The 42,215-nt window shown below is 47.6% G+C and carries 43 protein-coding genes and 1 tRNA gene; 11 read left to right on the top strand and 33 right to left on the bottom strand.

Features of this window, described 5'->3' with window-relative positions:
- Positions 1-291: 291 nt before the first annotated feature.
- The 3 genes from MGMO_RS08490 to smc are packed head-to-tail and all read right to left on the bottom strand — an operon-like array spanning position 292 to position 6,467.
- Positions 292-2,253, bottom strand: a complete 1,962-nt coding sequence (locus MGMO_RS08490) for a BRCT domain-containing protein (RefSeq protein WP_023494640.1) — start codon at positions 2,251-2,253, stop codon at positions 292-294.
- Between the two features lie 6 nt (positions 2,254-2,259).
- Complete coding sequence (locus MGMO_RS08485) at positions 2,260-2,955, bottom strand: cell division protein ZipA C-terminal FtsZ-binding domain-containing protein (protein WP_023494639.1); 696 nt, start codon at positions 2,953-2,955, stop codon at positions 2,260-2,262.
- Entirely contained in the window at positions 2,955-6,467 is a 3,513-nt protein-coding gene (gene smc, locus MGMO_RS08480; protein ID WP_023494638.1) for a chromosome segregation protein SMC, read from the bottom strand. The genes MGMO_RS08485 and smc overlap by 1 nt, the downstream gene beginning before the upstream one ends.
- Positions 6,468-6,521: 54 nt before the next feature.
- On the opposite strand from smc, the gene queF reads away from it, so the two are divergent.
- Both queF and asd read left to right on the top strand, forming a co-directional pair.
- Positions 6,522-6,911: a preQ(1) synthase gene (gene queF / locus MGMO_RS08475; RefSeq protein ID WP_023494637.1), complete on the top strand. Its 390-nt coding sequence runs from the start codon at positions 6,522-6,524 to the stop codon at positions 6,909-6,911.
- Between the two features lie 168 nt (positions 6,912-7,079).
- Positions 7,080-7,937, top strand: coding sequence for an archaetidylserine decarboxylase (gene asd / locus MGMO_RS08470; RefSeq protein WP_023494635.1), 858 nt, complete (start codon positions 7,080-7,082; stop codon positions 7,935-7,937).
- 338 nt (positions 7,938-8,275) lie between these two features.
- Here asd and MGMO_RS08465 read toward each other — a convergent pair whose 3' ends face one another.
- The 5 genes from MGMO_RS08465 to MGMO_RS08450 all read right to left on the bottom strand — a co-directional run bounded on the left by MGMO_RS08465 (position 8,276) and on the right by MGMO_RS08450 (position 11,586).
- A complete protein-coding gene (locus MGMO_RS08465; protein ID WP_023494634.1) occupies positions 8,276-8,854 on the bottom strand; it encodes a bacteriohemerythrin in 579 nt (192 codons plus the stop codon).
- Positions 8,855-8,913: 59 nt separating this feature from the next.
- Positions 8,914-9,129 carry a hypothetical protein gene (locus tag MGMO_RS18980; protein ID WP_152976323.1) on the bottom strand — a complete coding sequence of 72 codons (216 nt, stop codon included), beginning with the start codon at positions 9,127-9,129 and terminating at the stop codon, positions 8,914-8,916.
- Positions 9,130-9,171: 42 nt separating this feature from the next.
- Positions 9,172-9,248 (bottom strand) — tRNA-Arg (locus MGMO_RS08460).
- A gap of 188 nt (positions 9,249-9,436) precedes the next feature.
- Positions 9,437-10,678 (bottom strand): CinA family nicotinamide mononucleotide deamidase-related protein, encoded by a 1,242-nt coding sequence (locus MGMO_RS08455; RefSeq protein WP_023494633.1) that lies wholly within the window; start codon positions 10,676-10,678, stop codon positions 9,437-9,439.
- A gap of 2 nt (positions 10,679-10,680) precedes the next feature.
- Entirely contained in the window at positions 10,681-11,586 is a 906-nt protein-coding gene (locus MGMO_RS08450; RefSeq protein ID WP_235557254.1) for an AEC family transporter, read from the bottom strand.
- Positions 11,587-11,785: 199 nt separating this feature from the next.
- On the opposite strand from MGMO_RS08450, the gene MGMO_RS08445 reads away from it, so the two are divergent.
- Both MGMO_RS08445 and MGMO_RS08440 read left to right on the top strand, forming a co-directional pair.
- Positions 11,786-12,514 carry a sulfite exporter TauE/SafE family protein gene (locus MGMO_RS08445; protein WP_023494631.1) on the top strand — a complete coding sequence of 243 codons (729 nt, stop codon included), beginning with the start codon at positions 11,786-11,788 and terminating at the stop codon, positions 12,512-12,514.
- Positions 12,515-12,524: 10 nt separating this feature from the next.
- Positions 12,525-13,481, top strand: coding sequence for a sigma-54 interaction domain-containing protein (locus MGMO_RS08440; protein WP_023494630.1), 957 nt, complete (start codon positions 12,525-12,527; stop codon positions 13,479-13,481).
- 31 nt (positions 13,482-13,512) lie between these two features.
- On the opposite strand, the gene MGMO_RS08435 is transcribed toward MGMO_RS08440, so the two are convergent.
- From MGMO_RS08435 to rpoE, 12 genes are all read right to left on the bottom strand, one after another.
- Entirely contained in the window at positions 13,513-14,253 is a 741-nt protein-coding gene (locus tag MGMO_RS08435) for a PP2C family protein-serine/threonine phosphatase (protein ID WP_023494629.1), read from the bottom strand.
- A gap of 8 nt (positions 14,254-14,261) precedes the next feature.
- On the bottom strand, positions 14,262-15,008 hold the full coding sequence (gene pdxJ / locus MGMO_RS08430) for a pyridoxine 5'-phosphate synthase (RefSeq protein ID WP_023494628.1): 747 nt from the start codon (positions 15,006-15,008) through the stop codon (positions 14,262-14,264).
- Between the two features lie 2 nt (positions 15,009-15,010).
- Positions 15,011-15,718 (bottom strand): DNA repair protein RecO, encoded by a 708-nt coding sequence (gene recO / locus MGMO_RS08425; protein ID WP_023494627.1) that lies wholly within the window; start codon positions 15,716-15,718, stop codon positions 15,011-15,013.
- Entirely contained in the window at positions 15,711-16,592 is an 882-nt protein-coding gene (era, locus tag MGMO_RS08420) for a GTPase Era (RefSeq protein ID WP_023494626.1), read from the bottom strand. The genes recO and era overlap by 8 nt, the downstream gene beginning before the upstream one ends.
- Entirely contained in the window at positions 16,589-17,272 is a 684-nt protein-coding gene (gene rnc / locus MGMO_RS08415) for a ribonuclease III (protein WP_023494625.1), read from the bottom strand. Before rnc ends, era begins: the two co-directional genes overlap by 4 nt.
- Positions 17,269-17,649 (bottom strand): DUF4845 domain-containing protein, encoded by a 381-nt coding sequence (locus MGMO_RS08410; RefSeq protein ID WP_321163117.1) that lies wholly within the window; start codon positions 17,647-17,649, stop codon positions 17,269-17,271. Before MGMO_RS08410 ends, rnc begins: the two co-directional genes overlap by 4 nt.
- Positions 17,650-17,710: 61 nt before the next feature.
- Entirely contained in the window at positions 17,711-18,487 is a 777-nt protein-coding gene (gene lepB, locus MGMO_RS08405) for a signal peptidase I (RefSeq protein ID WP_023494623.1), read from the bottom strand.
- 35 nt (positions 18,488-18,522) lie between these two features.
- Entirely contained in the window at positions 18,523-20,322 is a 1,800-nt protein-coding gene (gene lepA, locus MGMO_RS08400; protein WP_023494622.1) for a translation elongation factor 4, read from the bottom strand.
- A gap of 3 nt (positions 20,323-20,325) precedes the next feature.
- Positions 20,326-21,732 carry a DegQ family serine endoprotease gene (locus tag MGMO_RS08395; RefSeq protein WP_023494621.1) on the bottom strand — a complete coding sequence of 469 codons (1,407 nt, stop codon included), beginning with the start codon at positions 21,730-21,732 and terminating at the stop codon, positions 20,326-20,328.
- Between the two features lie 165 nt (positions 21,733-21,897).
- A complete protein-coding gene (locus MGMO_RS08390; RefSeq protein ID WP_082458325.1) occupies positions 21,898-22,842 on the bottom strand; it encodes a MucB/RseB C-terminal domain-containing protein in 945 nt (314 codons plus the stop codon).
- 38 nt (positions 22,843-22,880) lie between these two features.
- On the bottom strand, positions 22,881-23,456 hold the full coding sequence (locus tag MGMO_RS08385) for a sigma-E factor negative regulatory protein (RefSeq protein ID WP_023494619.1): 576 nt from the start codon (positions 23,454-23,456) through the stop codon (positions 22,881-22,883).
- 12 nt (positions 23,457-23,468) lie between these two features.
- On the bottom strand, positions 23,469-24,059 hold the full coding sequence (rpoE, locus tag MGMO_RS08380; protein WP_023494618.1) for an RNA polymerase sigma factor RpoE: 591 nt from the start codon (positions 24,057-24,059) through the stop codon (positions 23,469-23,471).
- A gap of 186 nt (positions 24,060-24,245) precedes the next feature.
- Here rpoE and nadB point away from each other — a divergent pair, with 186 nt between their 5' ends.
- Positions 24,246-25,844: an L-aspartate oxidase gene (gene nadB, locus MGMO_RS08375; RefSeq protein WP_023494617.1), complete on the top strand. Its 1,599-nt coding sequence runs from the start codon at positions 24,246-24,248 to the stop codon at positions 25,842-25,844.
- Positions 25,845-25,911: 67 nt separating this feature from the next.
- On the opposite strand, the gene MGMO_RS08370 is transcribed toward nadB, so the two are convergent.
- Entirely contained in the window at positions 25,912-26,307 is a 396-nt protein-coding gene (locus MGMO_RS08370; RefSeq protein ID WP_023494616.1) for a hypothetical protein, read from the bottom strand.
- Positions 26,308-26,622: 315 nt separating this feature from the next.
- Here MGMO_RS08370 and MGMO_RS08365 point away from each other — a divergent pair, with 315 nt between their 5' ends.
- From MGMO_RS08365 to MGMO_RS08355, 3 genes are all read left to right on the top strand, one after another.
- Positions 26,623-28,002 carry a P-loop NTPase family protein gene (locus tag MGMO_RS08365; RefSeq protein ID WP_023494615.1) on the top strand — a complete coding sequence of 460 codons (1,380 nt, stop codon included), beginning with the start codon at positions 26,623-26,625 and terminating at the stop codon, positions 28,000-28,002.
- A gap of 42 nt (positions 28,003-28,044) precedes the next feature.
- On the top strand, positions 28,045-28,542 hold the full coding sequence (locus MGMO_RS08360; protein WP_023494614.1) for a hypothetical protein: 498 nt from the start codon (positions 28,045-28,047) through the stop codon (positions 28,540-28,542).
- A gap of 66 nt (positions 28,543-28,608) precedes the next feature.
- On the top strand, positions 28,609-29,178 hold the full coding sequence (locus MGMO_RS08355) for an IMPACT family protein (protein ID WP_023494613.1): 570 nt from the start codon (positions 28,609-28,611) through the stop codon (positions 29,176-29,178).
- Between the two features lie 122 nt (positions 29,179-29,300).
- Here MGMO_RS08355 and MGMO_RS08350 read toward each other — a convergent pair whose 3' ends face one another.
- The 7 genes from MGMO_RS08350 to surE all read right to left on the bottom strand — a co-directional run bounded on the left by MGMO_RS08350 (position 29,301) and on the right by surE (position 35,262).
- Positions 29,301-30,023, bottom strand: coding sequence for a hypothetical protein (locus MGMO_RS08350; RefSeq protein ID WP_023494612.1), 723 nt, complete (start codon positions 30,021-30,023; stop codon positions 29,301-29,303).
- On the bottom strand, positions 30,020-31,033 hold the full coding sequence (locus MGMO_RS08345; RefSeq protein ID WP_023494611.1) for a tryptophan--tRNA ligase: 1,014 nt from the start codon (positions 31,031-31,033) through the stop codon (positions 30,020-30,022). The genes MGMO_RS08350 and MGMO_RS08345 overlap by 4 nt, the downstream gene beginning before the upstream one ends.
- Before the next feature lie 172 nt (positions 31,034-31,205).
- Positions 31,206-31,931: an ABC transporter ATP-binding protein gene (locus tag MGMO_RS08340; RefSeq protein WP_023494610.1), complete on the bottom strand. Its 726-nt coding sequence runs from the start codon at positions 31,929-31,931 to the stop codon at positions 31,206-31,208.
- Between the two features lie 6 nt (positions 31,932-31,937).
- Positions 31,938-32,663 (bottom strand): ABC transporter permease, encoded by a 726-nt coding sequence (locus MGMO_RS08335; protein ID WP_023494609.1) that lies wholly within the window; start codon positions 32,661-32,663, stop codon positions 31,938-31,940.
- Between the two features lie 28 nt (positions 32,664-32,691).
- Positions 32,692-33,654, bottom strand: a complete 963-nt coding sequence (locus MGMO_RS08330) for an ABC transporter substrate-binding protein (RefSeq protein WP_036307308.1) — start codon at positions 33,652-33,654, stop codon at positions 32,692-32,694.
- Positions 33,655-33,844: 190 nt separating this feature from the next.
- Complete coding sequence (locus tag MGMO_RS08325; RefSeq protein WP_023494607.1) at positions 33,845-34,504, bottom strand: protein-L-isoaspartate(D-aspartate) O-methyltransferase; 660 nt, start codon at positions 34,502-34,504, stop codon at positions 33,845-33,847.
- Complete coding sequence (surE, locus tag MGMO_RS08320) at positions 34,501-35,262, bottom strand: 5'/3'-nucleotidase SurE (protein WP_023494606.1); 762 nt, start codon at positions 35,260-35,262, stop codon at positions 34,501-34,503. Before surE ends, MGMO_RS08325 begins: the two co-directional genes overlap by 4 nt.
- Before the next feature lie 75 nt (positions 35,263-35,337).
- Here surE and MGMO_RS08315 point away from each other — a divergent pair, with 75 nt between their 5' ends.
- Entirely contained in the window at positions 35,338-35,904 is a 567-nt protein-coding gene (locus MGMO_RS08315; RefSeq protein ID WP_023494605.1) for a Smr/MutS family protein, read from the top strand.
- 10 nt (positions 35,905-35,914) lie between these two features.
- Here the strand turns inward: MGMO_RS08315 and purB are convergent, their stop codons facing one another.
- Genes purB through MGMO_RS08300 form a run of 3 tightly spaced genes read right to left on the bottom strand, consistent with a single transcriptional unit; the run spans position 35,915 to position 38,864 of the window.
- Positions 35,915-37,291, bottom strand: coding sequence for an adenylosuccinate lyase (gene purB, locus MGMO_RS08310; protein ID WP_023494604.1), 1,377 nt, complete (start codon positions 37,289-37,291; stop codon positions 35,915-35,917).
- A gap of 21 nt (positions 37,292-37,312) precedes the next feature.
- Complete coding sequence (gene mnmA, locus MGMO_RS08305; protein ID WP_023494603.1) at positions 37,313-38,410, bottom strand: tRNA 2-thiouridine(34) synthase MnmA; 1,098 nt, start codon at positions 38,408-38,410, stop codon at positions 37,313-37,315.
- Positions 38,403-38,864, bottom strand: coding sequence for an NUDIX hydrolase (locus tag MGMO_RS08300; RefSeq protein WP_023494602.1), 462 nt, complete (start codon positions 38,862-38,864; stop codon positions 38,403-38,405). Before MGMO_RS08300 ends, mnmA begins: the two co-directional genes overlap by 8 nt.
- Positions 38,865-39,080: 216 nt before the next feature.
- On the opposite strand from MGMO_RS08300, the gene clpS reads away from it, so the two are divergent.
- The gene (gene clpS / locus MGMO_RS08295; protein WP_023494601.1) at positions 39,081-39,404 is read left to right on the top strand and encodes an ATP-dependent Clp protease adapter ClpS; all 324 of its coding nucleotides are present in this window, start codon (positions 39,081-39,083) and stop codon (positions 39,402-39,404) included.
- A 12-nt stretch (positions 39,405-39,416) separates the two neighbouring features.
- The gene (gene clpA / locus MGMO_RS08290) at positions 39,417-41,687 is read left to right on the top strand and encodes an ATP-dependent Clp protease ATP-binding subunit ClpA (RefSeq protein ID WP_023494600.1); all 2,271 of its coding nucleotides are present in this window, start codon (positions 39,417-39,419) and stop codon (positions 41,685-41,687) included.
- A 35-nt stretch (positions 41,688-41,722) separates the two neighbouring features.
- On the opposite strand, the gene infA is transcribed toward clpA, so the two are convergent.
- Complete coding sequence (infA, locus tag MGMO_RS08285; RefSeq protein WP_023494599.1) at positions 41,723-41,941, bottom strand: translation initiation factor IF-1; 219 nt, start codon at positions 41,939-41,941, stop codon at positions 41,723-41,725.
- Positions 41,942-42,030: 89 nt separating this feature from the next.
- Positions 42,031-42,215 (bottom strand): hypothetical protein (locus tag MGMO_RS20565; protein ID WP_036307306.1); only part of this gene is annotated, 185 nt, incomplete at its 5' end.

The raw sequence follows: 42,215 nt of genomic DNA, 5'->3' as shown, positions 1-42,215 counted from the left end.
GCTTATGGACTTGATGTCATTGTCTTCAGCAAAAGCATAGTCAAGAATGTAATTTTATGCCTACTTTTTATCAAAACTTAAGCAAATCAAGTTTACACAACTGTATATAACAAGCATATTACAAATATTAACAGAAAGCATTATTTGCGGCATAGCTTATGAAAATAAATTAACAATTAAATCAATGAGTACTGAAAGATAGTTAGTGCGATCTAAGAGGAAATAGTTGAATCAAGCCAAATAGAAAGATCAGTATGGTCCAATCGGATTTAATGGGAAATATAACGTGTTTTAACCAAGCAGTGCTTTATATTCTTCTTCACTAATGACACGAATCCCATTTTCCTTGGCGGCATTGAGTTTTGTTACGCCAACGTCAGTGCCCGTTACCAGGAGGTCGGTTTTCCCCGTGACAGAACTGCCGACTTTTGCGCCCAGGCGTTTGGCCTCTTTAATCATGTCATCACGTTTGCCATGAACCATGGTGCCGGTGAAAACGATAGTTAAGCCAGCGATTGGGCTGGTAAGTTCCTGCTGTCCGGAAATTAAAGGCGTTTGGATGAGGTTGAAACCTAGTCGATAGATTTTCATAAATTCATCTTTAATCATTGCCAGGCTTTCAACAACCGCAGCACTGGTTTTTTCAGCAAAGCCTTCGATGAGGATGATGTCCTCTACCGTTAAGTTAAAGATGTCCAACAGCCGATGATGCTGTAGCAAGCGTTCGCAATTGCCCAAACCCATACGCCAGATGCCGAAGGCGCCGAGAAAACGCCAGTCCTCAATGGCTTCAATCCGGCTACGTTCGAGTTGGTCCAGCAGGTTTTTGGCGATCTGGTTCTTGCCGTCTTGGCTGCGAAATCCCATATAGATCAATTGGTCCAGGGTCAGCATATAAATGGCATAAACAGAATTAACGCCATTTGCATGGAGTTTTTCAATGGTTTTTCCGCCGAAGCCGTCATTATTGGCAAGCGTCCTGAAGAAATGCTCGATGGTATTTTCTATTTGCGCGGGACATTGGCTGGTGTTCAGGCAATAGAGATAATCGCCGTCCCAAACGAGGTTGCTTCCGCAACTGGAGCAATGTTCGGGGATTTGAGGTGTTTGAGGTGTTATCACCCGTTCAATTTTGGGGATGACCATGCCGCTGCGGGTTAATTCGATCAGCGTTCCTGCACCGATGCCTTGTTCTTTTACCATGCCGTAATGATGGGCGGTGGCACGGGAGATCAGTGCGCCGCTTAGGCGAGTGGGCTCGAGTTCGGCGACGGGATTGACGCGACCGGAACGTGAGGTTTGCGGCGTAACTTGCAAGACTTTCACTTGGGCGGTTTCCGCATTGCTCTTATAAGCGATTTGCCAGCGGTGGTGATGGCGGGTTGCACCCAAATATTGTTTAATGCGTTCATCTGTCACCTCAAAGATAACGCCATCGACATCATAATCGACTAGGGTGTGGATTTTAGCTACGATAGCTTCAAAGTTTGTGGTCAGTTCTGCGGACGACCCTTGCCAGTCCGGCAGCTCGCAAAAAGGGAAAAACACGGCGGCATGGTTTTGGATGGCTTCCAAGGCATGGGGTTCGAGTTCTTTTTCCTTGATGACGCTGGCTTGGAAGTTCCTGGCGTTTTCAAAGGTGTCCGCCAGATGGGTATTGAAATAGCTTTGGTTGACGACAATTTCGCCCGCACCTAACCCGCGTTTGCCGCTGCCGCCGACGATCATGCCGCGTTCGAACACGCGGGTAATGTCTGTGCCTTTGCGTCCATCGCCACGGGTGTAAAGAATTTTGCCGTCGTCGTACGCGGCGAAGCCGTCCAGTTTGGGCGTTGCGCGGAAAATTAAGGTTTCTGGGGCGATCCCCAATTCTGTTGCGGCTTTCTCAATATGGGTCAGCCATTTTTGGATGCTTTCCTTGCTGTAGGCTTTCTCTGTGGACAGCATCCGTTGCGGTAAGGCTACTGTTTTTCCGGAGAATGCCTTTTCTGCTTCGACAGAATGTAAATAAGGGTGCTCAGGGTGCCGCTTTTCCAATTCTGCCAGGAAAACCGAATCATAGGCTTTATCGGGAATCAGCGGCTCACCGCTGCGGTACAAGGTATTACAGATTTGCAGGAATGCCAACAGTTCGTCATCGGACAGGCTATCGGCTTTAGTTCGCTGGGCTATTTCTTCTAGTCGATCTGGGTTCGCACTGAGTGCGGTTTGTTTGGATGTGTTAAGTATTTCCAGTTGGGCGGGACTTAGCATCAGCGCTTATAAGCTACGTCTTATAGCTTGGATGGTTTCGTCTGTCAGAGGTTGGCGTTGGTGATCCCAGATTACGCCATCGAGTTCTTTGGCGACGGTCTTGATGGTGTCAACAAAATCATCGAACACGTTTTGGGCATCTTCCAAATCCTGGTGCTGGAGATAAAATACGATGCCTGGGCAATTAAAGGACGCGAGGTATTCGCCATCAGGGAATGTTCCGGGTTCAACCATGCAGGCAACGCCGAAATCGACATCGCCCTGTTTGTTGATGCGTTCGTACACTTTCATATCGCCGTATTCAAGGCCAACCGATTCAAACACCAGCACCAATTCTACGCCATTAAAACCTTCGTCATCACTGGCAACAACACCAAATTGCAGGATTTCGGGCAAGACATTGCGGGTATCGGACTCCATCTCATCGTCGCCATCAAATTCAGTGTCCCAATCCGATTCATTGTCGTCGCTGTCGAGAGTGCGCTTTGCCGATCCGACGGGTACGATGTCGAAATCGTCATGTTCTGTGTGCAGTTTTAATGCGTCGGAAATAGCACCGGATGAACCAATCACTTTTTCGCTTTCAATGGAGTCTTCATCTTCCATGGCATTGCGGTTTTTGATATAGCTCCACAAGATCATGCCGATAATGACCACGAAGCCAGTGGCTATGATAACTATTCTTAAGAGTTCTTTATCCATTAGCTTTCCGCCAGGCTGACCGCCTCATCAATATCAACCGCCACCATCCGGGATACGCCCGGCTCTTTCATGGTGACCCCCGCAAGCTGCTTTGCAATTTCCATTGTGACCTTATTGTGGGAAATATACAGGAATTGGATAGATTCTGACATATCTTCCACCATTTGTGAAAATCGAACGACATTCGCATCATCAAGTGGCGCATCGACTTCGTCCAGCAAGCAAAACGGCGCTGGGTTCAGGTCAAAAATCGAGAACACCAAAGCAACCGCAGTCAAAGCTTTTTCCCCGCCCGATAACAGGTGAATGGAGCTATTGCGTTTGCCGGGCGGTCGGGCAATGATGTTGACGCCAGATTCCAGCAGATCGTCTTCGGACAATTGCAAGTAGGCTTGGCCGCCGCCAAAAAGCCTAGGGAATTTATCCTGTAACCCCGCGTTAATTTTATCGAAAGTTTCTTGAAAACGCAGCTTACTTTCCCTGTCGATTTTGCTGATGGCTTGATCTAAGGTATTAAGCGCTTCCGTCAGGTCGGCATGTTGCTCGTTAAGGAATTCCATTCGCTCCGATTGGGCCTGGAATTCTTCGATAGCGGTCAGGTTTATCGTACCGAGCCGTTCGATTTGCGCAGTCAGTTCGTCCACCTTGCGTTTCCAGACGGGTTCTTCGGCTTCCTCAGGCAGCGTCTTGATAATCTCTTCCGCATCGGCATTGATTTCATTGAGTTGTTCATTAACGCTTTGTTGCCGCACTTTGCTTTCTTGCAGGTCCAAACGCAAGGCATCCAGTTTTTCCCTTTGTTTTTCCAGTTCGCGCTCGGTTTGTTGATGGTTCTCCGATAATTGCGTTATTTGCGCTTCGATTTCGTCCAGCAGTTGGCGCTGGTTTTTTAATTGGGTTTCTAATTCCCGTTTGTTTTGCGTCAGTTGCTCAAGCTGTTTTTTCTCGCCGTCGATAGGGGCCAAGGTGAGTTCGAGCTTGTCTTTTAGCTCAGCGATACGGTTCAGGGCTTGTTCCTGTTGGCTTTGCAACCGTTCAACCTGTTTTGCGGTGAGGGTTTCGGACGCATGCAAAGATTCCAGTTGTGCCTTGATGCTGTAGACTTTTTGTCTTGCTTCATTGGCAGCGTTCTCGATGTCCTGGTGTTGGTCTTGTAATACTTCGTTGTGGCGATCCAGGCTTAGCCGATCGCCTTCTTGTTTGGCAATGACAGCTTCCGCTTCACGTAATAACGCTGTTGCCGACATCAGCTTTTCGGCATTTTCGGTAATTTCATCGGTTATCGTTTCTAGCTCGCTGTCGATATGGATTAAACGGCGCTGGTGCTGGTCGAGCCGGGCGTTAATCGCGCTGGCTTCTGATTGTTTTTGGCTAAGTTCAATGCCTAACTCATTATTTTGTTGTTGTATCGTCTCGCGATTGCTTTCAATTTCTTTAAGGCGATGTTCAGCATCTTGTGCCTGATCTTCTAAAGTTTCGATGGCGGCTTGTAATACTTCCTGGCGTAGTTTGGTCTGGCGCAGTTCCTTTTCCCGTTGCAATACGCCGGATTTGGTGTCTTTTTGGTGCCTGACGCAAACCCATCCGGGACCAAACCACGTACCGTCTTGGGTGATCACTGATTCATGGGGTTTAAGCTGGCGTGATAATTCGCGTCCCGATTCGATATTATCGGCGCAGTAAATGCCGGAAAGGAATCCGCTTAAATCCCAAGGCGCACTCACTTTGGCGAGCAATGGGTTGTCACGGTTGTTTGTAAGCGGAGAGGAAATTCCGGTCGTTGTCTCAAACAAACTCAGCGAACTGTCATCGAGTTGGCCCAATTCAGGGATACAGCGTTCAATATTATCGGTACAGATGGCTTCCAGGTTGCCTTCCAGGACGGTTTCCACGGCGGTTTCCCAGCTGGGTGCAACATCGAGGAATTCCGCTAAACGGCGATGATCATTTAAGCCCATTTTAGTTAGCCAATCGTTCAGCTTCTTGTTGTCCTTGCCCATTGCATGTTGCTGCAACAATTCCAAGGACGTTATTTTGCCTTTGATGTGCTGCAGTTCCGTGCGGTTGCTGTGCAGTTCCGACTGAAAATGCTTGACCTGTTCACGGTGTTCCGCGATGGTCAGGCGATGGTTTTCCAGTTGCGCGTGGAAGTCGGCACGTTGGTTTTCCAGTAAGCTAATGGCGGCGGTTAACGATTCAATTTCGTGTTGAAATTCATGGGCGGACAGTTCGCTGCGTTCGGCATGTAATTTATCCATACGGATTTGTAACTGTTGATTCTGGCTTTCCAACTGGTTGATTTTAACCCGTTGAATCTCGCCTTGCTCCTTGTATTGGGAGCTTTCTGTGCGATGGTTTTCCCATTGTTGCTGCCACGCATTTTTTTGTTGTTGGTGGTCTTTAAGGGACTGGGCGATTTCTTGTTCAAGCATTCCTGCGGTTTTTAGTGCCGCTTCGGCTTCTAATAGGGACTTCTTGATGGCATCTAAAGCCAGTAAATCGGCCCCTATTTCAATCTGGTAATTGCTGGCTTGTTGTTGGGAACGGTTAATTTCCTGTAACGCCTCTTCATGGCTGGTTTCGTTGAATCGAATGGTTTGTTCAAGACGGCCGACTTCGGCAACGGCGGTATAGTAGTCCGATTGAACCTGGTTGATCTGCTGCTGTTGGGTTTTGTAATCGGTGCGCTTGTTTTCGATTGCCGTCGATAGTTCACGCAAGTTTGTGAAGAGACGGTTATGCTCCAATGCCACTTCTTGCAACTTGGCGTCCATGTCTTGCGCGGCCTGATGGTAGATTTGCCAGCGCATTGCCAAGAGCTCCAACTTATATTGGCGCTCCTGCTTTTTTAGCTCGGTGTATTTTTCGGCCTTTTCCGCCTGTTTTTGCAGGTGCTTGATCTGCTTGTCGACCTCGTCGCGCAGGTCATCCAGGCGCTCCAGGTTTTCCCGCGTGTGCTTCATACGGGTTTCGGTTTCGCTGCGGCGTTCCTTGTATTTGGAGATGCCTGCCGCTTCTTCAATGTGGATACGTAGTTCTTCCGGTTTGGCTTCCACCATCCGGGAAATCGTGCCTTGTTCGATGATCGCGTAACTTCTGGAGCCTAATCCCGTACCCAAAAAGATGTCGGTAATGTCCTTGCGGCGACAACGTGCGCCATTGAGCAGGTATAAGGACTGCCCGTCCCGGCTGACCTGCCGCTTGATCGCAATGCTGTTGTACTGGGCATATTCGCCGCCTATCTTGCCTTCGCTGTTATCAAAGACCAGTTCTACGGATGCCGTGCTGACCGGCTTGCGGGAGGACGAGCCATTGAAGATAACGTCCGCCATGCTGCCGCCGCGCAAGTGTTTGGCGGAGCTTTCGCCCATGACCCAGCGGATCGCGTCGATGATGTTGGACTTGCCGCAACCGTTGGGGCCGACGATGGCGGTCAGGTTGCCATGGATCGGGATGACGGTGGGATCCACAAAGGATTTAAAGCCTGAAAGTTTGATTTTTTCCAGTTTCATCCTGGTAGAATAGTCCGTTAATGTAATTATTATGATTCGGTATTATTAACGATTATGACCACAAAACCAAGCAAAGACCTGGAGACTTTTCCTAACCCGCAGCCAGGGCGGGATTACACGATCCGGATTACCATCCCTGAATTTACCTGCCTGTGCCCAAAAACCGGACAACCGGATTTTGCCACCATAAGCCTAGAGTACGTTCCGGCTAGCTTATGCGTTGAGTTGAAAGCGTTAAAGCTCTATATGTGGTCATTCCGCGACGAAGGCGCATTCCACGAAGCCGTCACCAATGAGATGCTCAACCATATCGTCAGCGCTATCCATCCCAACTTCATGCGGATTCGTGCCGAGTTTAACGTGCGCGGCGGCATTTACACCACCGTGATTGCCGAGCATAAGAACCCGGTCTGGGAAGCGCCGGACTTAATTAATTTGCCTTAACCCCAATGCCTTATGTTAAAAGAGTGTCTCCCTCTCCTGCTGGAGAGGGTTGGGGTGAGGAGGATAAAATAAGAAAAATTACTTTATATTTTCCCCTCATCCTAACCTTCTCCCTCAAGGGAGAAGGGACTGAACTATCCTTCAACCTTTATCTTACTAATTTTAGAGATGAATTTTAACGACGCATTAAAGGTTCTCCCTCAATACGCCTTGCCGCAGCATACCTTATCGAAATTAATGAGTTACATCACGCATTCGGAAAATACGGCACTTAAAAACTGGTGTATTAACACGGTCATCAGGCATTACGGTGTGAATATGGCTGAAGCCTTGGAAGAAAATCCGGAAGCCTTTAAAAGTTTCAACCATTTTTTTACCCGCAAGCTAAAGCCGGAAGCCAGGCCGTTAACTACGGAAAAGAATGCCGTCGCTTGCCCCGCCGACGGCTCGGTCAGCCAAGCGGGCAACATCACGGACGGCAAGATTTTTCAAGCCAAGGGCATGTCGTTTTCTGCCATTGATTTACTGGGCGGCGATGCGGAACGCGCGAAACCGTTTGAAAACGGCGTATTCGCAACCATTTACTTGTCGCCAAAAGATTACCACCGATTGCACATGCCGCTGGCCGGTACATTGAAGGAAATGGTGCAAATTCCAGGTAAACTGTTTAGCGTAAATACCGCGACTACCCGTTCCGTACCCGGCCTGTTTGCCCGAAATGAGCGCGTTGCCGCCATCTTCGATACCGAGGCAGGGCCGATGGCGCTGGTATTGGTAGGCGCAATTTTCGTCTCCAGCATCGAAACCGTCTGGCACGGCGTAGTCACCCCGCCGACCGCTCCGTCCGTACAAAGCTGGTATTACGACCATAAACCTATCACGCTTAAAAAAGGCGATGAAATGGGGCGCTTTAATATGGGTTCTACGATTATCGTCTTGTTCGGTAAGGATAAGGTGCAATGGGTAAGCGGGTTTAAGGCCGACCAGTTGGTTAGGTTGGGGGAGATGGTTGGTCGGTTAAAGTAGGGTGAGTTTTACGCACCGAATAGGGTGCATGGGATGCACCCGGCTGAATGCCATAAAATTTCCTTCTTGGCGGCTTCGCCGGTGGGAAACAGTTTGCGCTTGGCGATAGCGGTTCTGATGACGGTGTTAAGCGATTCGATGCAGAGGGTATCTTCGTTGTGTAAAGGGCCACCCTAATCTCTTCGGGGTGGCTGAAGATTGGGATCAAGGGTCGTGTCGCAAGTTTTATAACAGCCCGAGCGTTAAAATCTAGCGGAGAACTAGAATAGTTCGTTGCGGCCAAAATTTGGATTATTTAACAAAGCCATCCTCAATCAAATTACAATTTTTTGGTAAGATTATTTCCTTGCTGATTGATTCAGTTTTGCCTGCAACGCCGTCATTTCGTCTTCCAATTTGTAACAACGGTCCATCGAGTTGCGCCATAATACGAGCACCGAATTTAACATCATTCGGGTAACCACGGCGTCATACGGAAAAATATGATGGTCATCGTAAGCTTGCTCTGGGCTCGTGCCTGACTGGATAGCTGCTATTTGCGCCGCCATGACTTGATCAACGCTTAAAATATGATAGGTTAGCCACGAAGTGATAAAACTCACTAGTTCCTCAGCGGCTTCGTCTATAGACATATAATTCCTTAGCCTTTCGACATCGTACATAAATGATTTATGTTCCAAATGGTGAATATCGAAATGCCTTGGATCTATTCGATGCTCCTTCATCAACTCTTCCTCTTCGGTGAAATGCTTATCGGCATAACTGACCAATTGATTAATCGCATCATCTACCATTGCTTCACTAGGGCCTTCTTTATCAAAGCAATCTGACAACACATTAAGTAAATCAAATAGTTTCTTGTGTTGAGTGTCAACGAGCTCGATATTGGTGGCAAAACGGTATGACCACGCCAACATATTATTCCCCTTATTCAATTGTGAATGTACAAAACTGACGAAATGCAGTGTAGCCAGCCTTACAGGCCTTTATCGCCTGCCAGCGTAAAAGCTTTGTCCGTGGCTGTCTTGTCGCTCCTGTGGGCGTTTTTACACGCGGTATCTGTCAATATTTGGAGGTGTTTCTTTTTAAAAAAAATAAAAGCAACCCTGTTTATACCCCCCATAATCTTGGATGTCAATGCACCTTGTTGTACTTCGTTGGGCAATAAAAAACCCGCTATGCTAGGTAACATGCGGGTTTTATGTGCTTCGTTGGACTTCGTTAAATCGGTACTTGGTGCCCCGAGGCGGATTTGAACCACCGGCCTGTCCCTTAGGAGGGGACCGCTCTATCCTACTGAGCTATCGGGGCTGTGCTGTATATTTTACCATACTTGAGAAGGCAATTGCTTGTGTGCCATTTTGGGTTAGCTCTCCGATTAAACGGCATTACGTCGTTGCAATCGTATGCTTTAAGGTTTTAAAGGTCATCTTTTTCGATAAAGATAGCATGATTGGATCGCCATTAACCGCGTGTTGCTTGGTGCGGTTTAAAGCGGGTCACGATTTTTCCCTGTCTATTGCGTTGGCTTGTAAATGCCGCCGCAACAGGTCTAGCGACAATAACGCCGACTGTTGTTGTTTGCGGTTAATGTCTCCGACCAGGGTGCGGACGGCATGGGTAAATTGATTGTTAACCCCTAACAAGCTGATGACGGTCGTGCCCTGTTTTTGATTCGAATCAGCGATGCCACTGCTAGAAGTTAACTGGATTAAGGCCATATCAGCGCCCGAATTTTTTTGCATGGCCATGGCTATCGCTTTGGCGGTTGCCACCAAATCGTCGGGATGATAATCAACTTGAAGCCTGTGCGTTAAGCTTTCAATTGATTGCTCGATAAGTGCGTTTTGTAACCAGGTTGTCCCGACTAGTTTTGCCGCCAGTAGCCCGTGGCTGACGGTTTCCATGATGGCAAGCGTGTGGCCGCCAATTGTCATTAGTTGGTCTACGACCGATACCAGATCACCTGGCGGATGTCCTGTATCTTCAATGGTATACACGGCATCACCGATGCTTGCGGCGATACGGTTTGTCAGCGTTTCTCGTCCTTCGTCGGGATAATCGCCGGGAAACAATAGCTTGATTTGCACTTCGCCGAGTTCAGCGCGAAAACCCAGCTTTACTTGGGATGGGATTCCAATCGTATTGATGCGTTCTTGCAGGTCTGATTCGCCTATGCCGATAGTTTTGATGGTGATTAACTTGTCAGGAAGCAAGGTAAAACGGCTGGCCAACATAGGTTGGATGTGATCTAAAAATAACTGCCGCATCTCGGATGGTACGCCCGGCACAAAAGCAAACCAGCACCGCCCATGCTTTAGTGCGAACCCAGGTGCCGTGCCTGTGTGGTTGTCAAGCCGTATTGAGCCTTGGGGCAACAAGGCTTGTTTGCGGTTGCACTCCGGCATGTCCCGGTTTCTGTGATGAAAAAATTGTGCAATTTGGGCATAAGCGATTTCATCGAAAACCAAGGGGACGGCAAATGCGGTGGCAACTGCTTCCGCCGTAAGGTCGTCGCTGGTAGGGCCTAATCCACCCGTGCAAATGCAGCAGTCTGCACGCGCGGAAATATCCAACAAGACTTGTGTTAAATCCTCCAATTTGTCGCCTACGGCGGTGTGCCGAGTGACGGTGAAGCCCATGTTCACCGCTTGTTGCGATAACCAAGCAGCATTGGTGTCGACCACTTGTCCGGTGACGATTTCTTCACCTTGGGAGAAAATTTCTAAAGTTGGGTTCATCGTTAAAATCTCGCCATCAGAATTTGGTACCAGAATGGCAGGGTGACGAGGCTAAGTGCCGTCGTCACCGTAACTGCCATGGCATACAATGCGCCGTCTAATTGGTAGCGGTCGCACAAGACGATGCCCAATACCATGCTAGGCATCGCCAGGTCCAAAACAGCCGCCGCCTTGTGGTCATTCGGCAGCACTAAGTGATCGACCAAAAATAGGGCAAACAACGGCAACAGGAGCATTTTTACGAGGATCACCGGTAGTATATATGGGATGTTCCTAATCTTCATGGATTGCCAGTTCAGCGCCAATCCCAAGGAGAATAGCATTAAGGGTACGACTGCGGTTGACAGTAATTTTAATGTTCCGCTCAGCCAACCAGGTGAAACCAACCCATTCAGGTTTAAGGCTACCGCCAAACCCGCCGCCCAAAATGGCGGGGCATTTAAGGATGTCCACGCTGATTGTCGGCTGTTTAAAGTATCCTTACCATAATGCCGCACGATAACAATCCCCAAGGTAAACAAGAGCGGTGAGATGGCGAACAGGTCTAATTGAATAACGACAGATCTCGCCCAACTGCCAAAGGTTTGTTCCAAAACCGGCAAGCCTAAGTAAGTGACATTGGGGAATGCCGCCGCCAGGATTAATGCGCCTAAGCGTCGATGTTCAAAGTTAAAAAATGTACCGATTATCCAGAAACAGGCCATGCCAAACAGGATGCTGATGACCGCCAACGCTGTGTATTGCAGGGAATGTAACCCAATCTGCGCCGTCCACAATACGTCCAATACCATCGCCGGAAGAAAGAAATAATAAACCACCGTGGTCAGGACCGTACGCGTCTGCTCCGCGCTAAGCCCCAAAGGTTTCATGATCCGCCAGGCGATGCCGCTGGCCATGAGGAGTGACATCTGTATTAATGTTGCGTGCATAATCCGAGTTTTGAATTGTCCCGGTTGATTTTACCATTCATGATTTGCCAATTTCCGGTAATATAGTGCTAACCTTAGTTTGTAATGCCATTTGTTTTCCTGCCTGTTGAGTTTTAAAAGGCTATGATCCTGAATGCTAGTAAAAATTTGATATAAATCCGCTCCAAACAACTCAACAATGACCTTTGATCCCGCCTTTACCACCTCTTATCTGGTTGCTTTTGCAATGGGCCTTGCCACCAGTTTGCATTGCGTCGGCATGTGCGGGTCGATTATCGGTACACTTACTTTAAGCCTAAGCCCAGAAGTACGAAACAATAAATGGCTACTGATCCCGTTTGTGTTCAACTACAATTTCGGTCGGATAACCAGCTATACCTTGGCAGGCGCTATTGCCGGCATTGTCGAATCTTTTATCCCTGCGCCTGTTACGGACATCAACGGCTATCGAATATTGCAAATATTGTCTGCGATCATTATGGCAGGAGCGGGATTCTACATTGCGGGATGGTTGCCGCGCTTTGCTTACATTGAAAAAGCCGGTGTCTATTTGTGGAAAAGGATAGAGCCTTACGGACGTAAATTGATCCCAGTCAAAGACCGTACCCAGGCCTTCCTATTCGGCATGGTCTGGGGTTGGTTGCCATGCGGACTGGTCTATACCGCCCTGGCGCTTGCACTGACGACGGGCGATGTCAGCAAAAGTGCCTTGACCATGCTGTCATTCGGCTTGGGTACTTTACCTGCCGTGATGGGAGTGGGTATAATGACTAGCGTACTAACGCGGCTTTCACGGATGCAACGCTTCAAGCAGGTCGTCGGCCTGTTCATGATCGCGCTGGCATTGCTGGCCGCCATGCCGTGGTTAAACCCCATGGCTATAATAACAACACATGCAAACCATTAGAGAGGCGGTCATGGATCATTTCAAGACTATTATCGGGCAATCTCCCGCGCTGGATGCGTTAATTCGCAGTGCCAAGATTGCTGCAGCCACTGATGTCACCATATTGCTGAATGGCGAAACCGGCACCGGGAAGGAAGTGCTTGCCAATGCCATCCAACAGGCTAGCCCACGCGCCAATAAGCCATTCATTACCCTAAATTGTGCCGCTTTGCCGGAAAGCCTGATTGAGTCAGAGCTGTTTGGGCACCGCAAAGGCTCATTTACAGGGGCGACGGGCAATACCGGCGGCTTGTTTCGGGCAGCCGATGGCGGGACTTTGTTCCTGGACGAAATCAATTCCTTGCCGATTTCCATCCAGGCAAAATTGTTGCGCTTTATTGAGTCCGGCGAATGCCTTGCGGTCGGCGATACCCAGCCTTATAGGGTCGATGTCCGTATCATTGCCGCGTCCAATGTCGACCTGAACTTGCAAATTGCCGACGGCACATTCAGGCGTGACTTATATTTCAGGTTGAATGTCGTGCCGCTGCATTTGCCGTCATTAGCTCAGCGGGTCAGCGACATCGAGATTTTGGTTAAGCATTTCATGAAACTGTTCGAGCGTGAACATGGCATCACGACACCGCAATTCAGCAACAATACCCTGAAAGCGCTCAAAGCTTACAATTGGCCCGGCAATATTCGGGAGCTTCGGAATTTATGCGAACGGTTATGTATCTTGTTGGCCGGAAAAATAATTGAACCCGAAAACTTACCGTTGGAATTCAACGTGCAGAAACCCAATGCAGGCCAGCCAAAATTTACCCTCCCCGCCACGGGGCTGGATCTGGACGAACTGGAAGCCAGCCTTATCCAACAAGCATTGGACTTGACGAAAGGTAACCGCAGCAAATCAGCAAGATTGCTCGGCCTGACGAGGGATACGTTGCTTTACCGTATGCAAAAACATGGGTTTATGGCCCATTGACAGAAGCTTAAGTAAACCAAACGTATCTTGCTTAGTCCTTACGATTCCTGACGGTCATCACGGTAAGATTGTCGCTATTACCGTTGGCGCGGTAGACGGACAGCATCGCCAGTCTGTTAATGTTAACGATATTGCTGTCCAAATCAGCTAGTTGTAGTAGTTCGTCGGGTTTGATGTTGCCCCAAAAACCGTCGCTGCATAGCACAAAGGTCTCGTTTTTCAGGATAGGCGAGAACAGTTTGATGTCGACAGGTTGCGCCCTATTGGCGTTAATGCTACGAGTAAGGTGATTTTGTTCAGGATGGTGAGCCAATTCTTCCTCAGAAATTAAACCAACACTCAATAAATCTTGAGGGACCGAATGGTCGAGTGTTCGCCAAACAATTTCTTTGGGGTTCAGCCTGTAGACCCTCGAATCCCCGCAATGCGCCGCGATGGCCCTGTCGTTGTCCAGGTAAAGGATAGCGCAAGTCGTATACGCCTGGTCTGCTATTAAGTCATCGTCAAATAACGTTTTCATCTCAACGACAGCTTCATCAATCCAGTCTGAGAAAACACTGGCAGGATTGCTTGCGATTTTTTTACTGTATGTATGGGAACAGTTGAGCATGCCTTGGCAAAAAAACTGGGACGCTTGCTCACCTGCTTGATGCCCGCCCAAGCCATCTGCAACTATAAACAAGGCGTAATCATTTTCAATGATATGCGCCATATAGTCCTGGTTGTACTGCCTGTCACCTGGGTTAGTAAACTGAAAAAATTCAAGCTGCATAGTTTTTATTATTCTTTTTGCGATCTCGCGTTATACATAATTTGTTTTAAATCCCTGACAGTTTGTGCTAATCCTGAAAATAATGCCTGGGCAATGATTGAATGGCCGATATTTAGCTCAACTATCTCTGGAATACGGCATATTGGGGCAACATTATGGAAGTGTAATCCATGCCCCGCATTAACTTGCAAACCGATACGGTTGGCGTAATGTGCAGCCTTTTGAAGCCGCGCCAGTTCGGCTTCACGATCAGTGGGTGATAAAGCGTCCGCATAACAGCCCGTATGCAGTTCAACGACAGGTGCGCCTGCCGTTTTTGCAGCGTCTATTTGGGCGTGATCGGGTGCGATAAATAAGGAAACTTCAATGCCTGCTGCGGTAAGTTTTGCACAGGCCCTTTGCATATAAGACAAATTCCCCGCCACTTCTAAGCCACCTTCCGTGGTGAGTTCCGCGCGCTTCTCAGGCACTAGGCAGCAGGCATGGGGTTTAACTTTTACGGCAATACCCACCATTTCATCGGTTGCTGCCATTTCCATGTTCAGGCGTGTATGGATCATGTCTTTCAACAAGAAAATATCCCTGTCTTGGATATGTCTCCGATCCTCCCTAAGATGTGCGGTAATACTATCCGCGCCATTTTGTTCGGCGACCAATGCGGCCTGGATCGGTTCGGGAAAGCGCGTGCCCCTGGCTTGCCTGATGGTGGCGACATGGTCAATATTAACCCCCAGCAGGATCGGTTTTGTGTCCATTTTTATAAGCGTTTGACGATGTTATTGATAACTGAACGGCTTTTTAATAGCTTACCGTGCAAATGGCTGTCTATAACGGTTCGCATCAACAATTTTGCCTCACTCAATACAACCGGGTCGTCGAATTGTCGTTGCGCCATGGCCAGTAAGGCGAAACCTGAAAATTGCCCTTCTGAATTTTCAAGCAAGCCTTCATCCTTATCGAATAAATATTTTTTATTGGCACCAATTGGCTTTTCATGGTGAAGATCATAGCTCAAGTCGATACCGTAACCGATATTTTCCATAAGGTTCAACTCAAATATCCGCAATGCGGATTCTAAGTTTGGGCCTTGTGCCAACTGCAATAAGCATACGCGGTAATCCTGAAAGACTTCCGGGTGGGGATCATCTTTATGCAGGAAATTGCATATCAGCTCGTTGATATAAAAGCCGCAATATAAGGCTAAACCTGTCAGTTCATTCGGCAAACCGATCATTTCGGCATCCGTCAATGTCCTCAAGTCAGCTTTTCCGACATACGACAACGACAATGCTACAAAAGGGCGCAATATCCCGGCACTTTTGGATTTTGCTTTCCGAACGCCTTTCGCAATCAGGGAAAACCTGCCGAAATCTTGGGTTAAGACATCAATAATCAGGCTGGATTCCCGGTATTTTTGTTGATGCAAAATGAAAGCGGGTTGGGAATATAATGCAAAATCACTCATTAAAGCCCAAACTTAACAAGGCGCGTTCGTTGTCTGCCCAGCCTTTCTTGACTTTCACCCAGAGTTTTAAAAATACTTTTTGTCCAATTAACTTTTCTATATCGAGTCTCGCATCCATGCCGATTTTTTTCAACATTTCACCCTCGGTGCCGATGACTATATTCTTTTGAGAACTGCGTTCTACCCAGATAACAATGTAAATTTTAGTGACATGCGGCAGCTCTTCGTACAGTTCGACTTGCACTGTAACCGAGTAGGGCAACTCCGCACCTAAGCGCCGAGTTAGCTTTTCCCTAACAATTTCTGCACATAAAAACCGCTCTGACCTATCGGTTATTTGGTCTTCAGGGTAAATCAACCCGCATTCGGGCAATAATGGCAGTAATGCGGCTTCGAGCTTTTCAAGATTGGTACCTTTTAACGCAGATATTGGGAGCAGGCATTTGAATGGAAAACGGTGTTGTGCCTCATCAAAAAAAGCCAGTATGTTTTCTTTGTCCTTTATCTTATCAACTTTATTGACCACTAGAATAACCGGAAGCCCCGTCTGTTCCAGTTTTTTTAGGATGATATCGTCGTAGTCCTGCCAGACCAAACCATCAATCAGCCATACGACAGCGTCAACGCCCAATAAGGTCGTGTCGGCGGTTCGGTTTAAATAACGGTTAAGTGCCCGTTGTTCGTTGCCGTGCATCCCGGGGGTATCGAGGTAGACGATTTGGCCCAATTCAGACGTGCTGATTCCGAGTATGCGGTGGCGAGTTGTTTGCGGTTTACGGGAAGTGATGCTAATTTTTTGTTTCAGCAAATGGTTCATTAAAGTCGATTTGCCCACATTTGGGCGGCCAATCAAGGCGACGTGACCGCAATTCATTTGCTTACTTGCTGGAGTTTGGCAAGCATCATTTCAGCTGCCGATTGTTCGGCCTTCTTCCTGGAAACGCCCGTGCCAATACAAGATTCCTCTATCAGGGAAACGCTACACCGGACTTTAAAGGTCTGTTCATGAGGTAAACCGGACATGTCTATCAAGGCGTAGTCGGGCAGTTCCATTTTCTTGGCTTGCATCAGTTCCTGTAACTGTGTTTTAGGGTCTTTTTGCCAGTTGTTCGCGGACAAATCGTGCAGTTTTTCAGCGAACAGCCGTCCTATCCATTCTTCACATGCCGCTATGCCTTGATCTTTAAATAAAGCGCCTATAATGCCTTCCAGGGCATCCGACAAGATTGAATCCCTACGGAAACCGCCACTTTTTAGTTCGCCTGAACCCAGCAGCAAGTAATCGCCCAGGCAGTGTTGCCGGGCCAAATCGGCAAGCGACGATTCATTCACTAAGCTGGCCCTGAGCCTGCTTAAAGTGCCTTCATCCGCGCTTGGAAATGCGTCGTAAAGTTTTTGGGCGATAACACAACCTAAAATGGCATCACCCAAAAACTCTAACCTTTCATTATTATTCGCGCCAACACTACGATGCGTCAATGCCGTGACAAAAAGTTGCGGCTTATTAAACGTTAAGCCTAATTTTTGGGACAGGATTTCAGGTTTTTTAGTCACTCTTTGCCGACCTCGAAGGAATCATCGAATTCGACCAATACACTGATGTTGCCGACTATTTTTTCTACAACCTCATATTTTGCTTGGACTTTTAGATAATTGCCGCGTTTAATTATCTTTACGTCCCGTGTATTAAGATCGGCGACATAATTAAGGTTAAAGCGCTTATCAAGGCTGCTCCTGACTTCCTGCTCACTTAAAGTTTCAATATCGGTGGTTTTCTCAATGGCGGCCAGGGCATTTTTAACTTTGCTGTGGTCAATATAGATAGGACCTATCTTTAATCCGAGCAATACAAAAAATGCGAAGATACCCAGCATGAAAATAAGTGAAATCAGGGTATAACCCCGCTGGTATTTAGGTTGTCTGTCCATCATGGCTCCGGCGATCGTTTCAAAAAATAAGGGTTAACGCTATCGTTATAACGATAAGTGTAGTTTATTTTAAGACTGTGCCAATACGGCCAAAGCCGATACCTTTATAATCCCAGTCCCAATTCATCCAGAGAAAAAATGCTTTGCCTACCAGGTTCTCTTCTGGGACAGTCCCCCAATAACGGCTGTCATTGCTGTTGTCACGATTATCGCCCATGACAAAGTAATTGCCTTGGGGGATCACGTAAGAGCCTTCAACCGTTGGTGCATCATTACGGATCAGGATGCTATGTTCAACGCCCATCAGGTTTTCCTCGATATGCTCACTTCCTGTCATGTCCTGGCCTTGCCCTACGCCTTGGTAAATGCCGAGCGATGTTTGATTGACCGGAGCATCGTTGATGTACAGTTTTTTGTTGTAGTACGCGACCTTATCTCCCGGCAGGCCAATCACGCGCTTAATGTAATCTACTGTCGGATCTTTGGGAAAGCGAAATACCACAATATCGCCACGCGCTGGCTCATTGATTTCTAATATTTTTTTGTTGATGACGGGTAATCGTATCCCGTACGTGAATTTGTTGACCAGCAGGAAATCGCCGATCAGCAAAGTCGGCATCATGGATGCCGAAGGGATACGGAACGGTTCTGCCAAAAACGAACGCAATAGGAAAACGATTAAAACGATGGGGAAAAATGACCGTGCATATTCAACGGCTATCGGTTCATTGGCCTCGTCAAATTTACGGTCTTTCGATTTCAGGTACAGCAAATACCCGCCCCAGATTGTTCCGGTCACCACGCTGGCGACAAACAGGAAAAAAGAAAAGTCATAGTCCATAGGAGTTGTGTCAAGTGATTGAAAGAAAAATCGTATTATTCTTTATTGAGCTGCAATACGGCCAAAAATGCTTCTTGTGGTATCTCAATATTGCCGACCTGCTTCATCCGCTTCTTGCCCGCTTTTTGCTTTTCCAGCAGTTTTTTCTTACGGGTAATGTCGCCGCCGTAACATTTGGCGGTGACGTTTTTCCGCATCGCCTTGACGGTCGAGCGCGCAATAACCTTGGAACCGATAGCAGCCTGGATCGCCACTTCATACATTTGTTTGGGGATCAAGTCTTTCATTTTTTCGACCAAGTCGCGGCCACGGTTGTGGCTGAGGTCGCGATGGACGATAATCGACAAGGCATCGACCTTATCGGCATTAATCAACACGTCGAGCTTGACGAGCGGGGCTTCCTGAAACCGTAAAAACTCGTAATCGAAAGAAGCAAAGCCCCTGCTCACCGATTTCAGTCGGTCAAAAAAGTCCAGCACGACCTCGCTCATTGGCAATTCGTAGTGGATAGAGACTTGCCTGCCAACGTATTGCATGTCCTTCTGGACACCGCGTTTTTCGATACACAGATTGATGACTGCACCCAGATACGTTTGCGGTACGAGGATGTTCGCTCGGATAATGGGTTCCTTGATGGACGCAATCGTCCCCATATCCGGCAATTTTGCCGGGTTGTCGATCATCAATACATTGCCGTTATGGGTGACGACTTCGTAAATAACGGTGGGTGCGGTCGTAATCAGGTCAACGTCGTATTCCCTTTCCAGGCGCTCCTGTACGATTTCCATGTGCAACATGCCCAGGAAGCCGCAACGAAAGCCAAAACCTAAGGCTTGCGAAGTTTCCGGCTCGAATACCAAGGCGGCATCATTCAGGTTGAGCTTGTTTAAAGCCTCACGCAGGTCTTCGTAATTGTCCGAGCTGACCGGATACAGGCCGGCAAATACGCGGGGTTGGACTTTTTGGAATCCGGTGAGCGGTTCTGGTGCCGGGTTGTCTGTCCAAGTAATGGTGTCACCGACGGGTGCGCCAAAAATATCCTTAATACCGGCAACGACGTAACCGACTTCGCCGGTATTCAGCATATCTTTTTCTAAACGCTTAGGCGTAAATACGCCCACAGCATCCACTAAAAATGATTTCCCGGTGGACATGATCGTAATCTTCTGCTTTTTGCGGATGCTACCGTGGACAATCCTGACCAATGATACGACACCTAAGTAACTGTCAAACCAGGAATCAATAATCAACGCTTGCAAGGGGCCTGCAATATTGCCTTCGGGTGGCGGAACTTTGATGACCAATTGTTCCAGTACGTCCTGTACGCCTAAACCTGTCTTAGCGCTAATGAGCAAGGCTTCATCCGCTGGAATGCCGATGACTTCTTCGATCTCCGCTTGCACTCGTTCGGGCTCAGCAGACGGCAAGTCGATTTTGTTCAACACGGGAACGACTTCCAAGCCTTGTTCGATTGCCGTGTAACAGTTGGCAACGCTTTGTGCCTCAACGCCTTGCGCCGCATCGACAACCAGCAAGGCACCTTCGCAAGCAGCTAAAGAGCGGGAGACTTCATAAGAAAAATCCACATGCCCAGGTGTGTCAATAAAATTGAGTTGGTAGGTTTCGCCATCCTTGGCAACAAAATCCAATGTCACGCTTTGCGCCTTAATCGTAATGCCGCGCTCCTTTTCGATATCCATCGAATCGAGAACCTGAGCAGACATTTCCCGTGCCGTCAAGCCTCCACAAATTTGAATGAAGCGATCCGCAAGTGTCGATTTACCATGGTCTATATGCGCTATGATGGAAAAGTTTCTTATGTGTTTTAAATCCACGAATTATTTATCAATTTTCAAAGCCAAAAACACCGGGCTACCACGGCGTTGAATCAATACCGCAACCGATTTGCCGACGGGTAGATTTTTGACTATTTTATCAAACTCGCTCACATTGCGGATGACATTATTCTGGATACGCAAAATCACGTCGCCGGGTTGTACGCCTGCATCAGCGGCACTGCCTGTTTCAACATCCTGCACTAACACGCCATTTTTGACATTTTCCAAGGATTCACGCTGTTCGTCGGTTATATCGGTAACATGTATGCCTAACTTATTGCGGGGTTTGGATTCGGTTTTATTCAAAGGTGCTTTCTGTTCCTCATCCGGCAATAGGCCTATTTTGAAGTCGATAGTTTCGGTGTCACCTTGCCTGATTATGGTTAGTTTAGCGTTGTCATTAATCGGTGTCATGCCGACCATAGGCGGTAAGTCTGCTGATTTTTCAATGGTCTGGCCGTTGAATTCAGTAATGATGTCGCCAATTTGTAATCCGGCTTTTTCTGCGGGACTGTTCGGAATGATTTTCGAAACCAATGCACCTTGCGGTTTCTTCATTCCAAAAGACTCGGCCAGTTGACGGGTCACATCTTGAATTTGTACGCCCAACCAGCCGTGAGAGGCTTTGCCGCTGGTTTTGATTTGTTGGACGACATTCATCACCACATCCATTGGAATGGCAAATGACAAGCCCATGAAGCCTCCGGTGCGGCTATAGATTTGTGAATTAATGCCAACGACTTTGCCGTCCATATTAAATAAAGGGCCGCCTGAATTGCCTGGGTTGATGGCCACGTCGGTTTGGATAAACGGGACATAATTTCCGCCAGGCAGGCTGCGCCCCTTGGCGCTGACAATACCCGCAGTAACCGATTGCTCAAACCCGAATGGCGATCCGATAGCCAACACCCATTCGCCTACTTTCAGGTCATTGGGGGAACCAATGTTGACGACAGGCAAACCGGATGCTTGAACCTTTAACAACGCGATGTCAGTACGGGCATCTGAACCAATAAGTTTGGCAACCAACTCACGCCGGTCAGTCAGCTTGACGACGATCTCATCGGCATCTTTGACGACATGGTGGTTAGTTAGGATATAGCCGTCTTGGGAAATGATAAAACCCGAACCGAGCGACTGGGTCTCTTCCGAACCACCGTATCCGCCGCCATTAGGGTCATTGAAAAAATGCTTGAACAATTCTTCCATTTCGGGAGGCAACCCTTCGGGCAATTGTTGGTTTTTTGGCAATCCTTTAACCATTGGCTTGGCTTTTTGCGTGGTGCTGATATTAACTACTGCCACACCATTGGTTTTCACCATTTCAGTAAAATCCGGCAACTGGGCAAAGCCTGCCTGACTAACCAAGAACATTAAAAAAACACAGCACATTGCCTTTTTGAGCATAAAACCTCCATTACATCCTAGTAGTCAACGGTATTTTAAAGAATAGTACAAATTTATGGACAACCCTAACATCTTTCAAGGCGCTTTGAAAAGCGCAATAGCCTCGGCGACAAGGTAAGTCGAATCTTTAGTTTTGGGGAAAATAATAAAGTTAGTTGGATAGATTCAAGGGGCTGGATGCCGCAATTTAACGCCTTCGGCAATAAATTTGACTGTGGATGCAGGCACTTCCCCAAGTACAGTAAGTTGGGAATCCGCCAGGATACGGATCATGGAGTTGATGGCGCCCACCGAATGTATTCCTTCAGGAAGCGGCGAATCCCGTGTGGAATCGGCCTTTTTGGTTTCTAGGTAAACGGAAACCGATGCAAAGCCGTCACTTAACAGCACATGGTCGACAGGTTGGTCAGATTGATGCAAGGGTTTACGGCTAAAAAATATTTGCTTGAAGCCTGGGGGGAGGGCGGTCACCTCAAACGCAGCCTGGTTTGATGAATCTGATGAAGCTGGGGTTCCGTCGTTTGATGGTGTTGTGGGTTCAGCTAAGGTGGTTTCGGTAGCTTGATCTGCTGGCTTGTTGTTCACCTGCATTTCGGTAAATACGACTTGTTCTAAAACAATTCCAGAAAGGTCGTAAACAGCCGCTTTCATAGGTAAAAAATGTTCTTTTGCGATCCATATTTTTCGGATGTAGCGGAAATCATCCTTTGGCTTTATGTTGACAACAAATGAGGGCATCATTGCTACATCTTCCTCACCTATGACCTCAAAATCATAACTGGTATCCAGTGCGTCCAGATTTTTTGGGACATCGACGATGAATGAATGCTCGTAAGGCCGATGTTCAACAATCACTTGCCTCGTCAATTTATACAGGCATTTTATCTCATCGGAGTTTCTCACGATTTCACGCGGCGGTGAATTCAGCGATACCAAGCGCTCTTGGCCCTTATCTTTTGCCTTGGTATGGAAGTATTTCATTGCTTCCAGCTTGTCATTTTTCAAAAATACGACGGTGCCCTGGTAGTCGGACAGTTCCATCGCCTTTGTCATTTTTTGCAGGATTTGTTTGGCAGTTAACGGGTTTTCAACGGCGGTGGCTGTTCCCATTACCACACACAAGAGGGCAAACAGAAATTGCACCACGTTTATTCTCGACCGTAAGCAGCCACTTTGGCATAGGGATGAAAATTCGCCTCGCCGTTGGTGTAAACACTGTTGTTGTGTGCTTGCAAATAATCATTGAATTGGGCGGAGAGGGGGGGGCTTTTGCGTTGCTTTGCAGGGTTGGATTGGGCTAATGCAGTCGGTAATGATTGTTGAGGTACAGCGGATGCGGAGACGGTTTCAAATGTATTGCGGCTTGGTTTCTCGCGGAGGCCTTGCCCTACTAACACCGCAGCGACTAAGGATGACGCGGCGACGGCATAGAGTTTTCGTCTTGAAGTCTTGTCTTGCAGGGGGGGTGTCAGGTTTTGGGGTTTTAACTGCGGGAGCAAATAGGCGGGTTCTTGCTGGATCGCTTGAAAAATCTTATGGGAAAAGTCGGTGCTGACTTGATAATACTGATCGGTTTTTAAAGCTTGGCTAATGGCGTGGTAACGGCTCATTTTATGCTTTAACGCGTCATCAGATTGCATTTTTTTCAGCAAATCCAGGGTTTCAACATGACCCAGGTCGCCGTCCACAAGCCTGGAAATATTTTGATTGATTTCATCGTACATCGAACATCACCACTAATCGAGCAAAGGGTTTAATTTACTGTCTATCGCCTCGCGCGCCCTGAATATGCGCGACCGAACCGTTCCTACCGGGCAATCCATCGCCTCTGCAATTTCTTCATAACTCATGCCTTCAAATTCCCGCAACATAATAGCCACCCGCATCTCTTCCGGCAAATGTTCTATGGCTGACTGGATGGTTTTTATTATTTCCTCACTCAGCAATTGCCGCTCAGGCGTATCCAGCCCTTGTAATTGCGGTGCATTTTCGATGGCTTCTGCGTCTTGTACATCCACCTGATAATCGGAATTCCTCCGTGACCGCGAAACCAAATAGTTTTTTGCCGTGTTGATTGCAATACGGTACAGCCAAGTGTAGAAGGCAGAATCGCCACGAAAGCTTCCTAGTGCCTTGTATGCCTTTATAAAGGCTTCTTGGGCGACATCCTGGGCTTCGCTGTGATCCTTAACATAACGGTTAACCAATTGGATAATCTTATGCTGATAACGGATCACCAAAATATCGTAAGCTGATTTGTCGCCCTGCTGAACCCGCGACACCAGTTCTTCGTCTAATAGCTCGATGTTTCTGGTATGATCGTTCACTAAGGCTTTCAACTATGTATTAAGACAGGAATGAAGGGTAAAAGTTCTCAACCAGAAAAAATTGCTATCATTAAAAAAAAGGCTATTATCCACAAACCAAGCCCGGTAGGCGAATTTGTTTAATAAACATAGCTGACCGCCGACTTATTTTTACATAATTAGAAATCCTTCAACCAGGGAAAGGGTATGCGTTACGACATTTATGATGTTCTCATTATCGGTAGCGGCGCCGCCGGACTCAGTTTAGCCCTTAAATTAGCGGATCAGTCGGTACATGTTGCGGTATTGTCAAAATTCGCCCTAACCGAAGGCAGCACATTCTATGCGCAAGGGGGCATATCGGCTGTGTTTGACAGGGGTGACTCCATTGAGTCCCATATTGAAGACACCCTTAATGCAGGTGCAGGGCTTTGTGACCCTGAAATCGTAAGGCTTGCAGTCACCTACGGGAAAAATTCAATCAACTGGTTGCGCGAACAAGGTGTCGCCTTTACTGAAGAAACCAAGACAAATGGGGAGACCAAGTTACATTTGACAAAGGAGGGCGGGCATTCGCACCGGCGCGTAGTCCATGCTGGCGATGCGACCGGCAAAGCCGTCTCCCTTTCACTGATCGACCGGGCCAAAGAACACCCAAACATAAGCTTATGCGAACATAATAATGTTGTTGAATTGATTACGGAGAAAACGCCAGGAAGCTTTGCCAAGCGAGTTATCGGTGCTTATGTGCTGGACATCAAAAAAAGTCATGTAAAAACCATTGCCGCCCGCGTCGTCGTTTTGGCGACAGGTGGGGCCAACAAGGTTTATCAGTACAGCACGAATCCTCAAAGCGCCACGGGTGACGGTATTGCTTTAGCCTGGCGGGCCGGATGTCGGGTCAGCAATATGGAGTTTATGCAGTTTCATCCAACCAGCCTTTATCATCCTAATGCGGGTTCTTTCCTGATTAGTGAAGCGGTACGGGGCGAAGGCGGCAAATTGGTGTTGCCGGATGGTTCGTCGTTTATGCAGCATTACGATCCGCGCGGGGAGCTTGCGCCACGGGACATCGTCGCCCGCGCCATCGACCACGAAATCAAAAAACGCGGGATAGACTGTGTTTACCTCGACATCAGCCACAAGCCGACATCGTTCGTACGTGAACATTTTCCCACGATTTACGAACAGTGCCTGAAATATGACATAGATATCACTAAACAACCCATCCCCGTCGTTCCTGCCGCACATTACACTTGCGGCGGCGTCAAGACAGACAGTTATGCGCGCACAGACATCAATAACCTGTACGCAATCGGCGAGGTTGCCAGTACGGGTTTGCATGGCGCTAACCGTATGGCGAGCAATTCGTTATTGGAATGCCTAGTGTTCGCCGACCGCGCCAACATAGCTATATTGAAAACGCTGGCCGATATTCCTGCGCCGCCAGCTATCCGCGATTGGGATGAATCGCAAGTCAGTGATTCCGACGAGGAGGTCGTAGTTTCCCACAATTGGGACGAGCTGCGACGCTTTATGTGGGATTATGTCGGTATCGTCCGGTCCAGCAAGCGATTGTACCGGGCCATGAGCCGTGTAGAATTGCTCAAGCGTGAAATCGCAGAATATTATGGAAATTTCAGGGTGACCAGTGACTTGCTGGAATTGCGCAATCTTGTGATTGTTGCGGAATTAATCATCCGTTGCGCCCAATTACGTAAAGAGAGCCGAGGCTTGCATTATACTTTGGATTATCCTGAAACGGATAACAGTAAGCCACCCCAAAATTCGATCCTGACTCCTTAGGGCATCTTGGCCTTGCGCTTCAACACGTTATCGAAATAATGGGGCAATCGGTTAGGCCGCTCATAGCCTATTGCTGATGTAGTTCCAGCAGATTCTCAACTTTCTGGGCTGCTGATTCACAATCGGCTACAGAATTTTCCACATGATGGAGCAAGATAAAGCTTTTGCTCAGGCCGTCTATATCGCGCGAAGCATACTCGTTAAGATAACTGCAATTTTTCTCCATAAGCTGTTCTGCACTAATGATAGGCTCATGTTGCCGGGGATCGGAGCCATCGGACTGTAACACCATGACTTCGCTGGTCATCCTGTTTTGTAACCGAAATGCCGCCTCAACCCGTTGTTCAAAATCCTCGCGTAACTGCCTGTCAGGGCCGTAACGTAATACAGGGAAAGACGCACAACCGTGTAACAAGCTAGCAATAGTAATGGCGACTATTGTTGAAAACCTGGGTATTAGCACCTTTTACGATCCTTAATCATTTACGGCGTATTATGAGGGGCAATAAGTTACTTGCCAATATCTGGTTGGCGAATGCCTTATAAAAGCTTTGCCATTGTCACACGAACGGTAGGTTGCTGACAAAATAAGCGTGAATTTACTGCGTAAGGTATAGTCTTGATGCCGAACATTGATCGCTTCTTGTTTTCTTGACGGTTTCAACAGGGCCTTAATAAGCAAGAAATCTATTCCTTAGTTTTTATCAATACGCCATTCTGGGTGTATACTTTTGCCATGCTTCATACCTATAAAACTTAACAAAATGAGGTCAGATTGATGGCTGAAAAAACGGTAAGCAAATACCTGTCCAACCTAGAGAAGACGTTTGCCAAGGACAACCCGGTATTGCTAAATGCGGCGAAAGTGTTTCACCAGCTTGATCAAATCGAATATGACTTAGGCTTGATTGACAATGAAGAAACCACTGCCAGCAAGTATTCATGGTGGCCCATCGTTAGCCTGATAGGCGGTAATTCCACCGCAAAATCCCGCTTTATCAATAGCTATTTGGGTACGGAGCAATTACTTTCCGGCATTCAGGCTTCCAGCCATAAATTCACTGCGCTCCTGTATAACAACCAGTCTACACCGGCAACCTTGCCCGGAACGGCGCTTGATGTTGACCATAGATACCCGTTCTACCAGATTAGCCAGAAAATAGAGCAACAACAGAAAGATGAAGGTAAGCGCATCAATGCCTACCTGGAGCTGAAAACCATTCATAGCGAACGCTTGAAAGGCAAGTTGTTTATTGATGCGCCGAACGTAAGCGCGACATCCGCCGCTCCGATCATGTCTATGCTGACTACCCACACCATCGAAAACTCAGATTTGGTCCTGGTGTTTTGTGATGTTTTCGAAGCATCGTCATCCATGATGAATGAACTGATCCGGCAAATCTCGGTACACCAAGACACCAATAAATTTATTTACTTGATTGACGCCCCGGCCGCTACGTTTTACCCCACCAAAAGCAGTGAGATCATTTCTTCCTGGCAGCGGCGGTTGGCGGATCTGGGGCTTAATACGGGGCAATTTATCCTCTTGCCCAACCAGGAGCACAGTGCGAACGCACAAAACCCGCCGCAATTTATCGAAATTGACCAGCGCTTGGCTAATGTGGAACATGACCGATCCTACCGTATCTTGAATGTTTTGGAAAAAAGCATCCATGACATTGAAAATGTCATCATTCCCGAAATCAAGGACGGCATTGCAACCTGGAAAGAACGGATTAATTTAACCAGTTTGCTAATCCTTGGCGGCATTGCGGCACTCGCAGTGTTCCTAGAATTACAGCTTGGTATCGTTATTGACTTGTTGTTTGATCCCATCACTGGCCCCATCATTATCCTGGTCATTATCTCTGTCATGGTGCCTTTGCACTTGATTAACGCGAAATTGCAGTCCAAATTCATCATGAACCGCTTAAACGACCGCCGCAAAGACCTGCATTTGATGGAAAACTTGGGTGAATTTTTTGAGCTGAATTTGACGTTTTCACGGATGTTATTCAATTTCTCGGAACCTGCTGGCTGGAACAAAAAAGTCAGGACGCGATTGGCGCAACTCTCAGACAAAACTAAAGATTTAGTGCAATCGTTGAATGACAGTTTCAGCACTTATAATGACCGTGATTCAGATGCTCCCGATTAGCCACTGATGGCCGTTTATTTACTGACCACTATCTAAACGATTATGGACATTCTAAAAGAATACTTAGCGGTATGCTGGTTACAGAATGATCCCCTGGAACTGCCAAGATCGCCGAGTCTATTTAAAAACAGCTTGCTCCTATACTTTGTTATTGGCTATTTGCTGCAAGCTAATATGATCGATGATCCGTTAGAAGCATTTTATGAAATTACCCTGCAGATCCTATTGATGCTGATGTTTCTAGGCATCTTGCTGTTGCTGAACAAAGCCCTTTATGTCTATATTCAAGTCACCACCGCATTCTTGTTCAGTGCGAATATTATTTCGGTTTTTGTCATTCCTGTTATGGTGTGGTTGACTGTTACCGAAGATGTCTATAGTTACTATCTGTTTTCTCTATTGTTAGCCTGGTACTTCGCAATCGTTTCTTACATTATCAAACATACGTTGGATGTCAATGTCGCGGCCAGCATGGTTTTAGCCTTATTTTATTTCATAGCCACTTATTTGAGTGCTTTTGCGATTGGGCAATTGATATAAGTAAGGCCGGATTAGGCATGCAAACCTTTTCTGATTACTTTCTTGAGCGGCTTAATCCGATCTTCCATGCAATGCGTTAAATCACAGTATGCGATAGAGGACTCAATAAAGAAGTCGCGCTTTATCGGTGTCTTGATCCCTTGTCTGAGCGAGTCAGCCGTCGTTGATAGCCTTCGTCAGTTGCGAATTTCCCATCCCAGTGCGTCCCATATCGCCTTTGCTTACCGTATCAAAACCCATAATGGTTTTATCAGTCGGTTTAATGATGCAGGCGAACCCAGCGGCACCGCAGGAAAGCCAATTTTTCAGCATTTGGAGGGCAAAGACTTGATTAATGCCTTGTTGGCTGTCATCCGATATTTCGGTGGCATCAAGCTGGGGGCAGGGGGATTAACCCGTGCTTATGGAAATACCGCCAAGCGGGTGATTGAAATAGCTGAGCTATATCCTTACATTGAGGTTGCTGAAAGAAAGCTGACCTTGGATTACAAGCAAATGCAGCTTTTAGAGCACCTATTGAAAAAGCTGGACGGTGAAATAATCGGTCAAGATTTTGCCGAGCAGGTCCATCTAACCGTTCAGTTGCCGAGAGATAACCTTACGGCATTATTGGAGGCCTTTGGAGGATTGCATTAGACTATAGATTCGGCCTTTTAATGTCTGGACCGTTCGTGCTGAGCTTGTCGAAGCACACACCGCCTTTCGACAGGCTCAAGGCGAACGGAAACTTAATACTTCACAAGGCCGAATCAATAAAATTACGCTTTTTCAAAAAAGCTTTTGTACGTCACGAACATAAACGTCGATGTCAGGACATATAAAATTGGGGTCAACCAAGGCGTAATTTCGGTACACAAAATGGCTTCAAACACCAGAAATAACAAGGTTTTGTAGTACGCTTCCTTTTGTGTTGAACACTCATGCCGACCTGCTTCTTTGGCCTGGCTCCAACTGTAATCCTTGAACAACATCAAGGGGTAACTATACCAACTGGCGAATGTTGCGAGCATCAGCAAGGTGAAAATCAAGGTAATGTTGGCATAACCGTACAACCAGATGGCCAATTCTCGGCTGTCCCTGCCTCTAAGGTTTGCGGAGGTGTATTGCCAGTCAAAGAAAAAGTAGCTGATCATGTCGACCTGACCGTTGAGGATGTTGGCAAGGGCCGAAAATATAAACCAGCACAGCATGATCATGCCGCCCAAGATAATGGCCAAAGGCAAGCTTTTTTTGATGGCCCAGATCAACCCGACGGCGCCAGATTCTGCATGTTTCAAGTCACAGTATTTGGCTACGCCGACGCCGACAAACAGGCAAACGACGGCAGAAAAAATCCCCAGCGCGTAAGATACCCTGCCAACACACAATATTGCCGCCACTAACAGGGAGTAACCTATCCAAACCCAGGGGTCGCGGCGGATAAATAATAAGGATTTCCGCAACCAATCGCTGAACTTGATTTTTCTGTCGTAAATACTCATGAAGTGATCCTGTTGATTCCGACGGCTTTGCGTAATTCCCGGATGAACGGGCTGCTGATTGCACGGGCTTTTTTCGCACCTTCTTGCAGTTGTTCTTCGATATGGTCCGGTTTTTCCATCAGTGCGTCATACCTTTCCCGTGCCGGGGCAATTTGTCCGTTGATATGCTCAAACAAGATGCGTTTCATTTCGCCCCAGCCGATACCTTCGGCATAGCGCTGCCGAATTTGCGCCACTTCATCCGCCGTTGCAAAGGATTGGTAGATGCTGAATAAAGTGCACCCCTCGGTTTCTTTAGGCTCACCGGGCTCTAAAGAATTGGTCTTGATTTTGTTGATGAGCTTTTTCAGCTTATTTTCCGGTTCAAACAAGGGTATTGTATTATTGTAACTCTTACTCATTTTGCGCCCATCAAGTCCCGATAAAGTCGCACCATTCTCGTCAAGTACCGCTTCGGGCAAGGCAAAATACTCACCATAAATATGGTTGAATCGCCCCGCAATATCCCTCGCCATCTCAATATGTTGGACTTGATCCCTGCCGACAGGGACTTTGTTGGCATTGAACATCAGGATGTCGGCCGCCATCAGGATCGGGTAGCTGAACAAGCCCATCGTAATACCTTTGTCGGGATCTTGCTCGCCGCCTTGTTCATTGTCGGCGACGGCGGCTTTATAGGCATGGGCGCGGTTCATCAAGCCTTTGGCGGTCACGCAGGTAAGCATCCAAGTCAATTCCAGAATCTCGGGTACATCTGATTGACGGTAAAATACCGCATTATCTGTGTCCAAGCCTAAGGCTAGCCACGTTGCGGCAATTTCAAGGCTGGAACGCTTGACCCGTTCCGGCTCCTGGCACTTAATTAAAGAATGGTAGTCAGCCAGGAAATAGAATGGCTTGGCGTTTTGGTTTTTACTGGCAGCGATGGCGGGCCTGATAGCGCCGACATAATTCCCCAAGTGTGGCGTTCCGGTGGTAGTGATACCGGTAAGTATAATGGCTTTGTCCATAAGTTAAATTAGTTATTGTTATGTTCCTATTATTTTACCAGCCAATCGGATAGCTGCCGTAAATTGATTGAAATAAGGATTGAAATCCAGTTTAACAGCTTATTTGTGGGTGTCTATTCCTGGGCAAAACCAGGACCTGGAGACGGCAAAACCCTGGGCTTTCTTTTAAAGTTCAGATTATTTCTGGATAATCCTGCAAAAGCCGTTGCCTAAAGGTTTCGACGGCCTGTTCATTGCCGCGTTCATTTCGGGGTATTCCTACCGTGGATTCGGCAATAATCTTCATTGGGGCTGGAGACAAAAATACAATGCGGTCTGCTAGCGCAATCGCTTCCCGCAAATCATGGGTAACAAATAAGACGGTGTGAGGCCGCTGTTGCCATAAATTTATCAAGAGATGCCCAACCTGCCTTGCGGTCGCTGCATCCAGGGACACGAACGGTTCGTCCATCAACAGTACGTCAGGATTGATCGCAAAAGCCCGGATAATCGCCACCCTGCGGCTCATGCCCAGGGACAGCCGTTCCGGGTAAACGTGCTGAAATGGGGTAAGTTGCATCGCGTCCAATAAGGCATCAATATTATTGGAGGATGGCTTCTGTGCAATGGCCAGTTCAATGTTTTCCCTGACCGTACGCCAAGGCAACAACCGTGGATTTTGGAAGACATAGCCAATCTTGGGCGGTTTTTCTTGTTGCCCGAAGCCGATGTGCCCTTCATAATCATTATCGAGTTCGGCAATGATGTTCAGTAATGAAGTCTTTCCACAGCCGGATGGGCCGACCAAACAGACAAATTCACCTGAGTTGACGGCCAATTGGAAATCAGCCATGACTAAATGATTGTCGGCTTTGCCTTTTGCCGGGTACAGTTTTCTTTTAATGTCAATTGCGATCATCGTCTGTCAACGCCGCCAACGTTGCGCTTTTATGTCCAAGGGCTTTAAGACGAGCCATTCAATCAGTTGGATCACGGCGACAAAGGCAATGGTATAAGCTAAAATACTTGCTACATCAAATAGTTGAAAGAATAGGTGCAATTGGTAGCCCATGCCGTTACTGCGTCCCAGGAGTTCGACGACCAGGATGATTTTCCAGACCAACGCGAGACCTGAGCGGGTTGCACCCATGACATAAGGATATAATTGCGGCCAGACGACATGCAGCAAGGTTTTTTTTCTGCCGTAGCGGTAACAATGCGCCATTTCCAGTAAATCTTGATCCAGGTTGCGGGCGCCTTCGCGGACGGTGACAACCACATTGGGCAATTTGTTGATGACCACTGCCAAAATCGCTGCCACTTCAGTCAGGCCAAACCAGACATAACACAAAATGACGGTGACCAATGCCGGAATATTCAGGGAAACCACTAGCCAGTTGTCGAAGAAGCTGTCGAGTTTTTTGTTCCGTCCTAACGTAATGCCGATAGCGCAGCCCAGCAACATGGCAATGCTAAAGCTCACAATTAGCCTGAGCAATGTGACCCCCAAATGATAAGGGATTTGTCCGCTCAGGCAGCCTTGCCAAAAGACGCTGCCGACGACTAGGGGGGAAGGTAAGTTATTGCTGTTGAGGCAGGTCGCCAACACTTGCCACAACACCAACAATGCCAGTAATGATAGCACTGGCATAATTTTCCTCAATGTAGTCAGCACGATATTAATCTTGTGACCAGAATGTTCCCGGTTGCAGGTGCTCAGACTTTCCAGTGAGCAGATTGTTGCTTACCTTCCTCAACAAGGTATAAATCCGTTCTGCCGCTTGCTGTTCGGGCGCGCCCCATCGGGTAACTTCGCCTTCACAATATCGTTGGCGGAGTTTGGTTTGTGTGGCCATATCATCGGCTTGGATCAAGGGAATAATTTTTTTCCAATCGGGTTCCGATGCACATAACAACTGCTTGGCTTTTTTGCTGGCCTGGAAAAAGCTGTCCACCCCCTTTTTATGTCCCGTCGCCCAACTTTGCTTAAAGACATAACCCAATGCAGGGACGTTTTCCGGTATGCCTAAACCTTTTAATAGGCCTTTACCGTCAATCACCTGACGATAGCCTTGTGCTTCCAGCTTCGCGCCATAGTGCCAGTAATTAAGTGCTGCATCGACACGCCCTTGTTTAAGCTGTTCATTAATCAGCGGCGGGGCGCCAAATACTTTTTCAACTGAAGTGTTCAAGTCCAATTGCGCTTGTTGCGCTAATGTTTGCAACAACAACCAGTTTTTATCCAGTTCGCCTCCTGCGATCCCCAGTCGTTTCCCTTTAAGGTCCTTTATTGTGAGAATCGGGCTACTTTCCGGCACGATCAATGAGCCTGAGGTCGTTGAATACGGGTAAAAAGTGAAATCATTGCCTTCAGACCGGGCCTTAGATACCCAAATCCAGTCGGAAACGATGACATCCACCGCACCCGACTGTAAGGCTATCTTTCCGGCTTCGCTTGTGGCAATGGGATGGGTTTCTATGTTGAAGTCAAGGTTTTTGGCGTTGTCTTCGGTTTGCAAAACAGACAATTCCCACGCCAAAGTTCCCGTAGGCTGAACGCCAATTCGGATAGTCGTTTTATCTGACGCAAAACCGTTAGTCGCCAGAAGATAAAAGCCAAGTAATAAAACGTAAGTTTTCATGAGATGATTAATGTAAGGCACTCTAAATCCCCATTTTATCGACATATGCTCCCTTTAGTGAAAGGGTTTAGGCGATCAAAATACCGACGGGTTATTGATTAGGGTTTTCGATTAAAAATTGGTTTAATAATTCCTTATGCAGCTACCTTGAGTATTTCCAAAAACTAATTTAGGATTTGTAAAGGGTAAGCTATTCCCGCCCCGATAAAAACGGTACGAAACTCACTGCATCCAATTCTTCAACCTCATAGCCTTTTTCCGAGCGTATTACCCGTTGCAAGGCCTGTCTACCGCTTTCGCCGGTAGGGATCACCATGACACCGCCCATTGTCATTTGTTGTAGCAAGGTTTCGGGGATTTCGGGCGGTGCGGCACTGACCAGGATGCCATCAAAGGGTGCATACTCGGGCCAGCCCCAACCGCCGTCATTATGCAGATAGCTGACATTTTTGATTTTGAGTTCCCACAGGTTGTTTTTGGCTTTTTTTTGTAACGGGAGAATCCGTTCAACCGAGTACACATGATCCACTAATTGCGCGAGTATGGCCGTTTGGTAACCACAGCCCGTGCCGATTTCAAGTACCTTCGACAAATGTCCCGCTTTCAGCAACAGCTCCGTCATCCGTGCAACGATGTAAGGCTGGGAAATGGTCTGGTTATAACCGATAGGTAAGGGATTATCTTCATAGGCCCTGCTTGCCAAGGCCTCATCAACAAAGATGTGGCGCGGCGTACTGCGCATCACATCCAATACCTTATTACTGCGTATGCCTTGTTCGATCAAGCGGTTGACCATGCGGTCGCGGGTTCGCTGCGAGGTCATGCCTATCCCTTGCAGGCTTGGGTTCATACGTTTATCTCCTGGGGCAACCATGTTTTAATTTCGTTGATACGACTGTACCATGTCAAATCCAATTGTAGCGGAGTTACCGACACATAACCGGAACTGATGGCAAAAAAATCCGTTCCAGGCCCGGCATCCTGTTCCGCGCCCGGAGGGCCTACCCAATATAGCAGCCGTCCACGCGGGTCTTTGCCCGTAATGACGGGTTCCGATTTGTGCCGTTGACCTAGCCGAGTGGCTTGATAACCCTTCAAGTCCTTAATGGCAATATCCGGTACGTTGACGTTAAGGAGGGTATCTTTAGGCAAAGGCTTGGCGATCAATTGTTTTAAAATCGTGACTGCCACATGCGCGGCGGTCTCGAAATGTGTCACCTGTTCACCGCCTCCCGCCAACGAAATGGCCACCGCAGGCAAGCCCAAGAACCGTCCCTCCGTCGCGGCGGCGACTGTCCCTGAATACAGCACGTCATCGCCCAAGTTGCCGCCATGATTGATGCCGGCAAATACCATATCGGGTTCTTTCTCCAATAAGCCCGTAATCGCAAGATGCACACAATCCGTCGGCGTACCATCCACCTTAATGAAGCCGTTCTCGCCCACGGAAGCCCGAAGCGGCATTTCCAGGGTCAGCGAATTGCTGGCCGCACTGCGGTTTTTATCGGGCGCAACCACAGATATATCGGCATGTTGCCCTAATGCATTTGCCAGTGTAGACAGCCCTTCAGCCAAGTAGCCATCATCATTGCTCAACAAAATATACATTAACCATCGCCTGTTTGCAGAATCCGCTATAAAATCGATTAATAGTATCAACTTTGCACAACAAAACCAGCATTCGTGACAAAAAAGATCATCAACCCAAAAGACAGCGACTTGTTCAGGCAAACAATAGGTGATGTCCGCGCCGTAAAAAGCGACAAAGTTGTATTGACACAAGACAATCCTCCGCCCAAGCCTTATCCAAAACCCCGGCATCCTGACCTAAATGATGCCTGGCAGGACGCTATCGCGCCCGATATTGACGCTGTTGACCATGAGGAAATCCTTAGCTTTGCTGCACTTGGCGTACAAAATAGCGTCCTTGCAAAATTACGTAAGGGTTTTTTTGGAGTGCAAGCGGAAATCGACTTACATGGATTGAACAGACTAGCGGCAAAACAACAGTTTGTGCAATTTCTGCATGATGCTCTGGCACGGGGTTATCGTTGCGTCCATATTATCCACGGTAAAGGTTACCGCTCTTCCGATAACCATCCCGTCTTAAAAAACCACCTCAACCGATGGTTGAGGCAACATAAGGATGTGCTTGCCTTCTGTTCGACACCGCCAAGAAAAGGCGGTGCTGGTGCCGTTTATGTCTTGTTGAAATCATCAAAAGATCACCCGGATAAATACGATGAATAGAGCCCTGTTGTCATCTTTCGGAACTTATTGTTTTTGCTAACGCCTCCGCATAACCGATATACGTTCTTGGCGTTAACGCTAGCAAAGCCGTTTTAGCTTCTTCAGGAATGTCCAGTTTCTCGATAAACACCCGCAATTGTTCAGGCGTTATCCGCTGGCCTCGAGTCAGCTCCTTTAGCTTTTCATAAGGTTTTTCGATGCCATAACGACGCATCACGGTTTGGATGGGTTCTGCTAGGACTTCCCAGTTGGCGTTAAGGTCGGTTTCGATAGCTTCTGGATTAATCTGCAATTTTGAAATGCCTTTTAAGGTCGCCTGGATGGCAATGCTGGTATGGGCGATGCCGACACCGATATTGCGTAGTACGGTGGAATCGGTCAGGTCGCGTTGCCAGCGGGAAATAGGTAATTTCTCCGCCAGAAATGCGAACATCGCATTAGCCAAACCGAGATTGCCTTCGGAGTTTTCAAAATCTATCGGGTTGACCTTATGCGGCATGGTGGACGACCCCACTTCGCCCGCCACGGTTTTTTGCTTGAAATAACCCAAGGAGATGTAGCCCCAAACATCGCGGTCGAAATCCAGCAATATCGTATTGAAACGGGACAAGGCGTGAAAATATTCCGCCATGTAGTCATGCGGCTCGATCTGGATGGTGTAAGGGTTAAACTGCAAGCCTAGCGATTCGACAAATTGTTCGGCAAAATCCGGCCAATCGACTTCGGGATAAGCGATGCAATGGGCATTGTAATTGCCTACCGCACCATTGATTTTGCCCAACAATTGCACTTGTTCCAGTTGTTCTGCCTGACGAGATAAACGGACGACGGTATTGGCAAATTCCTTGCCGACGGTAGTTGGAGTTGCCGATTGTCCGTGGGTGCGCGACAGCATCGGCTGGTTCGCAAACTCCACGGCGCATTGCCGGATGGCTTCGATGCAGGCTTGCATTTGGGTGAGTATTACGTCCCGTCCTTCCTTCAACATCAGCGCATAGGACAGATTGTTGATGTCTTCCGAAGTGCAGGCAAAATGGATGAATTCGCTGACTTGTTCCAGCTCGGCTATGCCGGCAATTTTTTCTTTTAGGAAATACTCAACCGCCTTGACATCGTGGTTGGTGGTTCTTTCGATGTCCTTGATCCGCTGGGCATCGGGTTCGGCGAAATGGCTGACGATGTGTTCCAAGACCTGGTTGGCATTATCGCTAAATGCGTTGACTTCCACGATTTTGGGATGACTAGCCAAGGCTTGCAGCCAACGGATTTCGACCAACACACGGTAACGTATCAGGCCGAACTCGCTGAAAATGGGACGCAAGTCTTCCACCTTATTGGCGTAGCGACCGTCTATGGGGGAAATGGCGGTTAGGGTAAAATAGCTCATGGCTTTTCTTAATTTAAATAATTAGGTGTAAGTGTTCGTCCTGGATTCAATCACGCCGCCTCCGAGGCAAGTATCGCCCTGGTAAAATACCACGGATTGCCCCGGCGTTATCGCGCGCTGGGGTTCGTAGAAACTTACCTGACAACGATCTTCGCTTAACGGCTCCACGCGGCAGGGTTGGTCGGCCTGACGGTAACGGGTTTTTGCGGCACATTCGATAGCTTGCGTTAACGGCTTGTTATTGCACCAATCTAGACGGCTGGCTTCAAGGGAATCATGCAACATGAGGGGATGGTCATGGCCTTGCCCAACGATGAGGATATTGTTTTCCAGGTCTTTGTCGAGCACGTACCAAGGCTCATCCGGTGCGTCCTTAACGCCACCAATACCCAAGCCTTGGCGTTGCCCCAGGGTGTAATACATCAAGCCTTGGTGCTTGCCGATTAACTGGTCTTCCGGTGACCGCATTTCGCCGGGCTGGGCGGGTAAGTAGCGCTGCAAAAATTCCTTAAACTTACGTTCGCCTATAAAGCATATCCCCGTGCTGTCTTTTTTACGGCAATTATCAAACCCTGCTTGTTGAGCCAGTTGGCGGATTTCCTTTTTATGCAGATGGCCGATGGGGAATAAGGTGTGCGCCAGTTCGTATTGTTTAAGTGTGTACAGGAAATAACTTTGCTCCTTGTCAGGGTCTAGCCCTTTCAACAAGAAAAACTCACCGTCGTTTTCACTGACCCGCGCGTAATGTCCAGTAGCAATATATTCAGCACCCAAATCCTGGATAGCGTAATCCAGGAAAGCCTTAAACTTGACGTACTTGTTGCACAGGATGTCGGGGTTGGGCGTACGTCCGGCCTTGAATTCGGACAGGAACACTTCAAACACCTCATCCCAATACTCGGCGGCAAAATTGACTGTCTTTAATTCGATGCCGAGCTTGTCGCACACTTGTTGGGCATCGGCCAAGTCTTGCATGGCGGTACAGTATTCGGTGCCGTCGTCCTCTTCCCAATTTTTCATGAACAAGCCAGTCACTTGGTGGCCTTGCTCAAGTAATAATAAAGCCGTTACCGAGGAATCAACACCGCCCGACATCCCTACGATGATGTTCTTAGGCATGTTTCAAATCAATAAAAGTTTTCAGCAGAGACAACGGATAGCGTTGGCCGCTAAGGTATTCGTCAACTGCAATCGAAACCAAGGGACTACGTAAACGATGTTTCTGGTCGTGAATTTCCTCACGCGTTAACCAATGCGTCGCCACAATGCCTTCGTCTAGGGTATGGTTAGGGTCATGGCTATGGCATTGCCCCGAAAAGCAACATCTTAAGAAACTAGGGGCTTGTGAGTTTTTACGCCAAAGCTGGATAGATACGATCTGTTCAGGTTCAAATTGCCAACCGGTTTCTTCTAACGCTTCGCGTTTCACGGCATCGATCAGGCTTTCGTTTTCCTCAAGATGCCCAGCGGGTTGGTTGAATTGCAAGCCATTGGATGTATGTTCCTCGACCAGCAAAAATCGCCCATTGCGCTCAATGACAGCGGCAACCGTAACGTGTGGTTTCCACACCATTATTCTTTCCGACAAATTAAACGGATATTTTACAAGATTTATCTATGACTGATAGGCAAAGATTTGAACTAACCATCGTAATAATGTCCAACCAAACGATTTATATGAATTGAGTTATCGTCCATTCATGGTACTTTTGATTTTATTGTTATAATTAGGTTGAATTATGCCGATATCAGCATTATGTTAGTAGTGTGTAATTAATGACGAGATCCTATGGCTGAATTTGAGCCTTTTAAAGATGATGACCACGGCTTGGCCATACAAMCCGCCAAGCCGCAACTGAAAAAGCCACCTTTGTATAAGGTCATCTTGTTGAATGACGATTTCACGCCCATGGCATTTGTCATTGACATATTGATGCACTTTTTCGCTATGCCGGAAGATTTGGCAACGCGGGTCATGCTGCAAATTCATACCCAAGGCGTGGGCGTGTGCGGAACCTATACCAAGGACGTTGCCGAAACCAAAGTGTGTATCGTCAACGAATATTCGCGTGAACATCAACATCCGTTGCTCTGTTCAATGGAAGAAATGTAGTTTGGAGCGTGTATGTTAAGTAAAGAACTTGAAGTGACACTAAACAATGCCTTTAAAAATGCCCATGATAAGCGTCATGAATTTATCACGGTTGAGCATTTGTTGCTGGCTTTACTTGACAATGCGTCCGCAGGGGCTGTCATGATCGCCTGTGGTTGTGACATCAATGCATTGCGAGGGCAACTGACGCAATTTATTGACGAGACGATTTCCCTGATCCCTGATGGCGTACAACGCGACACCCAACCGACATTGGGTTTTCAGCGTGTGTTGCAAAGGGCGGTCTTTCACGTCCAGGCTTCTGATAAAAAAGAAGTGTCCGGTGCGAACTTGTTTGTCGCCTTGTTCAGTGAGCAAGATTCCCATGCAGTTTATTTGTTGAACAAACAGGACGTTTCCAGGTTGGATGTGGTCAATTACCTTGCCCATGGGATTTCCAAATTTGACCAGGACAGTGCTGCACCTGATGACTCAGCAGCAGACAGCAACCCGCAGGATGCAGAACTTGCGGGCAGCCCCTTAGAAAAATATACCGTAAACCTGAACGAAGAAGCCGTTAAAGGCAGGATTGATCCCTTAATTGGCAGGGATTTAGAGGTTGAGCGGACAATTCAGGTGCTTTGCCGTCGGCGTAAAAACAACCCATTATTGGTAGGTGAAGCCGGCGTTGGCAAAACCGCTATAGCGGAAGGCTTGGCAAAACGAATCGTCGAAGAAAATGTCCCTGAAATCTTGATGAACAATATCATTTATTCATTGGATTTAGGTGCGTTGGTTGCAGGTACCAAATACCGGGGAGATTTTGAAAAACGCTTGAAAGCGCTTATCAATCATCTCAAAAATAAGCCCGAAGCGATCCTCTTTATTGATGAAATCCATACCATTATCGGTGCCGGTTCAGCTTCCGGCGGCACAATGGACGCATCCAATTTGATTAAACCGATGCTGGCTTCCGGGCAATTGCGTTGTATTGGTTCCACCACTTATCAAGAATATCGGGGCGTGTTCGAAAAAGATCATGCGTTGACGAGACGATTCCAAAAAATAGACATCCTTGAGCCTTCGGTAGAAGATACCATATTGATTTTAAAGGGACTGAAATCACGCTTTGAGGAACATCATGATGTCAAATACACGACAGAAGCGCTACGTCTAGCGGCGGAATTGTCTGATCGTTACATCACTGACCGCCATTTGCCCGACAAAGCCATCGACGTGATTGATGAAGCGGGTGCGAAACAGCGTATGACTGCAGAAGCGCAGCGTAAATCCTTGATTGAAGCCGCCGAAATTGAGGAAATCGTCTCAAAAATTGCCAGGGTCCCAGCCAAGTCGGTTTCCACCAATGATATCGAAAAATTGGGCAATCTGGAGAAAAATCTCAAAATGCTGGTTTTTGGCCAGGACGAAGCCATTTCCGCTTTGGCTACCGCAATAAAGCTATCCCGTGCCGGACTTAGGGAATCCCAAAAAACTATTGGTTCATTTCTTTTTTCAGGCCCTACCGGCGTTGGAAAAACCGAAGTGACTCGGCAATTGGCGAAGGTATTAGGAATCGAACTGATCCGCTTTGATATGTCGGAATACATGGAGCGCCACACGGTCTCCAGGTTGATCGGCGCACCGCCGGGTTATGTTGGCTTTGACCAGGGCGGTTTGTTGACTGAACAAATCAGTAAACATCCACATGCCGTGTTGCTTTTGGACGAAATCGAGAAAGCCCATCCAGATGTCTTCAATCTGTTGTTGCAGGTGATGGATCATGGTTCATTGACGGACACGAATGGTCGAAAGGCGGATTTCCGTAACATTATTATGGTTATGACCACCAATGCTGGAGCCGAGGAAAGCAGCCGCGCATCCATTGGTTTTACCCACCAGGATCATGCTACCGACAGCATGAAAGTGATCGAAAAAGGCTTCTCGCCGGAGTTCCGTAACCGCTTGGATGCCATTATCCAGTTCAAACCGTTGGACATCTCTATTGTTGGTCACGTTGTCGATAAGTTTATCTTTGAATTGGAAGCTTTGCTTGCTGACAGACAAGTGACATTATCTCTGGATGCGGAGGCGCGGTTGTGGCTAGCTGAAAATGGCTGCGATCCAAAAATGGGGGCAAGGCCAATGGCGCGACTGATTCAAGAAAAGATAAAGAAGCCGCTTGCCAATGATTTATTGTTTGGAAAGTTGGCGCACGGCGGCAATGTCCGTGTGTACTTGGAAAACAACGAACTGCGCTTTGTGATCGAAAGTAAGGAATTGACGGTTTCTGAGAACAACTGAACGGGAATTTCGGCTAGAGTAAGCTAACCGAGAGCTTAGCGCATGCGAAACGAAATACGGCCTTTGGTTAAATCATAAGGAGTCATTTCTACTTTGACACTGTCACCCGTAAGAATGCGGATATAGTGCTTACGCATTTTCCCTGAAATATGGGCGGTAACAATATGCCCGTTTTCCAATTGCACACGAAACATGGTATTAGGTAAGGTATCAATTACCTTTCCTTCCATTTCAATTTGGTCTTCTTTTGCCATAAAGATTACTTAATAAATTAAAAAATCATTATACCATATCCTGCCTATCGTCAATAGCAAGCAGGTCCCTTTTATTCTTACCTTGCTTGTCAAGAACTTGCGGCGCAAAGTTGGTGCCAACTTCCCGTGTCCTGGTCTGTTGGCCCGCTGTGCAAAAAAAGGCCCCTGGGCTTGTGTCCCTTGGGGCCTTGGTCATATGGCGCTTGGCGATTCCCTACTTTCGCACGGCAAGCTGCCGCACTATCATCGGCGCTAGGCGGTTTCACTTCCGGGT

This window comes from Methyloglobulus morosus KoM1, assembly GCF_000496735.2.
In the GTDB taxonomy this organism is placed as follows: domain Bacteria; phylum Pseudomonadota; class Gammaproteobacteria; order Methylococcales; family Methylomonadaceae; genus Methyloglobulus; species Methyloglobulus morosus.
Note: the sequence above shows the minus strand (reverse complement) of the source record. Positions and strands in the feature narration are given on the sequence as shown.

Excerpts from the sequence above, each read along its gene's own strand:
- pdxJ (WP_023494628.1), bottom strand. The coding sequence starts at position 15,008 with ATGGACACAAAACCGATCCTGCTGGGGGTTAATATTGACCATGTCGCC.
- MGMO_RS08365 (WP_023494615.1), top strand. The coding sequence starts at position 26,623 with ATGGCTGAAAAAACGGTAAGCAAATACCTGTCCAACCTAGAGAAGACG.
- MGMO_RS08385 (WP_023494619.1), bottom strand. The coding sequence starts at position 23,456 with ATGTACGATGAAATCAATCAAAATATTTCCAGGCTTGTGGACGGCGAC.
- MGMO_RS08435 (WP_023494629.1), bottom strand. The coding sequence starts at position 14,253 with ATGCAGCTTGAATTTTTTCAGTTTACTAACCCAGGTGACAGGCAGTAC.
- clpA (WP_023494600.1), top strand. The coding sequence starts at position 39,417 with ATGTTAAGTAAAGAACTTGAAGTGACACTAAACAATGCCTTTAAAAAT.
- MGMO_RS08455 (WP_023494633.1), bottom strand. The coding sequence starts at position 10,678 with ATGAACCCAACTTTAGAAATTTTCTCCCAAGGTGAAGAAATCGTCACC.
- surE (WP_023494606.1), bottom strand. The coding sequence starts at position 35,262 with ATGTATATTTTGTTGAGCAATGATGATGGCTACTTGGCTGAAGGGCTG.
- nadB (WP_023494617.1), top strand. The coding sequence starts at position 24,246 with ATGCGTTACGACATTTATGATGTTCTCATTATCGGTAGCGGCGCCGCC.
- purB (WP_023494604.1), bottom strand. The coding sequence starts at position 37,291 with ATGAGCTATTTTACCCTAACCGCCATTTCCCCCATAGACGGTCGCTAC.
- mnmA (WP_023494603.1), bottom strand. The coding sequence starts at position 38,410 with ATGCCTAAGAACATCATCGTAGGGATGTCGGGCGGTGTTGATTCCTCG.
- MGMO_RS18980 (WP_152976323.1), bottom strand. The coding sequence starts at position 9,129 with ATGTTACCTAGCATAGCGGGTTTTTTATTGCCCAACGAAGTACAACAA.
- MGMO_RS08335 (WP_023494609.1), bottom strand. The coding sequence starts at position 32,663 with ATGCCAGTGCTATCATTACTGGCATTGTTGGTGTTGTGGCAAGTGTTG.
- MGMO_RS08360 (WP_023494614.1), top strand. The coding sequence starts at position 28,045 with ATGGACATTCTAAAAGAATACTTAGCGGTATGCTGGTTACAGAATGAT.
- smc (WP_023494638.1), bottom strand. The coding sequence starts at position 6,467 with ATGAAACTGGAAAAAATCAAACTTTCAGGCTTTAAATCCTTTGTGGAT.
- MGMO_RS08440 (WP_023494630.1), top strand. The coding sequence starts at position 12,525 with ATGGATCATTTCAAGACTATTATCGGGCAATCTCCCGCGCTGGATGCG.
- asd (WP_023494635.1), top strand. The coding sequence starts at position 7,080 with ATGAATTTTAACGACGCATTAAAGGTTCTCCCTCAATACGCCTTGCCG.
- MGMO_RS08410 (WP_321163117.1), bottom strand. The coding sequence starts at position 17,649 with ATGATGGACAGACAACCTAAATACCAGCGGGGTTATACCCTGATTTCA.
- MGMO_RS08300 (WP_023494602.1), bottom strand. The coding sequence starts at position 38,864 with ATGGTGTGGAAACCACACGTTACGGTTGCCGCTGTCATTGAGCGCAAT.
- MGMO_RS08325 (WP_023494607.1), bottom strand. The coding sequence starts at position 34,504 with ATGAACCCAAGCCTGCAAGGGATAGGCATGACCTCGCAGCGAACCCGC.
- MGMO_RS08490 (WP_023494640.1), bottom strand. The coding sequence starts at position 2,253 with ATGCTAAGTCCCGCCCAACTGGAAATACTTAACACATCCAAACAAACC.
- MGMO_RS08450 (WP_235557254.1), bottom strand. The coding sequence starts at position 11,586 with ATGTCACTCCTCATGGCCAGCGGCATCGCCTGGCGGATCATGAAACCT.
- MGMO_RS08340 (WP_023494610.1), bottom strand. The coding sequence starts at position 31,931 with ATGATCGCAATTGACATTAAAAGAAAACTGTACCCGGCAAAAGGCAAA.
- queF (WP_023494637.1), top strand. The coding sequence starts at position 6,522 with ATGACCACAAAACCAAGCAAAGACCTGGAGACTTTTCCTAACCCGCAG.
- MGMO_RS08445 (WP_023494631.1), top strand. The coding sequence starts at position 11,786 with ATGACCTTTGATCCCGCCTTTACCACCTCTTATCTGGTTGCTTTTGCA.
- MGMO_RS08355 (WP_023494613.1), top strand. The coding sequence starts at position 28,609 with ATGCAATGCGTTAAATCACAGTATGCGATAGAGGACTCAATAAAGAAG.
- era (WP_023494626.1), bottom strand. The coding sequence starts at position 16,592 with ATGAATTGCGGTCACGTCGCCTTGATTGGCCGCCCAAATGTGGGCAAA.
- MGMO_RS08330 (WP_036307308.1), bottom strand. The coding sequence starts at position 33,654 with ATGAAAACTTACGTTTTATTACTTGGCTTTTATCTTCTGGCGACTAAC.
- MGMO_RS08350 (WP_023494612.1), bottom strand. The coding sequence starts at position 30,023 with ATGAGTATTTACGACAGAAAAATCAAGTTCAGCGATTGGTTGCGGAAA.
- lepB (WP_023494623.1), bottom strand. The coding sequence starts at position 18,487 with ATGGACTATGACTTTTCTTTTTTCCTGTTTGTCGCCAGCGTGGTGACC.
- infA (WP_023494599.1), bottom strand. The coding sequence starts at position 41,941 with ATGGCAAAAGAAGACCAAATTGAAATGGAAGGAAAGGTAATTGATACC.
- MGMO_RS08395 (WP_023494621.1), bottom strand. The coding sequence starts at position 21,732 with ATGCTCAAAAAGGCAATGTGCTGTGTTTTTTTAATGTTCTTGGTTAGT.
- MGMO_RS08465 (WP_023494634.1), bottom strand. The coding sequence starts at position 8,854 with ATGTTGGCGTGGTCATACCGTTTTGCCACCAATATCGAGCTCGTTGAC.
- MGMO_RS08345 (WP_023494611.1), bottom strand. The coding sequence starts at position 31,033 with ATGGACAAAGCCATTATACTTACCGGTATCACTACCACCGGAACGCCA.
- recO (WP_023494627.1), bottom strand. The coding sequence starts at position 15,718 with ATGAGTGATTTTGCATTATATTCCCAACCCGCTTTCATTTTGCATCAA.
- MGMO_RS08485 (WP_023494639.1), bottom strand. The coding sequence starts at position 2,955 with ATGGATAAAGAACTCTTAAGAATAGTTATCATAGCCACTGGCTTCGTG.
- MGMO_RS08390 (WP_082458325.1), bottom strand. The coding sequence starts at position 22,842 with ATGGGAACAGCCACCGCCGTTGAAAACCCGTTAACTGCCAAACAAATC.